At 42.0% G+C, this 57,671-nt stretch carries 49 protein-coding genes; 31 read left to right on the forward strand and 18 right to left on the reverse strand.

Going from position 1 to position 57,671, the window contains the following annotated elements:
• Positions 1–234 precede the first annotated feature (234 nt).
• Positions 235–2,412 carry a YjbH domain-containing protein gene (locus AOG26_RS15265; RefSeq protein WP_054563302.1) on the forward strand — a complete coding sequence of 726 codons (2,178 nt, stop codon included), beginning with the start codon at positions 235–237 and terminating at the stop codon, positions 2,410–2,412.
• Positions 2,413–2,605: 193 nt separating this feature from the next.
• Positions 2,606–2,950: a four helix bundle protein gene (locus AOG26_RS15270; RefSeq protein WP_054563303.1), complete on the forward strand. Its 345-nt coding sequence runs from the start codon at positions 2,606–2,608 to the stop codon at positions 2,948–2,950.
• Between the two features lie 99 nt (positions 2,951–3,049).
• Here the strand turns inward: AOG26_RS15270 and AOG26_RS15275 are convergent, their stop codons facing one another.
• The 3 genes from AOG26_RS15275 to AOG26_RS15285 form a co-directional block, all read right to left on the reverse strand.
• Complete coding sequence (locus AOG26_RS15275; protein WP_082401707.1) at positions 3,050–4,498, reverse strand: MBL fold metallo-hydrolase; 1,449 nt, start codon at positions 4,496–4,498, stop codon at positions 3,050–3,052.
• A gap of 425 nt (positions 4,499–4,923) precedes the next feature.
• Positions 4,924–6,003, reverse strand: coding sequence for a phosphotransferase enzyme family protein (locus tag AOG26_RS15280; RefSeq protein WP_054563304.1), 1,080 nt, complete (start codon positions 6,001–6,003; stop codon positions 4,924–4,926).
• 41 nt (positions 6,004–6,044) lie between these two features.
• Positions 6,045–6,932 carry an NTP transferase domain-containing protein gene (locus AOG26_RS15285; protein ID WP_054563305.1) on the reverse strand — a complete coding sequence of 296 codons (888 nt, stop codon included), beginning with the start codon at positions 6,930–6,932 and terminating at the stop codon, positions 6,045–6,047.
• Between the two features lie 435 nt (positions 6,933–7,367).
• On the opposite strand from AOG26_RS15285, the gene AOG26_RS15290 reads away from it, so the two are divergent.
• The 5 genes from AOG26_RS15290 to AOG26_RS15315 all read left to right on the forward strand — a co-directional run bounded on the left by AOG26_RS15290 (position 7,368) and on the right by AOG26_RS15315 (position 15,580).
• Positions 7,368–7,844, forward strand: a complete 477-nt coding sequence (locus tag AOG26_RS15290; protein WP_054563306.1) for a DUF721 domain-containing protein — start codon at positions 7,368–7,370, stop codon at positions 7,842–7,844.
• A gap of 686 nt (positions 7,845–8,530) precedes the next feature.
• Positions 8,531–11,239 carry a preprotein translocase subunit SecA gene (gene secA / locus AOG26_RS15300; protein WP_054563308.1) on the forward strand — a complete coding sequence of 903 codons (2,709 nt, stop codon included), beginning with the start codon at positions 8,531–8,533 and terminating at the stop codon, positions 11,237–11,239.
• A gap of 62 nt (positions 11,240–11,301) precedes the next feature.
• Complete coding sequence (mutT, locus tag AOG26_RS15305; protein ID WP_054563309.1) at positions 11,302–11,703, forward strand: 8-oxo-dGTP diphosphatase MutT; 402 nt, start codon at positions 11,302–11,304, stop codon at positions 11,701–11,703.
• 1,078 nt (positions 11,704–12,781) lie between these two features.
• Positions 12,782–14,854, forward strand: a complete 2,073-nt coding sequence (locus tag AOG26_RS15310; RefSeq protein WP_054563310.1) for a M13 family metallopeptidase — start codon at positions 12,782–12,784, stop codon at positions 14,852–14,854.
• 273 nt (positions 14,855–15,127) lie between these two features.
• Positions 15,128–15,580, forward strand: a complete 453-nt coding sequence (locus tag AOG26_RS15315) for an REP-associated tyrosine transposase (protein ID WP_054563311.1) — start codon at positions 15,128–15,130, stop codon at positions 15,578–15,580.
• Between the two features lie 426 nt (positions 15,581–16,006).
• On the opposite strand, the gene yjgA is transcribed toward AOG26_RS15315, so the two are convergent.
• Positions 16,007–16,528 (reverse strand): ribosome biogenesis factor YjgA, encoded by a 522-nt coding sequence (yjgA, locus tag AOG26_RS15320; RefSeq protein WP_054563425.1) that lies wholly within the window; start codon positions 16,526–16,528, stop codon positions 16,007–16,009.
• Between the two features lie 137 nt (positions 16,529–16,665).
• On the opposite strand from yjgA, the gene pmbA reads away from it, so the two are divergent.
• Together pmbA and AOG26_RS15330 are read left to right on the forward strand one after the other, a co-directional pair.
• Positions 16,666–18,003 (forward strand): metalloprotease PmbA, encoded by a 1,338-nt coding sequence (pmbA, locus tag AOG26_RS15325; protein WP_054563312.1) that lies wholly within the window; start codon positions 16,666–16,668, stop codon positions 18,001–18,003.
• A gap of 130 nt (positions 18,004–18,133) precedes the next feature.
• On the forward strand, positions 18,134–18,550 hold the full coding sequence (locus AOG26_RS15330) for a VOC family protein (protein WP_054563313.1): 417 nt from the start codon (positions 18,134–18,136) through the stop codon (positions 18,548–18,550).
• A gap of 403 nt (positions 18,551–18,953) precedes the next feature.
• Here the strand turns inward: AOG26_RS15330 and AOG26_RS15335 are convergent, their stop codons facing one another.
• Positions 18,954–19,613 (reverse strand): LiaF domain-containing protein, encoded by a 660-nt coding sequence (locus AOG26_RS15335; protein WP_054563314.1) that lies wholly within the window; start codon positions 19,611–19,613, stop codon positions 18,954–18,956.
• Positions 19,614–19,942: 329 nt separating this feature from the next.
• Between AOG26_RS15335 and AOG26_RS15340 the strand changes: the two genes are divergently transcribed.
• From AOG26_RS15340 to AOG26_RS15350, 3 genes are all read left to right on the forward strand, one after another.
• Positions 19,943–20,509, forward strand: a complete 567-nt coding sequence (locus AOG26_RS15340; protein ID WP_054563315.1) for a BON domain-containing protein — start codon at positions 19,943–19,945, stop codon at positions 20,507–20,509.
• 57 nt (positions 20,510–20,566) lie between these two features.
• Positions 20,567–20,725 (forward strand): YqaE/Pmp3 family membrane protein, encoded by a 159-nt coding sequence (locus AOG26_RS20580; RefSeq protein ID WP_064971745.1) that lies wholly within the window; start codon positions 20,567–20,569, stop codon positions 20,723–20,725.
• A gap of 253 nt (positions 20,726–20,978) precedes the next feature.
• Positions 20,979–21,188 carry a hypothetical protein gene (locus AOG26_RS15350; protein ID WP_054563317.1) on the forward strand — a complete coding sequence of 70 codons (210 nt, stop codon included), beginning with the start codon at positions 20,979–20,981 and terminating at the stop codon, positions 21,186–21,188.
• Here the strand turns inward: AOG26_RS15350 and AOG26_RS15355 are convergent.
• Positions 21,173–23,197 carry a methyl-accepting chemotaxis protein gene (locus AOG26_RS15355; RefSeq protein WP_054563318.1) on the reverse strand — a complete coding sequence of 675 codons (2,025 nt, stop codon included), beginning with the start codon at positions 23,195–23,197 and terminating at the stop codon, positions 21,173–21,175. The genes AOG26_RS15350 and AOG26_RS15355 overlap by 16 nt on opposite strands.
• Positions 23,198–23,309: 112 nt before the next feature.
• Here AOG26_RS15355 and AOG26_RS15360 point away from each other — a divergent pair, with 112 nt between their 5' ends.
• Entirely contained in the window at positions 23,310–24,080 is a 771-nt protein-coding gene (locus AOG26_RS15360) for an NADP-binding protein (RefSeq protein WP_054563319.1), read from the forward strand.
• Here the strand turns inward: AOG26_RS15360 and hutC are convergent, their stop codons facing one another.
• Positions 24,081–24,788, reverse strand: coding sequence for a histidine utilization repressor (gene hutC, locus AOG26_RS15365; RefSeq protein WP_054563320.1), 708 nt, complete (start codon positions 24,786–24,788; stop codon positions 24,081–24,083). It abuts the gene before it with no gap.
• Between the two features lie 143 nt (positions 24,789–24,931).
• Here hutC and hutI point away from each other — a divergent pair, with 143 nt between their 5' ends.
• Positions 24,932–26,173, forward strand: coding sequence for an imidazolonepropionase (gene hutI, locus AOG26_RS15370; RefSeq protein WP_054563321.1), 1,242 nt, complete (start codon positions 24,932–24,934; stop codon positions 26,171–26,173).
• 121 nt (positions 26,174–26,294) lie between these two features.
• Entirely contained in the window at positions 26,295–27,977 is a 1,683-nt protein-coding gene (locus AOG26_RS15375; protein WP_054563426.1) for a GGDEF domain-containing phosphodiesterase, read from the forward strand.
• A 247-nt stretch (positions 27,978–28,224) separates the two neighbouring features.
• Here the strand turns inward: AOG26_RS15375 and AOG26_RS15380 are convergent, their stop codons facing one another.
• The gene (locus tag AOG26_RS15380) at positions 28,225–29,274 is read right to left on the reverse strand and encodes a formimidoylglutamase (protein ID WP_054563322.1); all 1,050 of its coding nucleotides are present in this window, start codon (positions 29,272–29,274) and stop codon (positions 28,225–28,227) included.
• Positions 29,275–29,279: 5 nt separating this feature from the next.
• Positions 29,280–29,777 (reverse strand): ribonuclease E activity regulator RraA, encoded by a 498-nt coding sequence (rraA, locus tag AOG26_RS15385; RefSeq protein ID WP_054552822.1) that lies wholly within the window; start codon positions 29,775–29,777, stop codon positions 29,280–29,282.
• 212 nt (positions 29,778–29,989) lie between these two features.
• On the opposite strand from rraA, the gene AOG26_RS15390 reads away from it, so the two are divergent.
• The 3 genes from AOG26_RS15390 to AOG26_RS15400 all read left to right on the forward strand — a co-directional run bounded on the left by AOG26_RS15390 (position 29,990) and on the right by AOG26_RS15400 (position 33,558).
• Positions 29,990–30,526 carry a phosphatase PAP2 family protein gene (locus tag AOG26_RS15390; RefSeq protein WP_054563323.1) on the forward strand — a complete coding sequence of 179 codons (537 nt, stop codon included), beginning with the start codon at positions 29,990–29,992 and terminating at the stop codon, positions 30,524–30,526.
• Positions 30,523–31,572, forward strand: a complete 1,050-nt coding sequence (locus AOG26_RS15395; RefSeq protein ID WP_054563324.1) for an MJ1255/VC2487 family glycosyltransferase — start codon at positions 30,523–30,525, stop codon at positions 31,570–31,572. Before AOG26_RS15390 ends, AOG26_RS15395 begins: the two co-directional genes overlap by 4 nt.
• A gap of 105 nt (positions 31,573–31,677) precedes the next feature.
• A complete protein-coding gene (locus AOG26_RS15400) occupies positions 31,678–33,558 on the forward strand; it encodes a methyl-accepting chemotaxis protein (protein ID WP_054563325.1) in 1,881 nt (626 codons plus the stop codon).
• Positions 33,559–33,653: 95 nt separating this feature from the next.
• Here the strand turns inward: AOG26_RS15400 and AOG26_RS15405 are convergent, their stop codons facing one another.
• The 5 genes from AOG26_RS15405 to priA all read right to left on the reverse strand — a co-directional run bounded on the left by AOG26_RS15405 (position 33,654) and on the right by priA (position 38,762).
• A complete protein-coding gene (locus AOG26_RS15405; protein ID WP_054563326.1) occupies positions 33,654–34,028 on the reverse strand; it encodes a gamma-butyrobetaine hydroxylase-like domain-containing protein in 375 nt (124 codons plus the stop codon).
• 70 nt (positions 34,029–34,098) lie between these two features.
• A complete protein-coding gene (hslU, locus tag AOG26_RS15410; protein ID WP_054563327.1) occupies positions 34,099–35,427 on the reverse strand; it encodes an HslU--HslV peptidase ATPase subunit in 1,329 nt (442 codons plus the stop codon).
• Between the two features lie 11 nt (positions 35,428–35,438).
• Entirely contained in the window at positions 35,439–35,957 is a 519-nt protein-coding gene (gene hslV, locus AOG26_RS15415) for an ATP-dependent protease subunit HslV (protein ID WP_054552816.1), read from the reverse strand.
• An 80-nt stretch (positions 35,958–36,037) separates the two neighbouring features.
• Positions 36,038–36,565 (reverse strand): SPOR domain-containing protein, encoded by a 528-nt coding sequence (locus AOG26_RS15420; protein WP_054563328.1) that lies wholly within the window; start codon positions 36,563–36,565, stop codon positions 36,038–36,040.
• Between the two features lie 16 nt (positions 36,566–36,581).
• Complete coding sequence (priA, locus tag AOG26_RS15425; RefSeq protein WP_054563329.1) at positions 36,582–38,762, reverse strand: primosomal protein N'; 2,181 nt, start codon at positions 38,760–38,762, stop codon at positions 36,582–36,584.
• A 233-nt stretch (positions 38,763–38,995) separates the two neighbouring features.
• Here priA and rpmE point away from each other — a divergent pair, with 233 nt between their 5' ends.
• Positions 38,996–39,211: a 50S ribosomal protein L31 gene (rpmE, locus tag AOG26_RS15430; RefSeq protein WP_036973208.1), complete on the forward strand. Its 216-nt coding sequence runs from the start codon at positions 38,996–38,998 to the stop codon at positions 39,209–39,211.
• Positions 39,212–39,909: 698 nt separating this feature from the next.
• Positions 39,910–41,151 (forward strand): malic enzyme-like NAD(P)-binding protein, encoded by a 1,242-nt coding sequence (locus AOG26_RS15435; protein WP_054552813.1) that lies wholly within the window; start codon positions 39,910–39,912, stop codon positions 41,149–41,151.
• Between the two features lie 100 nt (positions 41,152–41,251).
• Here the strand turns inward: AOG26_RS15435 and metJ are convergent, their stop codons facing one another.
• Positions 41,252–41,572 carry a met regulon transcriptional regulator MetJ gene (metJ, locus tag AOG26_RS15440; protein WP_054563330.1) on the reverse strand — a complete coding sequence of 107 codons (321 nt, stop codon included), beginning with the start codon at positions 41,570–41,572 and terminating at the stop codon, positions 41,252–41,254.
• Positions 41,573–41,796: 224 nt separating this feature from the next.
• Between metJ and metB the strand changes: the two genes are divergently transcribed.
• Together metB and metL are read left to right on the forward strand one after the other, a co-directional pair.
• On the forward strand, positions 41,797–43,056 hold the full coding sequence (metB, locus tag AOG26_RS15445; protein WP_054563331.1) for a cystathionine gamma-synthase: 1,260 nt from the start codon (positions 41,797–41,799) through the stop codon (positions 43,054–43,056).
• A gap of 5 nt (positions 43,057–43,061) precedes the next feature.
• Positions 43,062–45,407: a bifunctional aspartate kinase/homoserine dehydrogenase II gene (metL, locus tag AOG26_RS15450; protein ID WP_054563332.1), complete on the forward strand. Its 2,346-nt coding sequence runs from the start codon at positions 43,062–43,064 to the stop codon at positions 45,405–45,407.
• An 83-nt stretch (positions 45,408–45,490) separates the two neighbouring features.
• Here the strand turns inward: metL and AOG26_RS15455 are convergent, their stop codons facing one another.
• Positions 45,491–47,995, reverse strand: coding sequence for a penicillin-binding protein 1A (locus tag AOG26_RS15455; RefSeq protein ID WP_054563333.1), 2,505 nt, complete (start codon positions 47,993–47,995; stop codon positions 45,491–45,493).
• A gap of 132 nt (positions 47,996–48,127) precedes the next feature.
• Here AOG26_RS15455 and AOG26_RS15460 point away from each other — a divergent pair, with 132 nt between their 5' ends.
• The 9 genes from AOG26_RS15460 (at position 48,128) to AOG26_RS15500 (ending at position 57,067) form a co-directional block, all read left to right on the forward strand.
• Positions 48,128–49,207, forward strand: a complete 1,080-nt coding sequence (locus AOG26_RS15460; protein ID WP_054563334.1) for a pilus assembly protein PilM — start codon at positions 48,128–48,130, stop codon at positions 49,205–49,207.
• Entirely contained in the window at positions 49,195–49,767 is a 573-nt protein-coding gene (locus AOG26_RS15465; protein WP_054563335.1) for a PilN domain-containing protein, read from the forward strand. Before AOG26_RS15460 ends, AOG26_RS15465 begins: the two co-directional genes overlap by 13 nt.
• Positions 49,757–50,362, forward strand: coding sequence for a type 4a pilus biogenesis protein PilO (locus AOG26_RS15470; protein WP_054563336.1), 606 nt, complete (start codon positions 49,757–49,759; stop codon positions 50,360–50,362). Before AOG26_RS15465 ends, AOG26_RS15470 begins: the two co-directional genes overlap by 11 nt.
• Complete coding sequence (locus AOG26_RS15475) at positions 50,359–50,895, forward strand: pilus assembly protein PilP (RefSeq protein ID WP_054563337.1); 537 nt, start codon at positions 50,359–50,361, stop codon at positions 50,893–50,895. The genes AOG26_RS15470 and AOG26_RS15475 overlap by 4 nt, the downstream gene beginning before the upstream one ends.
• A complete protein-coding gene (locus AOG26_RS15480) occupies positions 50,882–52,975 on the forward strand; it encodes a type IV pilus secretin PilQ (RefSeq protein ID WP_082401713.1) in 2,094 nt (697 codons plus the stop codon). Before AOG26_RS15475 ends, AOG26_RS15480 begins: the two co-directional genes overlap by 14 nt.
• A 179-nt stretch (positions 52,976–53,154) precedes the next feature.
• Complete coding sequence (aroK, locus tag AOG26_RS15485) at positions 53,155–53,673, forward strand: shikimate kinase AroK (protein ID WP_036973192.1); 519 nt, start codon at positions 53,155–53,157, stop codon at positions 53,671–53,673.
• 27 nt (positions 53,674–53,700) lie between these two features.
• Complete coding sequence (gene aroB / locus AOG26_RS15490) at positions 53,701–54,771, forward strand: 3-dehydroquinate synthase (protein ID WP_054563338.1); 1,071 nt, start codon at positions 53,701–53,703, stop codon at positions 54,769–54,771.
• A complete protein-coding gene (locus AOG26_RS15495) occupies positions 54,771–56,171 on the forward strand; it encodes an AAA family ATPase (protein WP_054563339.1) in 1,401 nt (466 codons plus the stop codon). Before aroB ends, AOG26_RS15495 begins: the two co-directional genes overlap by 1 nt.
• Positions 56,172–56,224: 53 nt before the next feature.
• The gene (locus AOG26_RS15500; protein WP_054563340.1) at positions 56,225–57,067 is read left to right on the forward strand and encodes a Dam family site-specific DNA-(adenine-N6)-methyltransferase; all 843 of its coding nucleotides are present in this window, start codon (positions 56,225–56,227) and stop codon (positions 57,065–57,067) included.
• Here AOG26_RS15500 and AOG26_RS15505 read toward each other — a convergent pair.
• Complete coding sequence (locus AOG26_RS15505) at positions 57,039–57,224, reverse strand: DUF2970 domain-containing protein (protein ID WP_054563341.1); 186 nt, start codon at positions 57,222–57,224, stop codon at positions 57,039–57,041. The genes AOG26_RS15500 and AOG26_RS15505 overlap by 29 nt on opposite strands.
• A 5-nt stretch (positions 57,225–57,229) precedes the next feature.
• On the reverse strand, positions 57,230–57,526 hold the full coding sequence (locus tag AOG26_RS15510; protein ID WP_054552801.1) for a hypothetical protein: 297 nt from the start codon (positions 57,524–57,526) through the stop codon (positions 57,230–57,232).
• Positions 57,527–57,671 lie beyond the last annotated feature (145 nt).

The raw sequence follows: 57,671 nt of genomic DNA on the forward strand, positions 1-57,671 counted from the left end.
TTAGTCATCAGACATCAGGAATCAGACGTCAGAAACCTAGCACTAGACACCTATCACCTAGCACCTAGCACCTAGCACCTAGCACCTAGCACCTAGCACCTAGCACCTAGCACCTAGCACCTAGCACCTAGCACCTAGCACCTAGCACCTTCGCTATTAACTTCTCGTTTTTCACATCTAATGTTATATTTAATCTAATTTAAGGATTTTTATAATTTTAACTCGGAATAGGTTATGTCAAAACTCAATCTCTTTTTAGGTAGTGCAATAGCTCTAAGCTCACCACTTGCACTGGCTGATAATGTTAATAATTACCAATCTTTTGCAGCCTTCACAGGATTAATCAACACCCCCAATGCAGAAACTGTAGAAAAAGGTCATGGTATTATTGGTTATAATAACCAGTTAGCCCCACCTCAATTTCCAGCTAGAGGCTCTTTTAATGATGACGGTGAAAGGGTTTATGTCGATGGCCATAACTTTAAGTTTTCGGCAGGCTTATTCGAAGGGTTTGAAGTACAGGGCATGCTAGCAGCTTATAGTATTCATACGAATAAGTTTATTGGTAGAAATTCAGAAATCCGCGATTTATCGTTTAATGCTAAGTATCAAATACCTTATATTCCTAAAGACTGGTTTAATTTAGCGATTGGTGTGCGAGATTTTGGTGGCCGCGCTAAGGCAAATGCCTACCAAACATATTATGCTGTAGCCTCTAAAGAGCTCTGGGATTTTAGGTTTTCAGCGGGGTTTGGCGACAGTAAGCAGCCGTTAGGGCAAATGGATGGTGCATTTGCTGGGGTTGAATGGCAAGTTTTCGACTGGTTTGCACTACAAGCAGAGCACGATAGCGAAGCATTTAATGCAGCTGCAAGGGTAACGGTACCTAAAGAGTGGTTATACGATTTTGGTGAATTAACTTTAAGCTCTCGCTTTTATAGCAGCACAGATAACTCTGAAGAAGATACCTATTGGGCTGTTGATTTTAAACTACCTTTCTCAGATGAAGCCAAAGATAACTATAAACCAGTTAAGCCTGCGCCGTATGTTGCTCCTGTAAGTTCAAAGCCTACAGCAAAAGTTAAAAGTAATGGTTTAGACTTTGTTGAAACAGCAATGGCGCCTGAGCTTGCACAGCAAGACAAAGCTCTGACCGTTGCTACAGTTAAACAAACACCCACACAAGTAACTCAAAAGCTAGCAAGCTCAAGTTTAAATAGCCAAGTAACAGTTTTAAAAGAGGCACTACTTAACGATGGCTTCGAAAATGTTGTAGTTGGTTATAACCTGAATACTGTATTCGTAAACTTTGAAAACTCAGTATTCAACCGCAATGACATCGATGCAATTGGTGTGGTACTTGGTCGTATCGCTGAAAGTGTGACGAGTGCCAATACGCACTTTAATGTACAGCTTTCTAAAACAGATATTCCTTTAATTGCTATACAAGGTAAAGTTGATAACTACCGCTTATTTATCGAACAAGGCGTGAGCCCAGATCTAAATGTGCAACACGGTAAAGCGAATATTCCTGAAGGTGTAGTATGGGCCGGTAAAGCAGAGGCTAGCCCTTACTTTAAACCAAGAGTTACTGTTAGCCCAGTTCTTTCATCTGCTTATGGTACAGAGTTTGGTACATATGATTACTCTTTAGGGTTAAGAGCAAATGTTGATTTGCCACTATGGCAAGGCGGTGGTATTAACGTTAGCGCACAAACTGGCGTATACGAAACCGATGACTATAAAGATAATGGTGCATTCGATGCTTACAGTATTCAAGAAGGTCTTGTAAACGCAACTCTTTATCAAACCTTTAAATTGCCATATGGTTTTTATAACCAAACACAAATAGGCTTCTTTAAAGATTACTTCGATTATAAAACTATTATTAACGAAACAGCTTGGTTAAGCCCTGAAGGCCGCCATAAAGTGAGCGCTAAAATCGCTTATTTTGATTATGCAGATTACCGCGCATCTCGTGAGTACGAAACACTTACATACCAATATAACTGGGTTGAGCAAGATATTACTTTTCATGCTACGGCTGGTAAGTATTTTTATGGTGACACAGGTGTAGCACTTGAAAGCCGCTTCTGGTTTGGTGATAGTTATGTAGCTATTTATTATCAAGACTCAGACGCACAAGTTGCTGGAGTTGCGATTAATATTCCACTTACTCCACGTAAAGACATGAAAGTAAGTCCAATTGGTCAACTTAAAGGCTCTGCTAACTGGCGTTCGGGTGTGCAATCACAAGTTGGAACTAAGAATGTATTAGTATTTAATCAAGGTTACGCACCTATTACTGAAATTAACCTTGATAGAACAATACTCAAACGTGGCCGATTATCTTCAAGTTATATTTATAGCAACCTAGCGCGAATGAAAGAAGCGTATGAGAGTTATAAATAATAGCGACTCGAAGTAACGAGATACGAGATACGAGATTCGAGATACGAGATTCGAGATACGAGATTCGAGATTCGAGATTCGAAAATCGAGATTCGAAAATCGAGATTCGAAAATCGAGATTCGAAAATCGAGATTCGAAAATCGAGATTCGAGATTCGAGATTCGAGTCAGATACTGATGCCAAGGAGTGGCTATGTACTACGAGAGATTAGATGTATGGAAAAGATCTTTTCAATTAAGTCTTTTAGTTTATAGAAGTTTTTATTTACTCAAAGATTTTAGTTTAAAAGATCAAATGTGTCGCTGCTCGGTTTCAATTCCAAGTAACATCGCTGAAGGGTATGAGCGCTTTTCTAAAAAAGAAAGAGCTCATTTCCTTTCTATAGCTAAAGGCTCCATCGGTGAACTCAAAACACAAGTTATGCTTGCTTTTGAATTGGGTTACTTGCATAAGGAAAACTACTTACTCATAACAAATGAGTGTGAAGAAATTGGTAAAATGCTAGGTAAATTAATGTACTTACATAAAAACAATTAATTTACCCTTGTATACTCGCAACTCGCAACTCGCAACTCGCAACTCGCAACTCGCAACTCGCAACTCGCAACTCGCAACTCGCAACTCGCAACTTGTAACTTAAATCTTATGCGGCGGTATTACTACGCTTTTAAGTAATTCGTTTTCCATGATCAAAACGCCTTGATACACGTTTTGTCCATCACTAGAAAACTCAAAAATAAATTCGCTTTTTATACCTGGTTTACCGTGGACGATTTTGATTAAACTTGGCTTTTTACGCATGCCGGTAACAAATCTGATTAATCCTTTTTGATCTGCATGGGCACTGTAGCCGCTAATGGTATGAATTTGTGCTTTAATCATTACTTTTTGATTATCGATAAATACATAGCCGCCGCGTGGGCCGTATTTTTGAATTTCTCGGCCTAAAGTTCCTTGCCCTTGGTAGCCAACAAAAATGACATCGGTTGTTTTGTCGGGCAAAAACCGTTCTAGATAATTAACTATTCTGCCGCCATTACACATACCGCTAGCAGCAATGATTATTGCTGGTTGCTGTTTGGAGGCTAAAAAGTTTATAAGGGCAAGGTGTTCTTGGTGGCTATCAATGGTGTGTAGTTGGTTGAAGTCGAGTGGGTGGCGGCCTTGTTTTACGCGTTTTTTTGCTTCGTTATCCCATAGCTGTTTGAAGTGTAAATATTCATTTGTAAAGTTGGCTGCCATTGGCGAATCTACAATAATTTGCAGTTTATGCCACATAGAGCGCTTGCTTGCAGAATGAATAAGTTGTTCAAACTCATAGAGTAGCTCTTGAGTTCGGCCAATGCTAAAAGCGGGTATAAGTACCACGCCATTATCACTTATGGCACGTTCTATAACCTTTTTAAGTACGGCTACGCGCTCTTTACGACCTTGATGGTTTTTATCACCATAGGTCGACTCAATAACTAATGTATCGGCGCGGTAAGGCGGTTTAGGCGTTGGTAATAAGGGTGTGTAAGGCGCACCTAAATCACCAGAAAATACCACTCTATGCGTATTTGGCTTTTTACCTAGCTCAATTTCAACATAGGCAGAGCCTAAAATGTGCCCGGCACGTTGCAGGCGGATTTTATATAATGAATTTTGATCACTTGGGGCTACTTTTTCGGGGCTAAAGCCCACTCCTTCGGGAATGCAGTACCATGTATTGAAATCGAGAGAGACAATTTGTTGTTTTAGTAACTTTAAGCAAGTGCGGATCATTGCTTCATCGCGAGTTACACCCACTTTTAAAGCATCTTCAATCACCATAGGCAATAGCTTGGCGGTGGCAGCCGAGGTGAAAATAGGCCCTTTAAAACCAGCTGCAAGTAGATAGGGTATGCGACCAACATGGTCTATATGGCAATGTGTGACAATCAGCGCTTTTACTGTTGATATATCAAACTCAATTGCTAAGTTTTGTTTACTGTCTTCTCCTTGAAATAGCCCACAATCAACAAGTACAGAATTTGTGTCATCAATAAATAGCTGGTGACAAGACCCTGTTACGCCTTTCACCGCTCCGTGGTGTTTTATATGCATAATAATCTCCTGATTTTAAGCGAGGTTTTAGAATAGAAGTTATTGACTTATAGAGCAATGGGCGAGCGAAAAGCTATTCAAGGCCAGAGCCGTCCCTACGTTTTAATATAGGCGTAAAATTTTAGGAGCTGTCAGCTGTCAGCGGTTAGTTTACAGATGAACGGTGGCGTTTGTTGGTAATGCATGTAGGAGGTACTTTAGTGCCGAAAGTTTAAGGAGCTGTCAGCCGTCAGTTTGAAGATCAATTTTGGTTATGCATTTATTTGTGGGTTGGGCGCTGTATGTCAGACGCGCCAAGCAAGCGTGACGCCTACGGTGGTGTAGGCGTGAAATTTATTTCCCGCGTTATCTTCTTATATTGCGCGATATAAAATCGCGCCTATGATAACTCGCATCTCGCATCTCGCATCTCGCATCTCGCATCTCTAACCTTTATTTATCTCTAATATCGCTTTTAACGTATGTTCCTTTTCAAGAATATCGCGATAAAGAGCAAACTGGTTGCGGGCGCGTTCTAGGTTGTGGTTTGCATGCTTGGTGGCAAAGTAATTATCGCCATCAATAAAGTCTGTTAAAAAGCGCAGGCCAATCATAAAGGTCATGACCTTGGTGCCTAACCAAAAGCTTTCTTTTTCGGCGTCGGTGATCACATCTTGTAGTGGTTCAACATAACCTTTAACGATGGCGGCGAAGATCTCTTCACGAACACGTACATTATTTAGGTTGGTTGAATCTTCTTGCTCAGGAGAGCAGAAGGTACGCACCATATCGCCAAAATCAAATAACCAATAACCAGGCATACAGGTATCGAGGTCGATGACTGCTTTTGCATCATCAGATTGCGTGCAAAACAGCATGTTGTTGATTTTTGTGTCGTTATGGCATGGTCTTAAAGGAATGTTTCCTTCAAGCTGTTTTAACTCATCAACTAAAGACTGCTGAGCTAAACAAAAATCGATGTCGTCTTGGCAAAGGGCTACACGGTTTACAGGATCTTTTTCGATGACTTTTTTGAAAGCATCAAAGCGCATCGCTAAGTTATGAAAATCAGGGATCACATGATGCAGCTGATCAGCCTGAAAATCTTGTAATGCTAGCGCGAATTGTCCAAATGCATTGGCTGCAGTTTGTGCTTGCGAGATAGTTGCTACCACATCTTCACTATAACTGCCGCCAATAAATTCGAGTGCACGCCAAATACCTTGATCGCATTCAACTAAAAAGTCGCTTTCGATAGTTGGAACATGACGAATAATTTCGAGGCTGTATTCACCATTGTCGTGTTTTTCACTAAGGTGCTGCTCAATTAGTCGTGCATTTTCAACTAGGTGCTCAGGGTTAGGAAACACATCGGTATTTAACTTTTGCACAACCAAGGCGTTTTCTTCTGATTTAAGTAACATGGTTGTGTTGATGTGGCCATTGCCAATTGGCTTTAGCGTTACGTTATCTGTGCTTAAGCCAAAGTGCTCAGAAAGATAAGTTGCAACAGGATTAGACTTCATTAATTTTCCATTACTTATTTTTTGCAAGAAGAGGCGAGGGTTTAATCGTTTAGCTTACGACGTAACTGACATAAAGTGTGTGCTATTGCATCCAGTTCAGCTTTGTAGGTTACGCCATACCATGGCTCTTGTGCAGTATAAACGGTTACAGCTTGGCGGTTATCTTGAATCGCGAGTTGTATCTCATTTGGTAAATAATACTCTTTCGTGACACCGTTGTCAGTATTTTCTAAAAACTCAATAAAGCCTGTTTCTAAGTCATTAAATAAACTCGGTGTTATTCCCCAAAAGCTCATAGAACCTAGGGCATCATCGGCAATTTGTAATCTCTCACCATGTGGATTGTTGCCTTTTAAAACATTATTTTCGAGTTTAATATCTAGGTACTCGACCACATCAGTCAAATGCTGGTGGTTATCAACAGAGCATACACCACGATTTACACCACCTTCTTCGGAGAGCGTATCTTTTATTGGGTAACCTACCATGGCCCAGTTACTATGCTGTTTGAAGTGTTCGCTAAGAACAGCAAAAGAAGACTCGCCATAATAATCATCGGCGGTAATGGCAATAGCAGGGTTGTTCACATAGGGTTTTGCACAAAGTAATGCATGACCTGTACCCCAAGGTTTTAGGCGTTCAGCGGCTAAGTGTTCATAGCCATTTGGTACTGCACTAATTGCTTGCTCAACTAGGATTACTTCGAGCGACTCAGGTAGGCGCGGTAAAATCGTCGCTTCAAACTCTGCACGAATTTTTTTATTAATGATGATCACCGCTTGGCTCACACCAGCTTTAACCGCATCCTGAATACTAAGTTCCATGATGGTACAGCCCAGCCCTGGAATTTCGGCAATTTGTTTGTTTCCGCCAAAGCGGCTACCCAGCCCGCCAGCCAATACGATTAAAGTAAGAGAGTGTTGAGTCATCGCGAAAGTTAAATAAAAAACAAAGGAAAAGTGTACCAGAAACAATCACGGGGGAGGAAGAGAAGCTTTAAGCTATAAGCTGTAAGTTTTGAGCCGAGCGGTGTTGTTTGTGGGCCTTACCCAAGGGCCTACCTCGTAGGAGGTACTTTAGTGCCGAAGTGTTTAGAGCAATTCACGGCTAAAGCCGTTCCCACGTAGGCGTATAATTTAAGGAGCCGTCAGCCTTCAGCTGCCAGTTTTGAGCCGAGCTGTATTGTTTGTAGGCTCTTTAATGATTTTCCGGTTTGGTGTTGAATGTTAGACGCGCCAAGCAAGCGTTGTACCTCGCATCTCGTACCTCGCATCTCGCACCTCGACTCTCGAACCTAATAGCTTCATATTTACGTAGGTGGTATATTCTCTTTGTGGTGATTAACCTTTTTAGGTAGACGATTAATGGCAAAAGATAGATACGCGCCAAAAGCTGTTGGCGATATTATGGCGGGCTTGAGTGGTCGCTTGGCATCTTATGCTGGTAAAACCCAAGGCTTGTCTTCTCAACAAACGATTCTTGATGACTTTTTAGGTGAAACGCTTTCGAAAAAATGCCGAGTAAGTAATTACCGTGATGGTACTTTGATGATCGAAGCGGTTTCGGCACCGATTGCACTGCGTTTAAATTACTTAAAAATGGATATGCTCTCGCATTTTCGTGCCGCTGGTATGGTAGAGCTTGGGCAAATTAAAATTACCGCAAACCCACAAGCAACTCAGCGCTTATCGGCAACAAATAAGCCAGAAGAAAAGCCTGTTTCTAAACGTCAAATGAGCGAACAAACAGCCGATTACCTCAGCGCCATCGCCGCAGACGCCCCTCCTTCTTTAAAAGCCAAGTTAGAGCGTTTAGCGCAACATGGGCGGAAAAATAAGTAAAGCCATCAGCTTTCAGCCGTCAGTTTTTAGCCGAGCGGTGTGGTTTGTGAGCCTACCCCGTAGGAGGTACTTTAGTGCCGAAGTGTTTAGAACAATTCACGACTAAAGCCGTTCCTACGTTTTGGTGTAGGCGTGAAATTGTAGCAGCGGGTTTACCCCGCGTTATCTTTGAATATTGCGCGATATAAAATCGCGCCTACGATAATTCGCATCTCGCATCTCGCATCTCGCATCTCGCATCTCGCATCTCGCATCTCGCATCTCGCATCTCGTTCCTCGCATCTCGTTCCTCGCATCTCGTTCCTCGCATCTCGTTCCTCGCATCTCGTTCCTCGCACCTCGTTCCTCGAATCGCCTTTTTTCTCCCCTGATCTTGATTTTATTTCGATTGTCGCCATATCTATTCAGTAATCTTGTTTTCACCCTTTTTATGGGGTTAGATCAAAGATTATGGCTGATTTTTAAATTTTCTTGCCGAAATTCCATATCTTCATAAACAGAAGGTTTGATGTTGCGCAGACTCTGGTATGATAGCGCACGAAATAAGCGGTGTTTTGAACAGCGTACTGATAAATTGTTAATTAATATGCCCTACATCATGAGCATAAGCGCATATTAATTATCAATTGAAGAAAGTGGGTTAGCTAATGACTAGCTAACAAAGAATACATTGTAACGGTTTTATCATGATATCTAATTTATTTACCAAGATTTTTGGTAGTCGCAATGACCGCACTATTAAAAACCTAAGAAAGACGGTCGCTCTAATTAATGCGCTTGAAAAGCAATTAGAAGCGCTTTCTGATGAAGATTTAAAAGCAAAAACAGCTGAATTTAGAGAGCGTTACGATAACGGACAAAGCCTAGATGACATTTTACCAGAAGCATTTGCTGTGGTTCGTGAAGCATCTAAGCGTGTAAATGGCATGCGTCACTTCGACGTACAGCTACTTGGTGGTATGGTTTTACATCAAGGTCGCATTGCGGAAATGCGTACCGGTGAAGGTAAAACACTAACAGCAACATTACCTGCATACCTTCGTGGTTTAACAGGTAAAGGTGTTCACGTAATTACCGTGAACGACTACCTTGCAAAACGTGACGCCGAAACTAACCGCCCATTATTTGAGTTCTTAGGCCTAACAGTTGGCTGTAACGTACCAGGTATGATGCCACAGCAGAAGAAAATCGCTTACGCTGCCGACATCACTTACGGTACTAATAACGAATTTGGCTTTGATTATCTGCGCGATAACATGGCATTTAGCATTGAAGAGCGTGTACAACGCCCACTTTACTACGCCGTAGTGGATGAGGTGGATTCAATCCTAATCGATGAAGCGCGTACGCCGCTTATTATCTCAGGCCCAGCTGAAGATAGCTCTGAGCTTTACATCGAAATCAACAAAATTGTGCCTGACCTAGAGCTACAAGAAAAAGAAGATGAAGAAGGCGTTGAAGGCGACGGCGATTACACGATCGATGAAAAGTCTAAGCAAGTTCACTTAACTGAACGTGGTCAAATTAAAGTTGAAGAGCTACTAATTGAGCGCGGCTTAATTCAAGAAGGTGATTCACTTTACTCAGCTTCAAGCATTACATTATTAAGCCATGTGTATGCGGCACTTCGTGCTCACAAGCTTTATCAAAAAGACGTTGATTACGTTGTTAAAGAAAACGAAGTTATCATCGTTGATGAGCACACCGGCCGTACAATGGAAGGTCGTCGTTGGTCAGAAGGTTTACACCAAGCTGTTGAAGCAAAAGAAGGTGTACGCATTCAAAACGAAAACCAAACATTGGCATCAATCACATTCCAAAACTACTTCCGTTTATACGACACGCTAGCGGGTATGACAGGTACAGCAGACACAGAAGCGTTTGAGTTCCAGTCTATCTATGGTCTAGACACAGTAGTAATGCCAACTAACAAACCGATGATCCGTGACGATCGTGCTGATCTTGTGTACCTAACACAAGAAGAAAAGTACGAAGCAATCCTTGCTGATATCAAAGATTGTCAAGAGCGTGGTCAACCGGTACTTGTGGGTACTATTTCTATCGAAAGTTCTGAGTACTTATCGCAGTTCTTACGTAAAGAAAAAATTAAGCACAACGTACTTAATGCTAAGTTCCACGCGCAAGAAGCTGACATCGTTGCCGATGCGGGTTTACCTGGCACAGTAACTATTGCAACTAACATGGCCGGTCGTGGTACCGATATCGTGTTAGGTGGTAACTGGAACAGCGAAGTTGAAAAGCTAGAAAACCCAACTGATGAGCAAATCAAAGCGATTAGAGATGAGTGGCAAAAACGCCACGATGCAGTAATCGAAGCGGGTGGTCTACACATCATTGGTACTGAGCGTCACGAATCTCGTCGTATCGATAACCAGCTACGTGGTCGTTCTGGTCGTCAAGGTGATGCGGGTTCAAGCCGTTTCTACTTATCAATGGACGACGCGCTAATGCGTATTTTCGCTGGTGAGCGCATGACTAACATGATGCGTAAACTAGGTATGCAACGCGGTGAAGCAATTGAGCACCCTTGGGTTAACCGCGCAATCGAAAACGCACAACGTAAAGTTGAAGCGCGTAACTTCGACGTTCGTAAACAATTACTTGAGTACGATGACGTAGCAAACGACCAACGTCGTGTTGTTTACTCGCAACGTAACGAGCTACTTGAAGAAGGCGATATTTCAGAAACTATCACTGCAATTCGCGGCGATGTGCTAAATGGTGTGATTGACCAATTCATTGCACCGCAAAGCTTAGCTGAAATGTGGGATATCCCAGGTCTTGAAGAACGCTTAAAACAAGATTTCTTAATCGAGCTGCCAATTTCACAATGGCTAGCTGACGATAGCAAACTATACGAAGAGAAGCTTCGTGAGCGTATCGAAGAAGCGGTTGAGCAAGCATACAAGCAAAAAGAAGAGATGGTAGGCGAGTCTGTACTACGTCAATTCGAAAAAGCGATTATGCTACAAAGCCTAGACCAACATTGGAAAGATCACCTAGCTGCGATGGACCACCTTCGTCAAGGTATCCACTTACGTGGTTACGCACAGAAGAACCCTAAGCAAGAGTACAAGCGCGAGTCGTTCGAGCTATTCTCTGAAATGCTAGAGAACTTAAAAGTCGACGTTGTGAGTATTTTAAGTAAAGTACAAGTTCGCGCTGAAGAAGATGTTGAGAAAGTTGAAGAGCAACATCGTCGTAGCGAAAATGCACCACGTGAATACCAACACGAAGAAGCCGAGCACATCGGTGGCGAAACACCAGAAGGTGCTGTAGTTACACAACGTGCAGAGCCAAAAGTAGGCCGTAACGAGCCGTGTCCTTGTGGTTCAGGTAATAAATATAAGCAGTGTTGCGGTAAATTAAAATAACCAAAACACGGTGATAAAAAGCGACGCTTGCGTCGCTTTTTTTATGATTAAGGAAACAACAAATGACTAAAAAAGTAGTGCATGTTGCTGTTGGCGTTATTTATAAAGATCAGCAATTATTTATTTGTAAGCGCCCAGACGACAAACATCAAGGCGGCTTATGGGAATTCCCTGGCGGCAAAGTAGAGCAGGGCGAAAGCGTATTTGCCGCACTTCAACGCGAGCTATTAGAAGAAGTAAACCTAACTGTAAACGCCAGTGAAGAGCTAATGGTTATCGAACATGACTATGGCGATAAATGCGTACGTTTAGATGTGCACATTGTTGATGATTTCACAGGCACGGCCCATGGCGCTGAAGGCCAACAAGGCAAATGGGTTGCACTCAACGAGCTTGATGATTACAGCTTCCCAGCCGCGAATGTTGAGATTATCGAAAAGATAAAACAGAGGTATGAGCTGTAACAGCCGTCAGCTTTCAGCTGTCAGTTTCTAGCCGAACGGTTTTGTTTGTAGGCCTTTGCCAAGGCCTACCTCGTAGGAGGTACTTTAGTGCCGAAAACAATTCACGGCTAAAGCCGTTCCTACGTTTTGATGTAGGCGTGAAATTGTAGCAGCGGGTTTACCCCGCGTTATCTTTGAATATCTGTCAGTTTCTAGCCGAGCGGTGTTGCTTGTAGGCCTTTGCCAAGGCCTACCTCGTAGGAGGTACTTTAGTGCCGAAAAACAATTCACGGTTAAAGCCGTTCCTACGTTTTGGTGAAAGGGTAAATCGTAGCAGCGGGTTTATCCCACGTTATCTTTGAATATCTGTCAGTTTCTAGCCGAACGGTTTTGTTTGAAGGCCTTTGCCAAGGCCTACCTCGTAGGAGGTACTTTAGTGCCGAAAAACAATTCATGGCTAAAGCCGTTCCTACGTTTTGATGTAGGCGTGAAATTGTAGCAGCGGGTTTACCCCGCGTTATCTTTGAATATCTGTCAGTTTCTAGCCGAACGGTTTGGTTTGTAGGCCTTTGCCAAAGACTCACCTCGTAGGAGGTACTTTAGTGCCGAAAAACAATTCACGGCTAAAGCCGTTCCTACGTTTTTGTGAAAGGGTAAATCGTAGCAGCGGGTTTATCCCGCGTTATCTTTGAATATCTGTCAGTTTCTAGCCGAACGGTTTTGTTTGTAGGCCTTTGCCAAAGACTCACCTCGTAGGAGGTACTTTAGTGCTGAAAAACAATTCACGGCTAAAGCCGTTCCTACGTTTTGACGTAGGCGTGAAATTGTAGCAGCGGGTTTACCCAGCGTTATCTTTTGTATATTGCGCGATATAAAATCGCGCCTACAATGTAACCACTAACCACTAACCACTAACCACTTAATACCCCTTCCCACCGCTCAAAAATGCGGCTCATCCTGTTTTGATAAGAATTGTTACATATTCGGTTTTATTGTTTTGCTTGAGAGGTTTATTATGGTGAAAGCGAAAAACTAATGATTAATTAGGTTTGCTAGTTTTTCGATAAATACATCAAAAAATAATTAGTACGGGACTCCCATGAAAAAAGTAACACTTACCGCGGCAAGTATTGCACTAGCCCTCGGTCTTGTTGGTTGTGGTGAAAAAGAACAAGAAACTAAAGCACCAGCAACTGCGACCGTAACTGAAGCAAAAGCTCCTTTAAATTCAGGCATTGAATTGGCGAACATGGACAAGTCTGTTCGCGCACAAGATGACTTTTACTATCACGTAAACGGCGAATGGTTAGAGAAAACAGAAATTCCAGGTGATAAATCAAACTACGGTTCATTCACTCAGCTTTACGATGATTCGCAAAAAGCGATGAAAGAAGTACTAGAAAAAGCAGCGGCAAATAAAGACGTTAAGCCAGGCTCTGATGAAGCTAAATTAGCTGCATTCTACAACAGCTATATGGACGAAGCAGGCCGTGAAGCGGCTGGCATCAAGCCATTAACACCAGTGCTAGAAAGCGTTGATGCAGTTAAGAACAAGTCTGATCTAGTTGCTTTAATGGCTGAACTTCGCATTAAAGGCGGTAGCCTACCGTTTGGTTGGTACGTAAACAACGACGCGAAAAATTCTAGCGAAAACGCGATGTATGTTTATCAGTCTGGTTTAGGTTTACCAGATCGCGACTACTACCTAAAAGATGAAGAAAAATTCACAAAAATTCGTGAAGCTTACCAAGCATACGTAACAGCTATCTTAAGCAAAGCGGGTGTAGCTGATGCTGAGTCTGCGGCAAAAGCAATTATTGATCTTGAAACAAGCATTGCTGATGCGCAGTGGAGCCGTGTTGAAAGCCGTGATGCAACCAAATCTTACAATAAGATGAGTGTTGCAGATGCAAATAAACTTACTGGCGACTTTGATTTTGCAGCTTACCTTGATGCATCAGGTATCAAAACTGAAGATGTAATCATTCGCCAACCTAGCTACCTAGAAAAATTCGCAGGTATCTACAACGATACAGACTTAGCAACTTGGCAGAACTACCTTAAGTTCCACTTTGTTAGCAACTACGCTCGCTTATTAGATAAAGAGCTAGTAGACCTTAACTTTGATTTCTACAGCACAACACTTCGCGGTGTAACAGAGCAATCTCCACTTTGGAAAAAAGCGGTTGATGCATCAAACGGTGTATTAGGCGAAATTCTAGGTAAAGTATACGTGAAAGAAAACTTCCCGCCTGAAGCGAAAGCGCGCATGGAAGAGTTAGTTGATAACGTAATCAAAGGTTATGCAGTTGCGATTGAAAACCTTGAGTGGATGAGCCCAGAAACAAAAATTGCGGCTAAAGAAAAGCTTGATAAGTTCACACCAAAAATCGGTTACCCAGATAAGTGGAAAGACTATTCTGCACTTGAAGTTAAAGGTGATGACTTAGTAGGTAACTACATTCGCCACAGCGAGTGGGAATATGCAGATATGACTGCAAAACTAGGTAAGCCAGTTGACCGTTCTGAGTGGCACATGACACCACAAACAGTAAACGCTTACTACAACCCTGTGAACAACGAAATCGTATTCCCTGCGGCTATCTTACAACCGCCATTTTTCAACCTAGAAGCTGATGACGCTGTTAACTACGGTGCAATCGGTGCAGTAATCGGCCACGAATTAGGTCACGGCTTTGATGACCAAGGCGCGAAGTACGATGGTGACGGTAACTTACGTAACTGGTGGAGCGAATCAGACCTTAAACAGTTTGAGGAGCGCACAGGTCAGTTAGTTGCTCAATATAACGAGTACAAACCATTTGAAGATGCAAGCGTTAATGGTCAGCTTACATTAGGTGAAAACATTGGTGACTTAGGCGGCTTAACTGTTGCTTATACGGCATACCAGTTATCACTTGGTGATGAAAAAGCGCCTATCATTGATGGCTACACAGGTGATCAGCGTTTCTTCATGGGTTGGTCGCAAATTTGGCGTCGTAAATACCGTGACGAAGAGTTACGTAACCGCCTAATGACAGACCCTCATTCGCCAAGCCACTACCGTGTAATCGGTATTCTTTCAAACATGCCAGAATTCTATCAGGCATTCGATGTGAAAGAAGGCGACAAGATGTATATCAAACCAGAAGATCGCGTAAAAATCTGGTAATTGATTATCGATTATAAAAAGGCTCTGAGTGAACGCTCAGAGCCTTTTTTGTTTGGAGCAGTTAGCTTTGACTTAGGAAGTGTTTTAACGCCGAAATTATAGATAATTGTTGTGCGCGATATTCACGGCTAAAGCCGTTCCTACGGGATTGTAGGAGGTGTTTTAACGCCGAACATGTTTATCTTTTTTCCAGCTAAAGCGGTTCATACGAGGGTTTAACTTGATTCTTATACGTCTTTGTCTAGATTTAAAATAATAAAAGGAGGGTTATGGATGACCGCACATTATCAAAATCTAAGAAAGCATAGGGTATCAATCCCATTTCACTATTACTCTGTTACCACTTCAACGCTTGACAGAAACTGTTATTTCTCTGACTTTAATAATGCACGAGTTTTAATTAACACTCTAAGGACTATAGAAGGTATTAAAGCTAAAACTATTTGTTTTGTGGTAATGCCTGATCACCTACATTGGTTATTTCAATTACAAGATAAAGTACCTTTAGCTCGATTGATTCAAGAGATTAAAGGGAAGAGTTCATATCTCATAAACAAGCCAACATGCTCTAAACGAAAAATTTGGCAGCCAGGATATTATGATTCTTTAATAAGGAACGAAGAACATTTGCTTGGAGTATCGAGGTACATCATCGCAAACCCATTGAGGGCTGGAATTGTTAAAAATGTGCGTGATTACCCTTTTTGGGATTGTATCTATTTATAGGTAAATTCTTCACGGCTAAAGCCGTTCCTACGAGGTTGTAGGAGGTGTTTTAACGCCGAAATGTTCAGGTGATTTTTTTGTTCGTGATGTTCACGGCTAAAGCCGTTCCTACGAGGTTGTAGGGGGAGTTAACGCCGAAATATTCAGGTGATTTTTGTACGTGATGTTCACGGCTAAAGCCGTTCCTACGAGGTTGTAGGGGGAGTTAACGCCGAAATATTCAGGTGATTTTTGTGCGTGATGTTCACGGCTAAAGCCGTTCCTACGAGGTTGTAGGAGGTGTTTTAACGCCGAAATATTCAGGTGATTTTTGTACGTGATGTTCACGGCTAAAGCCGTTCCTACGGGATTGTAGGAGGTGTTTTAACGCCGAAATGATTATTAAAAAGCCGCAAAATTATCATTAAGCGGCTTTCTTTATACAAATTAAAGCATAATCGCATCTTTTAGATACTGGAATAACTCTTTATAAGCTTTGGCTGGTTTTTCTGCTTTTACTTCTTTTGCGGCGCTGCGCACTAATTGGCGCATTTTTTGGCGCTCAAGAGACGGGTATTGATCAATTGTTGAATTGATCAGGTCGTCACCTTGTTTAATCAAATCATCGCGCAGGGTTTCGATTTTGTTCATCAAAACATCGGCTTGATTGTTTTTATTAAGCATGATGTCGATCATCGCTTGGATTTCATCAACGTTTTCTGTGGTACGTAATACTTTTGCGATGTAGTTTAAGTTACGACGGTAAGCATCGCTCTTATCACTTACTTTATCAGAAACAACTAACGCTTCTTTTAAATCGTGATTAAGCGGTAAACGATCGCGCTGCTTTTTCGGCATTTTTGCAATTTCAGCACCCAGACCATGATATTGCATGGCTTCACGTTTTAATTCGCTTTTTGATACGTAAATAATTTCTTCTTCGATAAGTGGCTTTTTCTTCTTCGCCATAAGGATGCTCATTCAGTAAACTTAACTATTCGCTATTATACGCCATTTAGTTAATGATTAATATTAGCTGATGCAGGTCTCGCAGTGTGTTAGCATTCGTTACACTATAAAAAATATCAGAACCTAGGACACACAAGATGAAAGATCCTATTTATCAACACATTTCTGAAGTGAAAGACGCGGTAAGCGAAGTACTGGAGCATGCAAAAAAATTGGGTGCAACAGCAGCAGAAGCGGCGATGTCGAGCACGTCAGGTTTGTCTGTCAGCACGCGCATGGGCGAAGTTGAAACAATAGAGTTTAACCAAGACGGTGGCTTAGGTATTAGTGTTTATGTGGGTAACAACAAAGGCTCTGCTTCAACAGCCGATTTAAACCCTAAAACATTACGTACAGTGGTCGAAAAAGCCATTGATATTGCAAAGTTCACCTCTGACGACCCATTTAATGGTATCGCTGATAAAGAGTTACTTGAATTTGCACCGCAAGATTTAGATTTATACCACCCGTGGGAAGTTAGCCCTGAGCAAGGTGTTGAGTTTTGTCATCAAGCAGAACAAGCGGCGCTGAATGCCGATGAGCGCATTGTAAATTCAGACGGTGCGAGTTTTTCTTCTCACCAAGGTTTACGTGTTTATGGTAACAGCCATGGCATGATTGCAGGTTACCCGCGTACGCGTCATAGCATTAGTACGATGGTGATTGGTAAAGAAGGCGAGCAAATGCAGCGTGACTCGGCTTATACCATCGCACGCCATAAAGATGATTTAAATGACGCTGCAAAAGTAGGCCTCGAAGCGGCAACCGAAACCTTGGCTAAACTTAACAGCCAAAAGCTCGGTACCATGAAAGTGCCTGTAATTTTTAGAGCAGATATTGCTAACTCATTATTCGGCCATTTAGTGTCGGCGATTGGTGGTGGTGCTCTTTATCGTAAATCGAGCTTCTTGCTTGATAGCTTAGGTACAAAAGTATTCAGCGATTGTGTGAATATCTCTGAGCGCCCGCATTTATTAAAAGGTTTAGCGTCTTCGCCGTTTGATGCTGAAGGTTTAAAAACCGTAGATCGTGAAATTATTCAAGGCGGTGAGCTGCAAACTTACCTATTAGCTAGCTACGCGGCACGCAAACTATCGATGGCACCAACGGGTCATGCTGGTGGTATTCATAACTGGCTAGTTGAACAAACCCATGCCGATTTAAAAGCACTTTTAAAAACCATGGGCACAGGCTTATTAGTAACTGAACTTATGGGCCAAGGTGTGAACACGGTAACGGGTGATTACTCACGTGGTGCGGCGGGGTTTTGGGTTGAGAATGGCGAAATCCAATACCCAGTAAGTGAAATCACGATTGCTGGTAACTTAAAAGATATGTTTAAGGCCGTTGTGGGCTTAGGTGGCGACATCGAACGTCGTGGCGGTATTCAAACAGGCTCTGTATTGATTGAACAAATGCAGATTGCTGGTAGTTAATATATATACAACGAATCATTTTTTTAAAGCCTCACTTTTGTGGGGCTTTTTTATTTGAAAAAGTTCTTTACCTAAACTTAACTTGAGGTTTTATCTTGGTGGCAATTTAAAAATAAAAAGGAAAACTACCATGTATTTAGAACACGTAAACCTTGTTGTTAGTAATGTTGATGCCATGCTGCACTTTTATAAAGCAGCATTCCCTCACTGGCGTGTGCGTAGTCAAGGCGATAGCAAATGGTCGGGCAAACCGCGTAAGTGGCTGCACTTTGGTGATGATTACCAATACCTTGCATTAAGCGATAACGGTGAAGCTGAAAACCGTGATTTAGCTGGCCACCAAGTAGGCCTTGCTCATTTTGCTTATGTGACAAACGATATTAATGCTGTTGTTGAACGTCTGGTTTCAGCTGGTTATGAAATTGATAAACACGGCCCAGAAAATCCATATCGTAAAAATGTATATTTCATCGACCCTGCAGGTTTTGAAGTTGAGTTTGTAGAGTATTTTAGTGATATCCCGAGTGAGAGGAATAATGACTTGTGAGGGAGCTGTCAGTTTTGAGCCGAATTGTGTTGTTTGTTGGTCAAGCATAGGTTGATGAAATGGTGTTGTATATAAGACGCGCCAAGCAAGCGTGACGCCTACGGTTGATGTAGGCGTGAAATTTAGTGAGCCATCAGCTTTCAGCTTTGAGCCGAATTGTGTTGTTTGTAGGTCAGGCATAGGTTGATGAAATGGCGTTGTATATAAGACGCGCCAAGCAAGCGTGACGCCTACGGTTGATGTAGGCGTGAAATTTATTTCGCGCGGTGGTTGTAGCAGCGGGTTTACCCCGCGTCATTTATTACCTATTGCGCGATATAAAATCGCGCCTACAATATCTCGCAACTCGCAACTCGCAACTCGCAACTCGCAACTCGCAACTCGCAACTCGCAACTCACAACTTTACTGCACTTTATTCATCTCTTTCCAACTGGCTTTTAGGCTGTTGGCAAAGCTGATGAACTTTTCTTTCATGGTACGTTTAACCGAAATCTCGACTGAGCCTAGCCATACATTACCTTCGATAGTGATGGTTGGGCCTTGGCCTTTATTTAAGGCGACTGATTTGTTTTCTACGCTGCCAATTACGCTAAACAGTTTAGATACCACATTAACATGTTCTGGTACGTAGATTTCGTCGTTACCTAAAATACAGTTCACGTAAATAGTGACATGCTGATGTTGGAAAATTGCTTCGCTAAAGTCGAGTTCGATTGAACCTAAGCAGTTGGTGAGGTGAATTTCTTTTGGTACTACCCATTGGCCGCTGCGCTCATTTGAACCTAAAATACTACGAAGCTGCAGGCTTTCGTTGTCGCTGCTGTGGCTGTAGTGAGGTTTAAATTGCGCATGCTTATGCGATTTGTAGTCAATATCTGCTTTTAGTTCTAAATCAGCAACCAGTTCAACCAATACTTCGTTGCTGGTGGCTGCCATTGCCTGGTCTAGTCGGCGTTCAAATGCTTCGGCTGAAATAACAGCATGACTGTAGTTATAAATGAGTTGATCAATGACTTCTTCTCTTACTTGATCGATTGGGCGATCTTCAAGTTTAACGGCCATGGTAGTTCCCTGTTGTGATTTTAAAGGTGATTTTTTAGTTATTAATTACGAAGCAAGGCTTAGGCCAAAGTTTATTTTAATATAAATCAATGGTTTGTATTTTTTTGCTAATAAGCAACTTCGTTAAATTAACCACAGATTAATAAAATCAGCAACTAAATGGTTATTTTTGCAACATCGTGAACTTCTTACCGAGCAGCTTGTAAATCTTTACCTAAATGAATATAAATAGTCGCTGAATAAGTGTTTAACTTGATGAAAATAAACAAATAAATAGTTGGCATCATAGTCGCATTAGTAAATGTGTCTTAAATCAAAAGGAGAAGATTATGAACACTTTTAACAAATCTATGATTGCCGCTTTAGTAATTGGTGCAACTAGCATGTCAGCTCAGGCAAGCAGCTGGGAAAATGAAAGTAAAGATGCTTGGATTGATGGTAAGGCAGAAACTGTGCTTCTTATGAACACAAACCTTAACAACTTTGACATCAACACTGATGTAACGAATGGCAAGGTTGTACTTACAGGTAAAGTTGATAGCGAATTAGATAAAGAGCTTGCTGAAGAGCTCGTTCTTAGCCTAGACGGTGTTAGCTCTGTTGATAACAAACTAACTGTTGTTAAAAACATGAAAGCTAAGCACATGAAATCAGACAAAGCTGATTCAGCAGAAAGCGACTTAACCGACGCAAAAATCAGTACTGTAATCACAACACGTTATTTATTTAACTCAGAAGTGGGTGGTACAGACATCGATGTTGATACTGACATGGGTGTAGTAACACTAAAAGGTACTGTTGAGTCTGATGCAGAAAAGCAATTAGCGGTAAGCATTGCTGAAAATGCTGAAGATGTTCGCAAAGTAATCGATGAATTAACGATTGTTGCTGAATAATAGCAAGCCCTATATAGCCCAGCTTTGGCTGGGCTAAGCTTTTTCAAGGAGTGAGTCATGGATTTAATACGTATTATTTTATCGGTTTTAATTCCACCTCTTGGCGTATTTTTACAGGTAGGTTTAGGTGCGCAGTTCTGGATTAATATTCTTTTAACCTTATTAGGGTACATTCCAGGTTTGATTCATGCTGTGTATATCATCGCTAAGCGATAATCACCGCATTAATCTACAAGGATGGGTAATGGAGCACAGCAAGGAGTTGCTGTAGGAGTAACGGACGATAAACCGCAAGGAGTTTACAGTATGGATAATGTAACTACGCACAAAGGACAACAAGGAAGTAACAAGGCGTTATGGAGTAGCGCACAATGGCAACGCTTTATGGATAAAGTGAATGGAGATGACAGCAAGGAATAAGCTTAGGCAGGAGCCAAACAGGATGAAGCTAGCGTAAGGAGGAGACTATATGGAACAAGTACAAACGCAACCAACACAAGGATTGACCAACAAAGGAGTTGCTTTATGGAATAAGCAACAGTGGCACGAATTTATGGAACACGCGAAAGCGGTTGCGCCACGACTAACAGGGAAGGCTGACGATAAAAACCCGATGTCATCTTCAGGTGACATCGGGTTTTTAACTACTTCAGCAATTTATCTTTATAACTTAAATTGATTCACCGTTTTATTTAAAGCGGCTGCCAATTCATTCAAATCACGTGCTTCATCCGCCAATTCATGGGCATGATCCGCAGTGCTATTCACTAAGTGATTAATTGCTGCCAAGCTATTGTTGATATCTTCTGCAACCACAGTTTGCTGCTCTGTCGAAGTCGCAATTTGATGACTTTGATCTTGCACATTTGTCACAGATTGCGCGATATCTTGTAGAGCTTGCAATACAATTTGTGTTTGCTCAACTGAACCTTCAGCACGCTCTTGACCTTGTTGCATCATAGTCGATGCTTGTTGGGCAATTTGCTGTAAGCGGCTGACCATATTGCGAATATCATCAGTAGATTCTTGCGTTCTGCTTGCCAGTGAACGAACTTCATCAGCAACAACAGCAAAGCCTCGACCTTGCTCGCCAGCACGAGCTGCTTCAATTGCTGCGTTCAGTGCTAGTAAGTTAGTTTGCTCTGCAATCGAGTTGATAACATCAACTACCGCACCGATATTGCCACTTTCTTGTTCAAGACCCGCAACCACTTTAGACGCTTCACCAATATGGCTTGCAAGGGCGGTCATCACTGATTGAGCTTGAGTAGAGCGTTTCGTACCGTCAACGGTAATGGTTTGCACTTCTTCAGCGGCATTATTGGTGTGCTGGGCATTACGCGAGATTTCCATCACTGTAGACGCCATTTCGGTTACCGCCGCACTAACACTATCAACTTGCTGCTTTTCTTGCTGAATTTCATCGTTGGTTTTTTGCGATACAATTTTCAACTGGCTTGCAGCTTGGCTTAGTTGCTCAGCCTGCGCAGCCGTATTTAGCATCATTGCACGAAGTTTATCGATGAAGGTATTCATGTGATGAGCAAGTTGGCCCACTTCATCATTACTCTTGATTTCGATTTTTTGTGTTAAATCGCCATCACCTGATGCGATATCACGCATGATGTAAGTTAGCTTAGTCAGCGGTTTGGTGATCATTTGCGTGGCCCAGAAGATCATCGCAATGATAATCGCAAGAATGATGATCACTGAGGTTGTGGTTGTCATCACTGCATCATTTACTGGCTCATCAATCATACTTGTTGGAATTAAAATACCCACGTACCAATCAAGGTAAGGGGTTTCTAGCTCAAGGCGGTTGTATACAACGTAATATTGCTCACCTTTGAAAGTAACAAAGCTGCTGCCATCTTTTTGGCTTTTCATCGCGCGGTTTAATTCGCTAAAGCCTGATGTGTCGCTAAATTGTTTTTCGAGGGCATCTAAGCCTTCCTTGCCATTCGGACCTTCGTCAGTCACAGATAGCTTGTGGCCAGTGCGCTTAGATAAGTGCACAACCTTTTGATTGCCATCAAGTAAGAAACCAAAGCCTTGGCCATTAAAGCGAATTTCTTCAACCATGTCGTTGATGTTGTTTAGCTGTAAATCAACACCACCAAAGCCTATTAGTTTGTTTTGCTTATAAACAGGCTGTTGTACAACTGCAGAGGCATTACCTGTGGTTAAATCCACAGAAATTGGGCCTACATAGAGTTTGTTGATCTTTAAAGCATCTTGCCACCAACCACGTTTGTAAGCGTAGTAAGGTTGGCCATTATAATGAGTGGTTCGCTCGTTTTCTTTAAAGTACTCACCAGTTGTTGCAGATGCAAAGAAGGCAGATAAGATGTTGTCATCGTTGCCGCTGATACGCACAAAATCTTGATTAACGCTGTCGTATCCAGGTTGGTTATCAAGGCTTTGGTCACGTTCAGTCCAATTGTCGAACCAATTCACTAAATGCGGATTTGTAATGAAGGTTTGAACCACTTTACCGTATTTGGCAAAGTAACCTTGCATTGAAAGTCGTTCACTCTGTAAATAGCTGTCGGCTTCGCGTTGAATAGCTTGGCGCGATAGGTCAGCAATATGGCTAACAAAAAAACTAGACGCGATGATCAGTAGTACACTTATCGTCCCGCCGATGAGTAGTAATATTTTTTTACGTAAAGAGAGGTTATTTAACATAGGTGCACGTGTTTTTATTATCGGGTAGAGTTATCTATCTAATCATATTTGCACCCAAATCGCTACACCGTTAAGCGAACGTTAATAATAATTTCTAGAGGTAGTTGGATAAATGAGTTCTGAAAATAATAAACTGGTCGTTTTAGGGGCAGGTTGGCTTGGTAGTGCGCTGTGTGTTGAGGCTAAAGAATTAGCATGGCAAGTGCAGGGGACACACCGAAGTAGCGAGCACGAACATGACTTTCAGCGCCAATTTGCGCTTGCAGACGATGTGCTTAAACACGATGTTTCTCTTGAAGGTGCATGGTGGGTGTGTGCAATTCCACCGCGTAGTCGCAGCTCAGAAAGTAATTATTTAGTCACTTTGCAAGCAGGGCTTGAGCTTGCCAAGCAACTAAATTGTAAAGGCTTTATTTTATGTTCTTCGACGGGTGTCTACCCAACTGAGAATGGTCAATACGACGAGAGTACAGTAATCAATTGTCAATCAGCGCGCCAGCAACTGCTATTTGATGCCGAGCAGTTAGTGCTCAATGCCGGTGGTAAAGTGCTGCGTTTAGCGGGCCTTGTTGGGCCTGAGCGCGACCCAGGTAAGTTTGTGGCAGGTAAAGGGCTGTCTAGCTCAAGTCAGCAAGTGGTAAACATGGTTCAGCAGCAAGATGTGATAGCGGCGATTTTTTCAGTACTCGAAAATTGGTCTAGTGCGAGCAGCATTTATAATGTGGTCAATCCGTCGCATCCAAAAAAAGTAGATTATTACCAGCAAAAATGTGCTGAGCAAGGCAATCAGCCACCGACATTTACTAGCCATGATAAAGGCCTGCGCCTCATTGATGGCTCAGCGATTGAGTCACTGAATTTTCGTTATCAAGCGCCTATTTAGCTACTTTTTAAAAGTTAGGTGGCCGCCTAGTCGGTATTTACTGCCCGGTGAGACTAAACGTGCAAAGCTTACAATACCTTGCGATGACCACGTTCGGCGGATCACTTGTAAGCATGGCTCTTCGTTGTACAGGTTGAGCCATTCACACATTTCTTGATTGGGCATGATTGCTTCAACTGTGTGACGCGCCTCGGTAAGAGGAGCCGTCTGCGATAAGTATTCGTGGGGTGTTAGGCTGTGAAAATCTTGTTGTAAGTAGTCTTTAGCAAGAGCAGGGTTCACAAAGCGTTCTTCAACTTGCAGAGGTTGCTCGTTTTCATTGTGCACAATCACACTTCGATAAACATGGCTGTCGACCTCGACACCCAAAGCAATCGCGATGGGGGCAATAGCGCTGATTGATTCCATCACTAAAATCGTACAACTGTAATTGCTGTTTCGTGCTTTAACTTCATCGGCAATGTTTTTGATTTCTAGTAATGAGGATTGTGATTTGAAGCTGGCAACAAAAGTACCTTGGCCTTGGCTGCGGGTTAAGATACCGGCATCGGTTAATTCACATAGCGCGCGCCTAGCTGTCATGCGGCTAACTTGAAATTGACTGGTGAGTTCGTTTTCTGAAGGGACACGGTCGTTTTCTTGCCATTCTCCCGATTGAATGTTTTTCAGAATAAACTCTTTAATTTGCGCAAACTTAGGGACACTCATTTTGGGATGTATATGTAGTAAGTAAATAGTATGTTTGAAGGTGACATAATTCCCTTGTATATACAAGGTGAGTTGATAAACTTTAAGCAAATTTAAATTTAGGCTCATACTGAGCCTTTAGCAAGCATCAAGATAGGTGAAAAATGCACACAACCAACAATGATCAAGCGCTCTGGGATTTACTGATCACAGATGCCAATATCGCCACAATGGATCCTGCTGTCGATGCACCCTACGGCGCCATTGAAAATGCAGCGATTGCCGTTAAAGATGGCAAAGTTGCCTGGTTAGGTGCACAAACCGATTTACCTGAGTTTGACGCGTTAGCAACGCCAACTGTATCTGCAAAAGGGCAGTGGTTAACCCCAGGGTTGATTGATTGTCACACTCACTTAGTGTTTGCCGGTAGCCGCGCAGAAGAATTTGAGCAGCGTTTGCAAGGTGTTAGCTACGAACAAATCGCTGCAAACGGTGGTGGTATTGCAAGCACCGTACGTGCTACTCGCGAAGCCGACCACGAAACACTGTTTGTTAGTGCTAAAGAGCGCTTAAATGCGTTATACGCAGAAGGCGTGACGACGGTCGAGGTTAAATCTGGCTATGGTCTTGATTGCGAAAACGAAATTAAGCTTCTCGAAGTGGCTCGTCTACTCGGTGAGAACCACCCGGTTGATGTTAAAACCACGTTTTTAGGTGCTCACGCATTACCGCCTGAATATAAAGGCCGTAGTGATGAGTACATTGATTTGGTGTGTGGTGAAATGCTTGACCGTGTTGTTGAAGCTGATTTAGCTGATGCCGTTGATGCTTTTTGTGAAAACGTAGGCTTTAGCAACGAGCAAACTCGTCGCGTTTTTGAAGCGGCTAAAAAGCACAACTTACCGGTTAAGTTGCATGCTGAGCAGTTATCTAATCAACATGGTGCAGAGCTTGTTGCTGAGTTTAATGGCTTATCGGCGGATCATATTGAACACCTAGATGAAGCTGGCATTCAAGCAATGGCCAAAGCGGGTACTGCAGCGGTATTGTTACCAGGTGCATTTTACTTTTTACGCGAAACAAAATATCCGCCAATTGAACTACTGCAGCAGTACCAAGTTCCGATCGCCATTTCAACAGACTTCAACCCTGGAACTTCACCATTATGTTCATTGCACTTAATGATGAATATGGCGTGCACTATTTTCCGTATGACACCAGAGCAAGCATTAGCTGGCGTAACACGAAACGCAGCGGGTGCGTTAGGCCTTGACGATCGTGGCGTACTAAAAGTGGGGGCTCGTGCTGATATTGCTCACTGGCAAATATCCCACCCTGCACAATTAAGTTACCAATTCGGCGTAAATAAACTGTTAAATCTGTGGATTTTGGGTAGACTTAGTTAGATAAGTTTTATTACGCAGTTTGGATTACATGTCATTGATTCTTAGTTTAGCGAGTAGTAGCACGCAACTCGTAAATTTAACAAGTGATGTAGTGCCAGTGTTTTTAGCTGGTAGCGTTTTTATGGCAATGATCTGTGCCTTATGCGTAACTCAAAACTCAACTTTAAGACTAAGCCTAGTCGTTAATGGCGTACTAGGTTTAGCTATTTTAAGCTTAGGATTACCTTGGCTGGTTATCTTACTTGCTTTAGCTTTATGCTTTCATTTATGGCAAGCATTTCGCACCACAAATTGGCTTGCCATAATATTGAGTGTCTCTGCTGCTATTTCATTTGCGGTTTTATACTCTGCCCACCTATTACTCGACACCGCTTTATATTGGCTTGTTTTCTCGGTAGTTATTTTATCTATTTCAGGCTTTTTTAATTACGAAGAGCCCGAAGATGATGAGCAGGTTGAAGTAGAACCGCTCCATAACGATGACTTAGATGCTGCTCCACTGACTGGTTTACCAGACCGTAATGCACTTAGAAATAGCTTTGTTGCATGGACTGAAGAGCACTCAGCAAACTGTGCATTAGTGATGATCCGCCTTGAAGGCTTTAACGATGTTAACCAGCATATTGGTCGTGACTTTGGTGATTTATTATTAGCGCAATCGGCCACACGTATTAAACAGCAGCTTAGTGTTGATGCAGTGTTGAGTATGGCAAGTAACACCGCACATGCTGAAAAATTAGCGCATTTGGGGGGCTTAAACTTTGCGTTTATTTGCTCACTCGAAGAGCAAAAACATCTTCATGAGCAGCTGATCAGCCAAATTAGGCAAGTCACATTAAAGCCATTCAACGTTGCCAATTGCACCATTGAAGTTAAAGTGCGCGCCAGTTATGTGAATTGTGACGAACCTGAATACAGCTTCGAGAACCTAATTTCATTTGCCAACCTTGCCCTTGACTCTAACCCAGAGCGAGAAATTGTGCCTTATCACCCGCAAATGATGATCGAGCAATTAGAGCAACAAGCACGTCTACGCGAATTAGCTCACTTAGATTTTGCCAGCGAACTTGAACTTTACTTTCAGCCAGTTATTCGTAATAGCGACGAGCAAATTGAGTTTTTAGAATTGCTGCTACGTTGGCAGCATCCTAAGCAAGGCATTCTTTCGGCTAACAAATTTATTGATGATATTCGTGTCGCTGGCCTAAGTTACCCTGTAGCAGCGTATGTTATTGAACGTGCTGCTGAGCTTGCTATGGCACTGCGTATGGAAGGCATTGAACTACCACTCAGTATTAACGTGTTTGGCCCAGAAATGCTGCATGAAGAGTTCATTGAATTTGTTGACCGCATTATGAATGAACACCGCTTAGAGCCGGGCGATTTAATCATTGAATGCCCGCTCGATCTATTTATGAGCTTAGATGACCAAGGTAAAGCCATGGTCGCAAGGCTAAATAGTATTGGTATTAAGCTGTGTATTGATGGCTTTGGTGACACGCCAATTTGGCTTGCGAAGCTACCTAATCTTAATGTTGAGTATATTAAAGTAGCTGCATCGCTAACCGCTGATTTTGCCCATCAAAGCCAAGTTCGTAGTCTAGTCTCTGGCATGGTGGATATGCATAATCAAAATAATGCCAAGGTGATTTGTGAAGGGGTAGAAACCCTAGAGCAACTCAAGTTTGTTAAGTCGTTGAATACCTACGCCGCCCAGGGTTATTACTTTAATTACCCGCTTAGCAGCGTAGGCATGATGTCATGGTTAAAACAGTGGCGGTTAGAGCATCAGGGGGAAAGCTAAAGCCGTCAGCCGTCAGCTTTCAGCTTGAAAGTTAGCGAGTAGTTTGACTCGTTACATCGTGTTTTATCTCGAATCTTGCTTCTAATTTAAGGGTCGCGGCATAAAGCCGCTGCTACAGGTAGGCGTGAAACTTGTTTCGCGCGTCTGACAGCTGAAGGCTGAGAGCTGACCGCTTCTATGTGTTGAGTATCGCTTATTTCGTCCCGACCCAACAAAAATCAGTCGTTACCTCGTTTCTCGCGTTTTTCTAACTTGCCTCTCTCGCCTGCAAATACGCATTCACAAGGGCGGTGATGATTTGGCCAGCGTCATTCATGCCTGCTTCTAAACTAACCGGGTGTTGTGATGGTGCGCCTTCGCATAAGTGAAGGTAGCGAGCAGTTGTTTGGCTAGCTGCTAAATGCACAAAATGTTCTGCATCACTTACACTAAAGCCACAGTTAGTGTATGCACTAACCGGCATTAACGAAATGCTGTCTAGGTCGACTTCGACTCCAAGCGGTGCATTATCAAACTGCGCTAATGCGTGTTTACATGCCGAAGATAAATCAACGTTGCGACGTACTTGAATGTCTTGATAACTATCAAACGTGAAGTTTGCGTTTGTCAGGGCATCCATAATCGCTTGGTTATTTTTAAATTCGTGTAAACCCATCACATGGTAGTCAGCAAGGTGGTTTTCACTGTGCGCATATCTAAAACCATTACCGCTATGACGGCCTTCACACTCTCTGAAGTCAGCATGAGGGTCTAAGTTGATAGCGTTGACTGGTTTGCCATGTTGCTTACTAAGGGCGCGTAAAATACCTAAGCAGTTGTTATGGCCGCCACCGATTACAATTGGCTCAAGGCCAGCTGCAAAAATCATTGCAAGCACTTGCTCAACGCGGGTGTCTATATCAGCGCATAATTCACGTAGTTTGGCTAAGTCGGCGTCGTTTTTATTATCAAGGTCAGCAGCTTGTTGGTTTAAGTCATCAAGGGCCACTTCGCCGAGCAATAACACACGCTCGTGGTTTAAAAACTGATTATGCGTTTGGTTTAAAAAGCGCTTTAAAAATGCTTGCCACGCTTGTCCTGAGCCATCGTTACCTAAGTTAGCGCGAGGGCCAATATCTTCACATACGCCAACTAAAACATAGCGAATACCGAAGTGTTTTGCATCGATGAGTGCTTGTGGGGCGTTAACTTGAGTGTCGAGAAGGGCAAGGGCTTGCCAAGCTTTAAGTTCGTTAGCGCGGCGAGCACATAAGTGCTTTACCGCCGCTTCATCATAAATTTTAAGGTAGTTTGTCACCGAGATTAGTCTTCTATTATTTCTAACTCTAATTCTTCAGCAGATAATATAATACCGGTGCTATCAGCGTAAACAAAGTCGTCATCAAAGAAAGAAACGCCTGCGAAGTTAACGCCAATGCCGTCTTCACCTGCGCCTTCGCTATCGGCAGCAACAGGAATAGAGGCAATTGCTTGAATGCCTAAGTCTAGCTCTTCAAGTTCATCAACATGACGAATGGCACCGTAAACGATAATGCCTTGCCAGTTGTTTTCTAATGCGATTTCAGCCAGCTCTATATCAATAAGGGCGCGTCGGGTAGAACCACCACCATCAATCAATAACACGCTGTCAGTGCCATCGGTTGATAAAATTTCGCGGATCAGCTCGTTATTTTCAAAGCATTTAACGGTTTTTACTCGACCACTAAAGCTTGGGCGTCCACCAAAATTGATAAACATTGGTTCGAGCACATCAACCACATCTGCAAAGTGGTCGCATAAATCAGAAGTGCTGTAATCCATTTTTTCATCCTCTAAAGAGACTGTCTGTTTAGTACTCAGTATACCCTGATACAACTCAATAACAACGACTTAATAGCGGATTATTGGTTTAAATCAAAGGAATTTCGCCATCGCAACATTAGTGTCTCAAAAGCGTCACCTAATTGTTATTTTTAGCGCCTAAGCTGAGATGAGTATAAAAATTAGACGCAAAGTATGACAAGGAGCTCACCATGGCAAACAACATACTTACTAAATTGGCAAAAGTAGATGAACAGCTGTTTTTAAGTGTATTCAACGACGCTTCGCCAATTTGGCTTAGAAGATCAGCGCTCGGGTTTTCGAAAAGCGGTGATGGCGGACTTTACGTGGTGTTGTTTCTTGGTTTTTGGTGGTTCACCGAGCAGCTGCACTTTCAACAACTGGCGATGAGTATTTTGGTGGGTTTTGCTATTGAGCGGCCTATTTACTTTCTCGCTAAAAAGCGCATCGCACGGGTCAGGCCCTGCGACTGTTTAGTGCAAGGTGCTTATTTAGTGCCAAGCGACCAATTTAGCTTACCGTCGGGGCATAGTGCTGGGGCATTTGTGGTGGCGACGATTTTGACTATCTATTTTCCGGAATTTGCTGTGCTTTGGCTGATGTGGGCATCAGGGGTTGCGGCTTCAAGAGTGATTATTGGTGTGCATTACCCTGCTGATGTGGTTATTGGCGCAGTGATGGGGTCAAGTTGTGCAGTATTAGCTGTAATGGTGGTGGAGTCTATATGAGAATTTTGTACGGTATTCAAGGTACGGGTAATGGCCATATTACTCGAGCACGAGTAATGGCAACGACCTTTAAAGCATTAGGAGTCGATGTTGACTATGTGTTTTCGGGTCGTAAAGAGCAAGACTACTTTGATATGGATGACTTTGCGGATTACCGAGCTTTTCGAGGTTTGTCGTTTACCAGCAAGTCGGGGCAGGTTGATAGCTTTAAAACATTAAAAAATGCGCGCCCGCTGCAGCTTTTAAAAGATATAAAAAACCTTGATTTACGTCATTATGACTTGGTGTTTAATGACTTTGAGCCGATTACAGCATGGGCAGCTAAACAGCAAGGTATCCCTGTTATTGGTATGAGCCATCAAGCGGCGTTTTTATCTGATAAAGTGCCGATGTTTGGCCGAGCTTTTTTTCGTCGTGCCCTAATCCGTAATTATGCACCAGCGAGTGTTTATTTAGGGGTGCATTGGCAGCCTTATGCAGAAAACATCATTCCGCCATTTATTGCAAATCATCACCATGATAACCCGGTGATGGTCGAAAATAAGGTGTTGGTGTATTTGCCTTTTGAGAACCTAGACAGTGTGGTCGACTACCTTAAAGACTTTCCTGAGCGTGAGTTTTACTGTTATCACCCAGATGCGCAAGATTGCTCTATCGGTAATATTCATCTAAGAGCGCCTTCACGTGTTGGGTTTTTAAATGATCTGGCCAATGCTGGCGGCGTGATTGGTAACGCCGGATTTGAACTTGCAAGTGAAGCATTGCAACTTGGTAAAAAGTTATTGTTAAAACCACTTGGAAAACAATTTGAGCAGGGGATTAATGCACAGACGCTATTGTCGATGGGAGCAGCCCATGTCATGAGCTATTTAAACCCCAATGCGATGGATGATTGGTTGCAATCGCCACAGAACAAAAAACTGAATTTTCCGAGCGATCCAGCACCCTTGGTTGATTGGTTGCAAAAAAAACAATGGGAAAAGCTGGATAAATTGCATAAACATCTATGGCAACAGGTTGATTTAGAACAAAAACTGATTGTTTAAAAGTACCTTATATTGGAAAATGCGCGGCAAGTTTAACCACTTTTTATTAGCTGCTTTAAATAGTTTAGCTATACTTTAAATGCATGTTTCTATAAGGCACTTTGAATGAATGTATTACAAAACTTAACTATTAAGCGTCGTTTACAGTTAAACGCGCTCGTTGTTGGTCTTGCAATGATTGTGATGCTGTGTGTAATTATCTTTGAGTCGCGCATGATGCTAAAGCTCAACGAAACAATTCAAAATGCGGAGGAGCTCGACATTCATGAACTTGCGATGCGTAAACATGAAAAAAACTTTTTGTTTTACAAAGATGTCGATAGCCTCGAGCTTTTTGAGAAAGAGTATTCGCAGCTAAAAATTAAAATGGCGCGACTAGATGAGTTAGTGAAAGATTTGTCGATGGACTCATCTAAGCTCAATGAGTTTAGACGTCTTGCGAAAACTTATTACGATGACTTCAATGAAGTTGTGGTACTACAAAAGAAAATAGGTTTACACCCTAAAGATGCACTTTATGGTGATTTACGTGGTGCGGTGCATCAAGTAGAAACATTATTAAGTGAGCGCGAAAACTATAAATTACTAACTTTAATGCTACAGCTTCGCCGTGCAGAAAAAGACTTTATGCTGCGCTTTGATTTAAAGTATATGGGCAAGTTTGATGATTTAGTTGCTAGCTTTAGATCAGAGGTTAAAAACGCTGGGTTCGATGCAAATTACGAAAACCAATTACTTAGTTTGCTTACGACTTATCAAAGTAAATTTAAAGCCTTGGTTGATGCACAAGTTGCCTTGGGCCTTGATTTAGATTCAGGGGCACTCGGTGAGATGAAACGTAGTGTTGAGCTTAGTGATGCAATTGTCAGCCAACTGACCACACAAACTAAAGAGTTTGTAGAATCGAGAGCTGCTAGTGCGCAGTTGATTGCCATTCTTGTGTTTATTATTGCGAGCATTTTAGTGATGCTATTAGTTTACTTTACTAGCCGCTCAATTATTCAGCCTATCGAACGTGTGTACCACACGATTAACGAAATTCGTCGCAATAACGACTTAAGTATGTCGATTACTCAATCAGGTAAAGACGAAATCACCACAATGACGATCGACTTTAATAGCTTGATCAGTGATTTTAAAAAGCTGATTTACGAGGTAAATACAGCGCTAAGTACTCTTAACGTGGCAACAGAACATTTATCTGAAACGACTGCAGCAACTAGCTCAGGTATGCAAGAGCAGCTTCACGAAGCTGATATGGTTGCCACAGCTGCCACCGAAATGCAGGCGACGATTCAAGATATCTCACACAATACTGAAGCAGCAGCGAAAAAAGCTGAGTCGACTAACGTAAGTGCGCAGCAAGGCCGCTCTGAGGTTGAATCTACTGTGGTGCAAATAAACCACTTATCTGATTCACTCGGTAATGCGTCAAGCGTGGTGTCGCAGTTAGAAAAAGACGCTGAAACCATTGGCTCTGTACTTGATGTTATTCGTGGCATTGCTGAGCAAACAAACTTACTGGCACTCAATGCAGCCATTGAAGCGGCGCGTGCCGGTGAACAAGGCCGTGGCTTTGCGGTAGTAGCAGATGAAGTTCGCTCACTTGCACAGCGTACTCAAGATTCAACGCAAGAGATCGAGAGCATCATTTCGACCTTGCAAGGGCGTACGCAAGAAGTGGTGAGCATTATGCAGCAATGTCGTACGCAAGGTGGCGAAAGTGCAGCACAGGCAAGTAAAGCTGGTGAGTTGCTTCGCTCAATCACCGAAGATGTACAAACCATAATGGATATGAGTACTCACATTGCCACCGCAATTGATGAGCAAAGCCAAGTGGCTTCTGAGGTGAATAAAAACGTGGTACGTATTCGTGATATCGCTCAAGAGGCATCGGGTCACGCGGCGACTAATGCGCAAACCAGTGAAGAGGTGTCTGAGCAAGCACGTGTGCTTTATCAGGCAATCGATAAGTTTAAAGTTTAATGAATTAGTCTGTTGAAAAACAAAAGCGCGGTGACGGTGTCGTCATCGCGCTTTTTTGTTTTTAGGTGTGCTTTATCGAGGCATTTTGATAGGTGTTAAGGCACAAACTTAATAGGCACGCTGTCTTTACTTGCTTCGTGCTCAGAGACTCTTGTTTGGTATTGCTGCCAAAGCTCATCATGGTTAGCTTGCAGCTCACTTAAATAGTGCCAACTGAATAAACCGCTATTATGATTATCGCTAAACACCAGTCGAATCGCATAATGACCAACCGGCTCAATCTTGCTAATTCCTACTTGTTGCTTACCAAGTACGAGTTTCATTGATTCATTGCCATGACCTTGTACTTCAGCAGAAGGTGAGTGAACACGCAAAAATTCAGCACTAAATTGAGCAATAGTCTGATCATCAAAATGAACATCTAATACTTTGCTAACGCTGTGATAATGCACTTTAGTGACTTCTTTCATGTGAGCCTTACCTTATATAAACTAAAAAGCCTCCAACAGGAGGCTTTTAATTATAACGCTAATTTGTTGATTAAAGAATGAAGCGACTTAAGTCTTCATCTTCAACAAGTGCACCTAAATGCTGCTCAACGTAATTGGCATCAATTGTTAGTGTTGAACCAGCTTTTTCTGAAGCATCAAATGAAATTTCTTCCATTAGTTTTTCCATCACAGTGTGCAAGCGACGGGCACCGATGTTTTCGGTTTTTTCATTCACTTGCCAAGCTGCTTTTGCGATACGTTCAATGGCATCATCAGTAAACTCAACGTCAACTTGCTCTGTTTTTAACAGCTCACGTTGTTGCTCAGTTAATGAAGCATGAGGCTCAGTTAAGATACGTTTAAAGTCATCAGCACTTAGTGCTTCAAGCTCAACGCGAATTGGTAAACGACCTTGTAGCTCTGGGATCATGTCTGATGGTTTAGACATTTGGAATGCGCCAGATGCGATAAATAACATGTGGTCAGTTTTAACCATGCCATGTTTAGTGCTTACTGTTGAACCTTCGATTAATGGAAGTAAGTCGCGCTGTACACCTTCACGGCTAACATCAGGGCCAGATGCTTCACCACGTTTACAGATTTTATCAATCTCATCGATAAACACGATACCGTTTTGTTCAACTGCGAAGATAGCTTGCTCTTTTAACTCTTCAGGGTTAACAAGTTTTGCTGCTTCTTCTTCAACTAATAGCTTAAATGCTTCTTTGATTTTTAGCTTACGGTTGCTGCGCTTATCGCCACCCATGTTTTGAAACATGCTCTGAAGCTGGTTGGTCATTTCTTCCATACCAGGAGGAGCCATGATCTCAACATTAGGTTGAGCTTGTGCAACATCGATATCAATTTCTTTATCGTCTAACTGACCTTCACGTAATTTTTTACGGAAAGATTGGCGAGTAGAAGAGTTCTCTTCTGTTTTTGACTCACCAAAGGTATCGCGTGCTGGTGGTAAAAGAGCATCTAAAATACGCTCTTCTGCCGCTTCTTCAGCGCGATGTTTGAATTTTTTGGTTTGCTGTTCACGCGTCATTTTAATTGAGATATCAACTAAATCACGAATGATCGTTTCAACTTCTTTACCAACATAGCCCACTTCGGTGAACTTTGTTGCTTCAACTTTAATAAAAGGCGCATTAGCAAGTTTAGCTAGGCGGCGAGCAATTTCAGTTTTACCCACACCTGTTGGGCCAATCATTAAAATGTTTTTTGGTGTTACTTCACTACGTAAATCATCGCTCAGTTGCATACGGCGCCAGCGGTTACGTAGCGCGATTGAAACTGCTTTTTTAGCTTTAGCTTGGCCAATAATATGTTGATCAAGTTCGTGAACGATTTCTCTTGGCGTCATCTCAGACATGGCAGTTCCTATTACAATTCTTCAATAGTTTGGAAATTATTCGTGAATACGCAGATGTTGCCTGCAATAGTAAGGCTTTTCTCTACAATGTCACGTGCACTTAGGTCGGTGTTTTCTAGTAGCGCTGTGGCTGCTGATTGCGCGAAGTTACCACCACTGCCAATCGCAATTAGGTCGTTTTCTGGCTGCACAACATCACCGTTACCTGTGATAATTAATGAAGCAGTTTCGTCTGCAACTGCTAATAGTGCTTCGAGCTTTCTAAGTGCGCGATCACTACGCCAATCTTTGGCCATTTCTACGGCAGCTTTGGTTAAGTTGCCTTGGTGCATTTCTAGTTTGCTTTCAAATCGTTCGAAAAGGGTGAAGGCATCAGCAGTACCGCCAGCGAAACCAGCGATTACTTTGCCATTATAAAGACGTCGAACTTTGCGGGCGTTGCCCTTCATTACGGTGTTACCAAGCGAAACTTGGCCGTCGCCACCAATAACGACCTTGTCGTCGCGGCGTACACTTACAATAGTGGTCATGATTATTCCTCATCATCGAGCGGCAAGGCCGCTCGTAAAAAGCGATTGATGAGGTGTTTATATGGGTGAATGAACTAAAATCAAGTCCAAAGCCAAATTCCGCAGCCCATTATTTTGATGCGTTTAAGTTTATTCTTGTCACTTTCGGCTAAACGTTTGGTTTCGTATGGGCCTAAGCGCACTTTATACCAAACACCATTGCTGCCCTGTGTTTTCTTAACTTCGGCCACTAAGCCCGCAAAAGCGATTTTAGCTTTTAATGTTTGTGCTTGCTCTAATGTTCTAAAAGAGCCGCATTGCATTACATATGGGCCTTTTTGTTCAATCTCTTTTACTTCAACCTGAACTTCGTGCTCTTTAATCTCTTTGATAAATTCAGGTGTCTTAGGTGGTGGAATAACTACTTCTTCTTTTTTAGTCGGGTTCGCTTGCTGTTCTACTAACTCAGGATCAGCATTATGTTTGATATACCATAGGCCGTAACCAAACCCGCCTACTAAGATAAGCGCAATTAAAACAAGAATAATAGGGAAGGGCTTTTTCGCCGGGGCTTGTTTTTTATTATTTCGATTTGCTGGTTTTTTATTTATGTAATCGTGTTGTGCCATGACTCTTAATTGGCCTTTAAATCATATCTATAGGATCAACATCTAAGCTCCAACGCACCTTTTGCGCTAATTTACTGGTACTTATATAGTCGACCATTTGCGCTAAATATTGGTGTAAGTGGGAGCGTTCCTGCGCCTGAATATGTAACTGAAAGCGATATTTACCTGCTACACGTTCCAGTGGTGCAGGTATCGGACCGAGCAATTGTATACCAGATACGTTCTGGACAGGAACCAAATCAGTTAAAAAATCCATCACTTGATTTATGTTATGTCCTTCGGCACGAACCATAGCCATATTTGTGATTGGCGGAAGCTGCGCTTCTTCTCGCTCTGTGAGTGCGTAACGGGCAAAATCTTGGTAACCATTATTAACTAAGTCTTGTAGTAGCGGGTGCTCAGGAAAGTGAGTTTGTAATAATACTTGCCCAGGTTCACCACTTCGACCAGCACGCCCTGCCACTTGCGTAACCAGTTGCGCTAAATGCTCTGTGGCACGAAAGTCACAAGAATATAATCCACTGTCGACATCTAGGATTAAAACAAGGCTAACATCGGCAAAGTGGTGGCCTTTTGCCAACATTTGCGTGCCAACTAAGATGCGAGCACCGCCTTGGTTAATATCATCAAGCGCTTTTTCTAAGCTGCCTTTACGACGAGTTGAATCTCGGTCAATACGACTAATCGGAATGTCAGGGAAGGTTTGTGTTAAAAACTCTTCGATTTGTTCAGTGCCTTTGCCATTTGGAAAAATCTGCGTACTGCCGCAATCCGGGCATTGATGAGGGACCTGATGTTGTTCACCACAGTGGTGACAAATCATCTGGCCAATGGCTTTATGAAAGGTTGCACTGGTGCTGCAACGTGAGCACTCACTTAGCCAACCACACTCATGGCATATAAGGGTAGGCGAAAAACCACGACGGTTTAAAAACACCATCACTTGCTTACCACGTTCTAAATGTTGGCGCATATAAGCAAGGCTGGCATGGGCAATCCCTGCTTGCTCAGGCTGACCTTTCATATCCATTAAGTGGAACTGGTTATCAGTACTGGTTTGGGCGCGTTCAGTTAGACTCAACAGCTGATATTTGTTATTAATTGCTTTATGTAAGGTCTCAAGTGCTGGTGTGGCACTGCCTAGAACGAGCGGAATATTATGCTGATATGCTCTATAAGCGGCTAGGTCTCTAGCATGATAGCGTAGTGTATCTTGTTGCTTAAACGAGCTGTCGTGCTCTTCATCAACGATGATCATGCCAAGAGATAAAAAGGGCAAGAAAATACTCGAACGTGTGCCGATCACTATGGCGCAGCTGCCTTTTTCACAAAAACGCCAGGTCTGTAAGCGTTCGTTATCTGTTAGGGCTGAATGCCATAGCATAATTGGTGTATCAGGAAAGCGACGACGAAAACGGTTGACTGTTTGTGGTGTTAAGCCAATTTCAGGCACTAATACTAAGGCTTGCTGACCTTTTTTGAGTACTCCTTCTAGGCATTGCAAATACACTTCGGTTTTACCACTTCCGGTAACTCCTTCAAGCAAAAAGCTGGTAAAGCCACGAGCTTGGTTAATGCTAGTGCAGGCAACAGCTTGCTCCTTATTAAGCACCGGCTTGCTACCAACAGTCGGCGCGCGTTGCTGCCATTGGTTATCATGTTCAATAAACTGAGTGATCAGTTCTTTATCGAGCAGACTGTCGATGGTTTTTTTGGTAAATCCGAGTGCTTTTAATTCTGTAAGCGATGATTTGCCCGATTCGGCTAGCTGCTTTAATAAATTTAACTGGGTTTTTGCTTTCAGCGACGGCAGCTTTGCACCTTTATCGGTTAGCTCAACCATGTTAATGCTGGTTTTATCTGGGCATTCGCCTTGCCTTAATGCAGCCGGAAGTGCCGTATGAATGGTCTCGCCCAATGGGTAACAGTAGTAGCGTGCTGTGAATTTTAGTAATGCTAAATGTTGCTCAGATAAAACTGGCGTGTCGTCTATAACATCAATAATCGGCTTTATTTTGTCAGCAGGAACATCGGTTGATGTTTTAAGAGCCAAGACCACGGCAACCTTTTTTTGACTACCAAATGGCACGCGAACGCGCATACCTGGCTTTAACTCAGGGCTATGCAGCAGCTGTTCAACTTTATAATCGAAGGTACGCTGTAAAGGGACTTTTATGGCAACTTCTACAAAGTGCATGACAACTCAACTGAAACAAAGGTAGAAAGATAATGTACTAAAATTACTGTTAAAAACCTACCAACAAATACTGAACAACACGCCATTTGATTATTTTTTTAGCGAAAGATGCATTTAAAGCTTGTCGCAAGGTCACTTGAGCTATAAAATACGCGGCCTATTAATTGTATTAACTGCGTATGGTGCCAGACTTCGGGTTTGGAGAGCGATACGGCCTTAACTAGAGGTTCCCTATGAAAGAAGGTATTCACCCTAAGTACGAAGCTATCACTGCAACTTGTTCATGTGGTAACAAATTCGAAACTAGCTCAACTCTTTGTAAAGACATCCACTTAGACGTATGTTCTGAGTGTCACCCGTTTTACACTGGTAAGCAAAAGATTTTAGACACTGGCGGCCGTGTTGATCGTTTCAACAAGCGCTTCGGTGCACTTAGCAGCAAGAAGTAATCTCTGCTGTTTAGTTAAAGAAAGCACCTTAGGGTGCTTTTTTTATGCCTAAAATTCACAAAACTCATTATTGATACCAATCCGCAATAATACTTAATCATTTTGAGGGGTTAAACCTGTCGCTATCTGCGTTAAAAATTTCTGATTTAGAACAACTAAATAACGAAATTTTTGCCTTGCTATCAACGAGGTTTTATTGCCTCAAAATAGATCACTTAATTAAGCGAATTGGTATAACGCTGCCACTTACTTATCATCTTCACTTATGTATCTTGCATAACTATTTCTGGTTGTTATGCCCATTATGTCGCTAATTTTGCAGACAAAGTGCCACCCCTTGGCTATATTCTTTTTTGTATAAACTTTCATAAAAGTTATTAAAAATAATAAATTTAAATAACTTTGTGAGTAAATGCTGTGAACTTCGTTGAAATGGCTATTTTGGGCTAATTTCGGCTAATTGCAGTGTACGTGCGTATAAAATACAAAAACACGTGCTTAAAAGGTCATAAACAGGTGAATTTTTATGTCTGATTAATCGCAACTATGCACAGAAATTGTTGGGAAATCCTTTAAAATTAAGCGATATAGCATATAACAGGATAGACCTGATAATACTTGGAATTTTTATACATTACAGGTATCGTACTGATGCAAGCTCTCTCACTTTTTAACTTTTTGCAGGATACTATCGCGTTATGTCAGATTTTCGTGAACAAGCATTACATTACCACGCTCACCCCGTTCCAGGTAAAATTAGTGTTGAACTAACCAAACCAGCCGAAACGGTTAACGATCTCGCTTTAGCTTATAGCCCAGGTGTGGCTGAACCAGTCCGTGAAATTGCTGCTGATCCAGCAAATGCCTATAAATATACAGGCAAAGGTAACATGGTTGCGGTTATTTCAAACGGTACCGCAATTTTAGGTTTAGGTAACTTAGGTCCGCTTGCATCAAAACCTGTAATGGAAGGTAAAGCGTTACTATTTAAACGTTTTGCTGGCCTTGACTCAATTGATATTGAAGTTAAACACCGCACAACAGAAGATTTCATTAATACGGTTGCTAACATCGCTGATACGTTTGGTGGTATCAACCTTGAAGATATTAAAGCGCCAGAGTGTTTTGAAATCGAAAAAGCGCTTATCGAGCGCTGTGATATTCCAGTTTTCCACGATGACCAACATGGTACAGCTATTGTAACTGCTGCTGGTATGCTTAACGCCCTTGAAGTGCAAGGTAAAGACATCGAAGATGCCATCATCGTATGTTTAGGTGCCGGTGCTGCTGCTGTGGCTTGTATGGAGCTTTTAATTAAGTGTGGCGCACTACGTGAACACATTTATATGCTTGACCGTAAAGGTGTGATCCATACACGTCGTGATGACTTAAACGAGTATAAGCAATTATTTGCTAACAATACCGATAAGCGTACATTACAAGATGTTATTGCTGATGCTGACGTATTCGTTGGTGTATCAGGTCCTAACCTGTTAACAGCAGATGATCTTAAGCTGATGGCTGATAAGCCAGTCGTGTTTGCATGCTCAAACCCAGATCCTGAGATTGCTCCAGAAGTTGCACACAGTGCGCGTAACGATTTAATTATGGCAACGGGTCGTTCAGATTTCCCTAACCAAGTAAATAACGTGCTTTGTTTCCCATTTATTTTCCGTGGTGCGTTAGATGTTCGTGCAACGGCAATTAATGATGAAATGAAAATTGCTGCAGTTCACGCAATTCGTGGTATCGCGAAAGAGCCTGTACCAAGTGAAGTATTAAAAGCAGCTGGCGTTGAGTCACTTGAGTTTGGTGCCGAGTACATCATTCCTAAGCCTATGGATCCGCGTTTATTACCACGTATTGCACGTGCTGTTGCTGAAGCAGCAGTAGAGTCGGGTGTGGCGCAAATCGACATGCCAGAAGATTACATGCGTTAAGCTTAATTAGCTATTAGGTATATCGCGCAATAAAAAACTCAGCCTAGGCTGAGTTTTTTTATATCTGCGATTATCGGCGGTGATCCGATGGCCGAAATACTTATTCTGAATCAAGCACTGGGATATCTAATCCCATTTCTTGCATAATTTTTTTAACTTCTTCAGGTACCTTTTCAGGGTTGTCTTTACGTAGGTCGTCATCATTTGGTAATGGTTGACCTGTAAAAGCATGTAAGAAAGCTTCACACAATAACTCACTGTTCGTCGCATGACGCAGGTTATTGATCTGGCGGCGTGTACGCTCGTCAGTTAATACTTTTAATACGTTGAGTGGGATCGATACGGTAATCTTTTTTACTTGTTCTGATTTTTTACCGTGTTCTGCATATGGGTGAATGTATTCACCGTTCCATTTAGCCATAAGTTGTTTCGTTGCCTCGGTTGTCAGTGATTTACGCCTTATTCACAGCGCAAGATGCGGAAATTCTATCTCTTTAAAAAAGATAGTCAAATACTAGTTATTTAGCCATCTAGTGGTGTAAATGTATAAACTTCTATGTATAAGCCATAAATGCTTTGACTTCTCATATTTGATCATCTAACCTTTTAGACGTCTAAACATCCAATTTAAGAATAGGTGATGAAATGAGCGAAAAAAATAAAGCGACGATTGCTGTTCGTCACGGCATCGAAGCCGATAAACATCATGGTGCGGTTGTACCGCCAATTTACTTATCAACCACCTATTCGTTTGCTGATTTTGATACTAAGCGCCAGTATGACTATGGTCGCAGCGGTAATCCAAATCGCGATATCTTAGCTGAAACCTTAGCAGAGCTTGAAGGTGGTGCTAGAGGTATTATAACTGCAACAGGTATGTCTGCAGTGCATTTAGCCACTCAGCTATTAAACAGTGACGATACGTTAGTGATCCCACATGACTGTTATGGCGGTAGTTACCGTTTATTCACCTCGCTTGAAAAACGTGGCCTGTTAAAACTAAAAGTTTTGGATTTAACTAAAACTGAAAATCTCCAAGAAATTTTAGCGATTAAACCCAAGTTGATTTGGATTGAAACGCCAAGTAACCCAATCTTGCGTTTAACAGATATTAAAGCAATTACTAGTATTGCTAAGCAGTGTGGTGCTTTGGTTGCGGCTGACAACACCTTCTTATCACCTGCATTACAAAACCCAATTGAGTTTGGTGTTGATATTGTTGTGCACTCAACAACTAAATACATCAATGGTCACTCTGATGTAGTGGGTGGTGCAGTGATTGCTGCAACGCAAGAGCTAGGCGACGAGCTTGCTTGGTGGGCGAATAATATCGGTATTACTGGTGCACCATTTGACAGCTACTTAACGCTTCGTGGTTTACGTACTTTAAATGTACGCCTAAAGCAGCACCAAGAAAATGCCTTTGCCATTGCTGATTATTTAGAAAGCTCACCTTATGTAAGCCAAGTTTATTACCCAGGCCTTGCTTCTCACCCACAACATGAGCTTGCTAAAGCACAGCAACGTGGCTTTGGTGGCATGGTGAGCTTTGATATTAAAGGCGATATCAACGATGCAGCAGCGTTTTTAACAAGCCTTAAAGACTTTAGCCTTGCTGAGTCGCTAGGTGGGGTAGAAAGCTTGATTTGTCACCCTGCAACAATGACCCACGCAGGTATGGAGCCTAAAGCGCGCCTTGAAGCCGGTGTAGGCGATACGCTGATCCGTATTTCTGTAGGTATTGAAGACGTAAAAGATCTCATTGCAGATTTAGACCGTGTTTTCAATTTAGTAAAACCAGGTCAAGGCCAACAAGTTACAAAAGCTGAAGCTAAGCTAACACAGCAAGATACACAGCAAAACGCGTCATTTAAGTTAACGCCAGCACATACGGCATTGTGGTAGAAGAAATGGTAAATATTGTTCATAAATTTGGTGGCTCAAGCTTAAGCTCGGCAGATCGTTACCATGCGGTAGCGAACATTGTTCTTGCTAATACAGAGCAGGGCGATTGCGTGGTTGTGTCGGCATCGGGTAAAACAACTGACACCCTGGTAAAGCTTTGGCAAAGTTACCAGCAGCAAGATAGCCAAGCTGTTAGCGATATTCTATTGCTTATTGATAATAATCAACGGGCTTTAATTGAGCAGTTACTTATAGGTCAGAATAAACAACAGGCCTTGGCACAGTTAAAAGATGAACTTGCCGTATTAAATGAATTAATTCGTCAACAGCAGTTACTTGAAGCACCTTTACTTGCTCATGGTGAAGTGTGGTCGGCGCGGTTATTGGCCGCTTACCTAAATCAGTTAGGTGTCGCTGCGCAAGATGTTGATGCAAGGCAGTTATTTACTCTAAATGATGGTCAGCTTTTACATCAAAAAAACCAACAGCAGTGCAGTGATGCGATTAGCAGAACACATATCAACGTAGTAACGGGTTTTATAGCTGCAGATTGCCAAGGTAATACGGTGACATTAGGTCGTAATGGCAGTGATTACAGTGCCACCTTGTTAGCGAGTTATACTTTTGCTAAGCAAGTGTCTATCTGGACAGACACACAAGGTGTATTTAGTACTGACCCTCGTAAAGTTAAAAATGCAGTTAAGTATGCCAAGGTGTGCCGCGAGCAAGCTAACTTATTAGCGCGTTTAGGTAACCCAGTATTGCATGCAAAAACCTTGTCGCCGTTAAAAGACACAGAAATTAAATTGGTGGTAAGAAGTAGTTTTGATTGTGATGCAACGCCAACCGAAGTAGTAAAAGAAGGTTACAGTAAAGCAAAGCGTTTTATTACTACCTTAGATAACATCGATTTATTAAGGGTTGATAAACTAAGCAGTGGTGAAGTCGGTGAACTTAGTCAGTTAATTCAACACAGCCTGCACCACTTTACTAAAGATGGCGATACTTACTTATTAGTGCCAGGTCAAAGCACTCACCAAGTTGTAAGCCACTTAGCGGGCCGTGCAAATATTGTCGAGTCTAATTTAAGTGGTTGTGCAGTGGTTGCACCGACGGCTGATGTAATTGCGCTGACAGAGCAAGCGACAGCACTTTTAAAAGAGCAAAGCATTCATCCGCGTTTTGTACAACAAGACGATAACTATGTGTTGATCTTAAACGATCAGGCAATTGATAGTGATGTTTTAACCCTTCTACATGACAAGCTGGTAAACAAAGGTCAAGAGCTGGCTATTATTGTTGCTGGCCTTGGTAATGTAGGCGAAGTATTCTTATCGCAACTACAAGCTCAGTTTGCTCGTTTATCTGCTCAGTACAAAGTAAAAGTAGTAGCTCTTTTACGTTCTAAACAAATGCTTTTTAGTGCTAGTGGTTTAAATACCGAAACATGGCAAGAGCAGTGGCACAATGAAGCGCAAAGCTACGATAAAGCTGAGTTATTAGCACGTATCAATGAGCTAGATTATGAGCACAAAGTAGTGATTGATATCACTGCCAGTGAGGCTTTTAGTCAGTTGTATCCTGATTTTGTAGAGCTTAACTGTCATTTGATCAGTGCAAACAAATATGCGGGTACTGCCGCGCATAGTTGGTATCAAAACTTACGTACTAATTTAGCTGAGCGAAATCTACTATGGCGCTACAACACCAGTGTAGGCGCAGGTTTACCGATTAACTTTGCTTTAGCTGATTTACAAAATAGCGGTGACAGTATTAACCGTATTGAAGGGGTATTCTCGGGTACTTTATCGTGGTTATGTAGCAGTTACGATGGTAGCGTGCCGTTTTCAGATTTAGTGCTTCAAGCTCAGCAAATGGGCTATACAGAGCCAGATCCTCGTGAAGACTTATCTGGCCGAGATATGCAGCGTAAACTACTAATTTTAGCGCGTGACTTAGGCCTAGATTTAGAGCTAGATGACATTGCTTTGACACCTCTGATGCCTGAACAGCTTGCAGCAGGAAGCTGGCAAGATTTTCTTGCAAACAAACAGCTGCTCGATGAATTTATGACAGAAAAAGCAGCGCAAGCTGCGGCAGAAGACAAAGTGGTGCGCTACACCGGTGCTATCACACTCGTTGATGGCAAGGTTCAGGCGCAAGTTGGTTTAGTTAATGTTGGCAAAGATGATGTATTAGCAAGCCTTAAACCTGGCGATAACATCTTTGTGATCAATTCACAGTGGTATACAGACAATGCATTAGTGATCCAAGGCCCTGGAGCGGGTAAAGAAGTCACTGCGGCTGGGGTTCATTCAGACCTATATTGGCTGGTAAATAACCTAAAATAATTTTGCTGATCTTAGTTTAAATAGCTAAGCAAAAAGCGCCCCAAGGGCGCTTTTTTATTGTTTCAAAATAGCAATTCACTTATTTAGAACAACTCTTCCTCTGTGCTGAGCTTTTCTTCAAATACGTCTGTTGGTTGATCAAGTACGTACTTGGTTGGTGCTGTGCCTTTAATGAAGTACTCAAAACGGCTGGTGTAGTCATTCTTATGGCTTAAAAGACCTGTTGCTAAGTCGATACGAACCGATACCAAACCTTCAGGAAACTCAATAGGTGCTTCTGGCATGCCATCGAGGGCAGCACGCATAAAGTCGACCCATGCAGGTTGTGCGGTTTTAGCGCCCGATTCCGCACCAGAGATTTGTGACTTATCGAGGTTACTATTGTAGGTCGAGCGGCCAAGGGCTTTTCCTGGGTTATCAAAACCAACCCATACCGAGGTCATCACATTGCGGTTAAAGCCACTGAACCAAGTATCAACCGAGTCATTAGTAGTACCTGTTTTACCTGCTAGATCGCGACGATCAAGTGCTTGTGCACGCCAGCCTGTACCACTCCAGCCGGTTTTGTGAGTCCAGCTACCACCACCCCAAATTGCGCTGTGCATAGCTTGCGAAATTAAGAATGCATTTTGCTTTGAAATGATACGCGGAGCACAACGCGGAGTGCTCACACTTTGTGCCTGATCCAATTGATTATCATCTAATGATGCAAACTCTGGTGTAACAACCTGCTCAGGTTCATCACAGGCAAGTTCTGGCTCTGTTCTGAATAACACATTACCAGCAGAATCCTGAATTTCAGAAATAAAGTAAGGGGTAATTAAGTGGCCGCCATTGGCGAAAGTACTCATTCCGCGAGCTAGTTCAAGAGGAGTGATTGAGGCACTACCCAGGGCCAATGACTCGCTACGATTAATATCACTATTTAAAAAACCAAACTTAAGTAAGTGATCTGCTGTACGTTCAAGACCTACACCACGTAGTAAACGTACAGAAATTACGTTTTTAGATTGAGCGAGTGCACGGCGAATTCGGATAGGGCCATTATAAACCGCCGGGCTATTCTTAGGGCGCCATGCTACACCTTGGCTTTTATCCCATTGATTAATTGGTGCATCGTTAAGAATTGAAGCGAGTGTGTAGCCGTTTTCAAGTGCTGCTGAATAAATAAATGGCTTGATATTTGAACCAACCTGGCGTTTTGCTTGAACTGCGCGATTGTATTGGCTTTGTTCAAAGCTATAACCACCGACAATGGCTTTAATACGACCATCTTGTGGGTCAAGTGAAACAAGTGCGCTCGATGCTTCTGGTACTTGGCTAAGGATGTAGCTTTCATCTGCATTTTTACGCAGCCAAATTTGCGCTCCCGCTGATAAAATTTCAGTAGCCGTTTTTGGTGCGAAACTTTGACGGTAACGGGTAATATATTTGCGTGCCCATTTTAGACCATCCCACTCAACCGTCACTTGTTCGCCGCTTTTTAATAGCACATCAATTGATTGCTCAGCGACATTAGTTACAACACCAGCTAATAGTGGGCCAAACTCTTTGACATCTTTTAATTTAGTTAAGATCTCTTCTTGGCTAAGTGGACTTTCGTTTTCACTGTCCCATAACTGAGCCGTCGCACCACGGTAGCCATGACGCATGTCGTAAGCGTGTAAATTATCAACAATGGCATCTTGTGCAGCTTGCTGAATATTTGAATCAACACTGGTGTAAACTTTAAAACCAGTATTGTAAGCACGCTCATGACCATAGCGTTCAACCATTTCAGCACGCACCATCTCAGAGATATAAGGGGCGTACACTTCAATTTCTGCACCATGGAATTTAGCTGTAATTGGCGCATTGATAGCCTCTTCGTATTCACTCTGTGTAATATACTTTTCGGTATACATACGGCCTAGTACAACGTTGCGACGAGCCTTTGCGCGTACAGGGTTGCGAATAGGGTTAAGGGCTGAAGGAGCCTTAGGTAAACCAGCGATCATCGCCATTTGCGCTAAAGTAAGCTCATTGAGGTCTTTGCCGTAGTAAACTTGTGCTGCTGCACCAATACCAAAAGCGCGGTTACCTAATTCAATTTTATTTAAATATAATTCGAGGATTTCGTCTTTACTTAATATACTTTCAATATGTAAAGCGATGAAGATCTCTTTGACCTTACGAATGTATGCTTTTTCTCTAGTTAAGAAGAAGTTACGGGCAAGCTGCATGGTTATAGTACTTGCGCCTTGTTTCTTTTCGCCTGTAGATATGAGTACAATGGCTGAACGGACGATACCAATTGGATCGATACCAATATGCTCGTAAAAACGGTTATCTTCTGTTGCTAAAATTGCATCGATTAACGGTTGGGGGATTTGATCTATTGTAACGGGAATGCGGCGTTTTTCACCGAATTGGTTAATCAATAATCCATCACGTGAGAATACCTGCATAGGTGTCTGTAATTGAACGTCTTTTAGAACCTGTACGCTAGGAATATCAGGTTTAACGTAATAGTATAGACCAACTAAAGTGATTAGTCCTAAAAATGAGCAGATGATAATAAATTGTAAAGTTCGCTTTAATAAAATCACTTATATTTTCCCTAAATGGACTCCCAATTAGAATCGGAGACTGCTAGTATATATTGATTAAAAAATGAATAATATTTTTTCAGATAAAAATTATAACTTGTTTATTATTAAAACAAAGGCCAAGTTGCAAACATGCTAAGTCAGCTATTTAAAAAGCCTTCATCTATGATGGTAGGAATCGACATCGGATCGCACTGTATAAAAGCAGTGTTGTTGCAAGAGACAGACGCAGGTTTGCGGCTTGAAGCGTTAGCTATTGAACCTATGCCTAAAGGCGCTATGTCTGAGCGTTCTATTCAAGACATAGAAGCGATAGGTAATGTTATCGCTAAACTAAAAAGAAAAATTCCTAAATCAGTGCAAACCGCAGCAGTAGCTGTTTCAGGTCAAACTGTAATTACGAAAGTGATTTTTATGGATGTATCATTAACAGATGCTGAATTAGAGTCACAAATTGCCATCGAAGCTGATAGTTTAATCCCATATCCACTTGATGAAGTAAATATCGATTTTGAAAAACTTGCCATCAATGAAGCTGATCCAAGTAAAGTGAATGTTCTTCTCTCTGCTGCGCGAACTGAAAGTGTGCAAGCGCGAGTTGGTGCTCTTGAAACAGCCAACTTAAAAGCTGCGGTTGTCGATGTAGAAACTTATGCGCTAAGTCGAGCAATGGATGTGTATTATCAACAATTACCTAGTGATGCATACAATAAATGTGTCGCTGTGGTTGATATTGGTGCTGTGCTGATGCTTGTTAGCGTTGTACAAGAAGGTGAAACAATTTACACCCGTGACCAAGTATTTGGTGGCGACCAGTATACCAATAGCATTGTTGCGTATTACAACAAAAGCTTTGATGAAGCTGAAATTGGTAAAACAACGGGTGACTTACCACCAAATTATACCTTCGAAGTTTTAGCCCCATTCCAAACTTCATTGTTACAACAAGTTCGTCGAGCAGTGCAGATGTTCTTAACAACCAGTGGTAAAGATCAAGTTGATTACATTGTTCTGACTGGCGGCACAGCCATGATCGAAGGCTTAGATAGGCTCCTAATTGAAGAGCTTGGTATTCACACTGTTGTTGCTGAACCATTTGCTAACATTGAAATTTCGCCAAAGATTGATCGCAACATGCTGCAGCGTCACCGCACTCAATTTGCGATAGCCACAGGGTTGGCATTAAGGAGCTTTTCATCATGCCACATATAAACCTGCTGCCTTGGCGCGAACAACAAAGAAAAGACTCACAAAATAGGTTCGTTACTGTGTTATTCGGCGTTGTTGTCGTTAGCTTCTTAAGTATGTATTTACTAAGCTCTTTTTATGGCGGATTACGCGATGGGCAAAATGTAAAAAATAACTTTTTGAATACAGAAATAGCTTTATTGAACCAACGTATCCGTGAAATTAACGAACTTGATAAGAAAAAAGAAAACTTACAACAGCGTATGCGTCTAATCGAAGAGCTACAAAGTAACCGTAACCTAGGTACACAAATCATGGATGAAGTCGCCAAGATTGTTCCTGCTGGGGTTTATTTAACGAAACTTGAACGTCGTGATGACCGCATTCATGTAATTGGCCGCAGTGAATCAAATAACCGTTTATCTACCATGCTGCGTCAAGTTCAGAGCTCATATTTATTAGAACGACCTATTATGCAAGGTATTGTCGCAGGTGAACAAACCTCAAGATTATTGAGTGACTTTAATATGGATTTTTACGTTAAACCATTTGATCAGATAGGTGAGGCACGCAATGAACCTTGATATCAAAGCGTTAACAGACATAGATTGGAATGAAATTGAGCTTGAAAACATGGGCGATTGGCCTATTGCTGTTAAAGCTCTGTGCTGTGCGTTTGTGGCTGCGCTGGTTTTATACTTTAGTTACAGCTTATTAGTTTCTGACGAAATCGCCAGTTATCACAGTGCCGTAGCCAAAGAAACCGAGCTACGCCAAACATACAAAGCAAAATATGCTATTGCGAGTAATTTAGAGATTTATCGCCAGCAAATGGTTGAGATGGAAGATAAGTTCTCGCAGCTATTAAAGCGCTTACCAACCTCGAACGAGACACCTGGTTTGTTAGACGACTTATCTTACGTTGGCACTACTAGTGGTTTGACGTTTTTGAAAATTGGCTGGTTACCTGAAGTTGAAAAAGAGTTTTATACAGAGCTGCCAATTAAAATAGAAGTCGTCGGGACGTACCATGAATTTGGTGAATTTGTTGGTAAAGTTGCTCAGTTACCGCGAATTGTAAGTTTGCATGACTTTACTATTCAAACTCTCGGCAATAATGAACTCACTTTTAGTGTTGTTGCTAAGACTTATCGTTATGAAGGGGGCACTAAAAAATGAAAAAGCTTCCCTTGATTATTGCGATGACACTTGTACTTAGCGCGTGTAATGATGATACTTCAGAACAAAAAGAGTTTATTGATCAGGTTAAAGCAAGTACAACACCTAAAGTTGAGCCGATTCCTGAGATCACTAAGTTCGAGCACTTTGCTTATAATGCCGGAAAATTACGTAGTCCATTTGTGGCGCCTAAACCGGAAATTATTCAGAGCAATTTAGTGCAAGTTAAAAACTGCTTACACCCAGATCCTGATCGTGTTCGTCAACCACTTGAAAAGTACCCGCTAGATAACCTTGTTATGCAAGGAACTATTGGCCGTGTTGGTAATACGTGGGCACTGATAAAAGCTGCAGACGATACGCTTTATCGAGTTACTGTAGGTAATTATATTGGTTTGTATCACGGTGAAATTAAACAAGTGCACGACAATTATATAGAATTATTAGAATTAATCCCGGATGGGGCTGGTTGTTGGAAAGAGCGCCTGACTAAGCTAGAAATGTTAGAGGCGGAAACAAATGGTGCAAGTTAATCTTATGAAAGGTAAAAAGAAGATGCATAAAGGAATGGCTTGGTTAAAACACATGCATAAATTCATGTTAGCTGCATTAGCCTTAATTTTGACGCAGACAGCAATCGCTGCCCCTTTACTGTATGACGTACGTTATAACCCGCTAATGAAAGGCGAAACACAATTACAGCTAGTATTTGATGAAGCGCTAACATTTGAACCAAAAGTTCAGGTATATAACGCCCCAGCTCGTATTGAAATGCTTTTCAGCAATGTAGGTGTTGATAATGAAGTGCGTGATGTGCCAGTTAACCAAGCAGGTATCCAGCATGTAACCAGCACCTTGACCGCAGACGGTTTAAAAGTTGTTGTAACGTTAGATAAGCTAAAAATTTATAAAACAATGGCGAAAGACAATATCGTTACTTTGCATGTTTCAGATAACCCAATCGCAACGGATGATTCAGCGGATGGACTGACAGCGTCTAGCAACTTTATTAATACAGTACAGTCGATTGATTTTCGCCGTGGTGAGAAAGGCGAAGCTCGCCTGTTAGTTTTTTTACAAGATACGCAAGCAGCAATTGATGTTCATGAGAGTGGCGGCAAAATTATTGCTGAGTTCCACCACACTGATATTTTAGACGACTTATTGTATCAATTAGATGTGATGGATTTTGGTACGGTTGTAAGTAACATCGAAACCTTCAAAGAAGGTAATATGACGCGCATTGTGGTTGAGCCAAATGCAGCGTTTAAGTTTACTCACCAACAAATTGAAAATATCTTTACGCTAACTGTTGAAAAAGATGATACACAGCGTGCCTACCTCGAAGGCGGTATTGAATATCAAGGTCGCCCAATGAGCCTTAATTTCCAAGATATTCCAATTCGCTCTGTGTTACAGATTATTGCAGGCTATAACGAGTTTAACTTAGTAACCAGTGACTCAGTTACAGGTAATATCACATTGCGTTTAGATGGAGTTCCTTGGGATCAGGCACTTGATGTTGTGCTTAAAATTAAAGGTCTTGATAAGCGCATGGACGGTACTATTTTGATGGTTGCACCATCAGAAGAACTTGCCGCACGTGAAGCAAAAGAGCTTAAGGCAAAACAGCAAGTTGAGGATTTAGAGCCACTTTACAGTGAATATATCCGCCTTAACTATGCTAAAGCAGAAGAGTTTGCTGACTTATTGAAAACAGACACCAACAGCATTATTTCTGCGCGAGGCAGTGTGTCTGTTGATAAACGTACTAATACCTTACTTATCAAAGATACAGCGAAAAGCATCGAAAGCGTGCGCCGTATGGTGGAAACTTTAGATATTCCTGTTAAGCAAGTGGTGATTGAATCACGTATGGTAACAGTGAATGATAATGTGCAAGAAGACTTAGGTGTGCGCTGGGGTATCAGCGATGTAGGAAGCGACGGTGCTATCTCTGGCACATTAGAGGGCGCTGGTGGTATGTTTGGTGCTGGCTCTTACGATAATATCCCAAGTATTTCTGACCGCTTAAATGTTAACTTACCGGTTTCTAGCCCTGCGGGTAGTATTGGTGTTCAAGTAGCTAAATTAGCTAACGGCACTATATTAGATTTAGAGCTAAGTGCTCTTGAAGAAGAAAACCGTGGTGAGATTATCGCAAGTCCTCGTATTACGACGGCTAACCAACAAAAAGCCCGTATTGAGCAAGGTACTGAGATCCCTTACGTTGAAGCAGCATCAAGTGGTGCAACGACAGTAACCTTCAAAAAAGCAGTATTGAGCTTAGAAGTAACGCCACATATCACCCCTGATAACAAAGTGATTTTAGATCTCGTTATCACGCAAGACACGCGTGGTGATACAGTACAAACACCAACAGGTTCTGCTGTAGCAATTAATACCCAAGAAATTCAAACTCAGGTATTAGTAGAAAACGGCCAAACTGTGGTGCTTGGTGGTATCTTCCAACAGCAAATCGTTAACTCAACTAAGAAAGTACCTCTGTTAGGCGATATTCCTTACTTAGGCGTATTGTTCAAAAGTACGAGTGAATTTAACGAGAAGAAAGAGCTGTTAATCTTTGTAACACCAAAAATTCAAATCGATTAAGTGATTTTTTCTTAAGCAACGAGCAATTAGCATGTTTAATTGCTCGTTATCTAGCTTTTTATGCTAATTGACTTGAAATACCCAAGCAATTACTGAGATAATCCCCTCCTTAATTTTGGGGCCAGGTCGTTAGGCGGGGTTTTATTTCAAATTTTAGAGTTCGTTTGTACTAAAAAGATATGGCTGAGAAACGTAATATATTTCTAGTGGGCCCTATGGGGGCTGGCAAAAGCACAATTGGTCGTCACATTGCTGACCAATTACACCTTGAATTTTTCGATTCAGATCAAGAGATCGAGCGTCGTACTGGAGCAGACATTGCTTGGGTATTCGATCTTGAGGGTGAAGAGGGCTTTCGACTTCGTGAAGAAACTGTAATTTCAGACCTAACTGAGATGCAAGGTATTGTTCTTGCAACTGGTGGTGGTTCTGTGATCAGTAAAGAAGTGCGTAACAAGCTATCTGCTCGCGGTATCGTTGTATACCTAGAGACACCAATCGAAAAGCAAGTTGCACGCACGCAGCGCGACAAGCGTCGCCCATTATTGCAAACAGAAGAAGCACCGCGTGATGTATTAGAACGCTTAGCTGAAGAACGCGAACCGTTATACAAAGAAGTTGCTGATTTTGTTGTCCGCACTGATGAGCAAAGCGCGAAAGTTGTTGCTAATCAAATCATCGAGAAATTAGATTTTTAAAAACCAATAATAAAAAGGAAACTAGCTATGCTTGAATTAACAGTTAATTTGGACGAGCGAAGTTATCCTATTTATATTGGTCAATCTGCTCTTAAAGAGACTGGTCGACTACGCGAGCACATCGGCGATTGTCGACCTATCATTATCACCAACGACACCATTGCACCTTTATATCTTGATGATGTAATGACGTCGTTGGTTGATCTTAACCCGTTATCTTTTACCATCCCTGATGGCGAACAATATAAATCACTTGAGTGGTTTGAAAAGATATCGGCGTTCTTACTTGAACATAACTGTGGTCGAGATACATGCCTTATTGCCTTAGGTGGCGGTGTTGTAGGTGATCTAACGGGTTTTGTTGCTGCATGTTACCAACGTGGCGTGCCTTTTATTCAAGTACCAACTACCTTGCTTTCGCAAGTGGATTCATCGGTTGGAGGCAAAACGGCAGTAAACCATCCACTTGGTAAAAACATGATTGGTGCGTTTTACCAACCACAAGCCGTGTTTATCGATACGCAATCACTTCATACTTTACCTGAGCGTGAATTCGCAGCCGGTATGGCAGAAGTCATTAAATACGGCCTTATTTACGACACTGAATTATTTGCTTACCTAGAGCAAAATATCGCTAACCTTAAATCACTTGATGAGCAAACATTGCAGCATGTGATTTACCGTTGTTGTGAAATCAAAGCCTTGATTGTTGCACAAGATGAAAAAGAAGCAGGGTTACGCGCCTTACTTAACCTAGGGCACACCTTTGGACATGCTATCGAAGCACAAATGGGTTACGGTAATTGGCTACACGGCGAAGCCGTTGCCGCAGGTATGGTGCTGGCAGCACGCCTTGCACATACCCGTGATGACTTAACTGCTACAGAAGTTGAACGCATTGTTAAATTGATTGCTGAGTATGATTTACCAGTCGATATTCCTGCAGAAATGACAAGCGAGCAGTTTTTAACGCATATGCGTAAAGATAAGAAAAACAAAAAAGGCACTATTCGCTTTATTCTTCCTACCCAATTTGGTCAATGTGCGCTGGTAAGTGATATTACTGATCAGCAGGTTTGTGATTTAATAGCGCGCTAATGCAATCGCAAATATTGCCTAGCCGTGCTGCGCTAGTTGATCGAATCGCTCTGCAGTTTGAATATGGGCAAAATCTAATTTGCTTACTTGGCCCGTCAGGCCTTGGTAAAAGCTATTTATTAGAAACCTTCATTACTGATAAATACCTCGACTTTAATAAAGCGTTTGTTCAGTTGTCTGGAAAAATGACCGACCAACAGTTTATGACTGAACTGTTAGAACAAAGCTTTAGCAACCCACTAATTGATCACTCTTTGAGTTTGTCTGAAAACTTCTATCAACTCTATAAGCAACAGCCTTGTGGTGATTGTTTATGGGTGATTGATGGAGGGCGTCATTTATCTGAAGAGTTAATTCAGCAATTAGAAATTCTTGCCAAGCAAAGCCCGAGCACGTTATACATATTGATTGCATCACAATCGGTCGGCCAGTTTAGCCAAGCGGTCGAAATTCACCTTGAAGCGCTTAACTTGAGCGAAAGTAAGCAACTTATGCGTTGGTTTTTCGATAACCTCCCTGTTGAAGAAGACCCAGTTTTTCGCACATTTTTACAAGAAGCGCATGGTAACCCTGCCTTATTGCTAGCTTGGCAGCCTGAACAGCAAACTGCGGATATTCGCGCACCCGAGAAAAGCTATAAACTGCTTTATATAATTTTGCTCTTAATCACAACCATGCTGCTGATCATTGGCTTTTTATATAAAGCTGATATGACCGAGTGGTGGAAAGCACATTACCAACAAGATACAACAAGCTCTGTGGCAACTGCATTACCTGCAGAAGCAGTAGTTAATGGCCCTGTAGAGAGTAAAGAGCTCGTTACAGAACAAGCTCAAGATGAGCCTCCAGCACAGCAGTCAGTTGCTACTAATGATGATGATAACACGACTCAGGCTGCCGAGATGCCAGTTGATGGCTCTGACAGTAAAAACCATGACAATGAAAGTCATAACAATAACGTGGCTGCGATTGTTGATAGCCTTTTGCCAGTAGAGCCAGTTACACAAGAGACTGAGCAACCAACGACAGATGAAGTTGTAGCAGCTATTATCAGCGATGCTGAGCAAGCCGAGTCTGCAATTGAGCCAGAGCAGCCATTAGCAGGAAATGCGTGGTATTTGTCTCAGCCAGACGACAATTTTGTAATCCAATTACTAGCGGTCACTAAGCAAGAGATCAGTGATAAGTTTATTAATGAAAATGGCTTGCAAGGGCAGGTAAATACTTACCAAAGCTTACGGAGCGGTAAGTCGTGGTGGATCGTAACTTATGGCAGTTATGCCACACTGAATGATGCTAAGAAGGGCGTAACAACACTTTCTGATAATGTGCGTAAAAATCAGCCGTTTTATAAAAAAATAAGTAAAATTAAACAAGAAATCGCTTCACTAAATCAGTAAATTAAAACTGATTAGTGTAAAATCGCGCAACACCGAATTGAAGTTAAGAGCAGATGCAGCAAAAGACCAGAGCCTTCCTTAAATGGGCGGGTGGAAAATACAGCCTAGTTGAAGATATTCGTACCCGCTTGAAGCAAGCGAGTATGGATGCTGACACCTTAGTTGAACCTTTCGTTGGTGCTGGCTCTGTATTTCTCAATACTGATTTTAAGCATTATATTTTAAATGATATTAATGCGGATCTGATCAACCTGTACACTGAGCTAAAGCGCACGCCTGACGAGTTTATCAGCGATGCAAAAAAACTATTTGTAGAGCTCAATAACCATCCTGAAGCCTATTATGAGTACCGTGTTCAGTTTAATCAGAGCAGCGATGTGTATGAGCGCGCAATTTTATTCTTATACATGAATCGTCATGGTTATAACGGTCTGTGTCGCTACAATCTTAAAGGTATTTTTAACGTTCCTTTTGGTAAATATAAGCGCCCGTATTTTCCTGAAAAAGAAATGCACTTCTTTGCTGAAAAAGCTCAGCAAGCCACCTTTACGTGTTTAGGTTATGACGAGGTCTTTAAGCTCATTCCTAATAATGCGGTTGTGTATTGCGACCCACCTTATGTGCCGTTGAGTAAAACAGCATCATTTACTTCTTACGCTAAAGGCGGTTTCAATTTAGATGATCAAGCAAACTTGGCGAATTTAGCTGAGCAAGCAGCATTCGAAAATAACACGCCGGTACTTATTTCTAACCACGATACGGTGTGGACTCGTAAGATCTACAGCCAAGCATCACTGGATGAAATTCAGGTAAAACGCACGATTAGCCCGAAGGGCGGTTCACGTAATAAAGTGAATGAGCTAATGGCTATGTATTTAGCACCAAAGAAACGGTGAAATAAATCGCTGCTACAAACAGGCTGAATAAAACGAGGGCAATGACGATAATAGTACTGAGCGAGTGCTCTTTAAAGTCAGCTTGACGCTTATTTTCTGATTGCACACCAAAAAATGCCGCAAAGACACTTTGTAATGCACTAATGAATTTGTTCATGCGATTTAGAACTTAGAACCTAAACCGCTAACTTTCTTAGACTCTTCACTACTTGTTAATAACTCAAGTAAATCAAGATAATGGAACTGAGCGCTGCGGCTATCACCCGTTAACCAAGAAAACCATCCTGTTTCTTGTTCTGCTTTCATACATTGAGCAGAAGATGATGATGCGTTAAGCGTATTGCATGAGCAGCCAGACGCCGCTGCTAAAAAGTCGTCTTCATCAGCAGATGAGAAAGATACAAACGCAGCAACCGTAAGTGCGGACGCGATTAAGATCCCTATTTTAAAAGCACGCATGAGAATAACCCTTGTTTGTGTTATTTAGACAAGCATACATAACAATTGCTCAAATAACAAACTTAATTACGGCTGAATTAAATAAAAATTTAATAAAATTAGCCTTTTAAAGTAAATTTTATGTTTATATTTTGTTTCATTTAAA

The organism is Pseudoalteromonas sp. UCD-33C, assembly GCF_001306895.1.
In the GTDB taxonomy this organism is placed as follows: domain Bacteria; phylum Pseudomonadota; class Gammaproteobacteria; order Enterobacterales; family Alteromonadaceae; genus Pseudoalteromonas.

Bases quoted from the DNA above. Each gene is read 5' to 3' on its own strand.
- AOG26_RS15265 (WP_054563302.1), top strand. From the start codon at position 235: ATGTCAAAACTCAATCTCTTTTTAGGTAGTGCAATAGCTCTAAGCTCA.
- AOG26_RS15270 (WP_054563303.1), top strand. From the start codon at position 2,606: ATGTACTACGAGAGATTAGATGTATGGAAAAGATCTTTTCAATTAAGT.
- AOG26_RS15275 (WP_082401707.1), bottom strand. From the start codon at position 4,498: ATGCATATAAAACACCACGGAGCGGTGAAAGGCGTAACAGGGTCTTGT.
- AOG26_RS15280 (WP_054563304.1), bottom strand. From the start codon at position 6,003: ATGAAGTCTAATCCTGTTGCAACTTATCTTTCTGAGCACTTTGGCTTA.
- AOG26_RS15285 (WP_054563305.1), bottom strand. From the start codon at position 6,932: ATGACTCAACACTCTCTTACTTTAATCGTATTGGCTGGCGGGCTGGGT.
- AOG26_RS15290 (WP_054563306.1), top strand. From the start codon at position 7,368: ATGGCAAAAGATAGATACGCGCCAAAAGCTGTTGGCGATATTATGGCG.
- secA (WP_054563308.1), top strand. From the start codon at position 8,531: ATGATATCTAATTTATTTACCAAGATTTTTGGTAGTCGCAATGACCGC.
- mutT (WP_054563309.1), top strand. From the start codon at position 11,302: ATGACTAAAAAAGTAGTGCATGTTGCTGTTGGCGTTATTTATAAAGAT.
- AOG26_RS15310 (WP_054563310.1), top strand. From the start codon at position 12,782: ATGAAAAAAGTAACACTTACCGCGGCAAGTATTGCACTAGCCCTCGGT.
- AOG26_RS15315 (WP_054563311.1), top strand. From the start codon at position 15,128: ATGACCGCACATTATCAAAATCTAAGAAAGCATAGGGTATCAATCCCA.
- yjgA (WP_054563425.1), bottom strand. From the start codon at position 16,528: ATGGCGAAGAAGAAAAAGCCACTTATCGAAGAAGAAATTATTTACGTA.
- pmbA (WP_054563312.1), top strand. From the start codon at position 16,666: ATGAAAGATCCTATTTATCAACACATTTCTGAAGTGAAAGACGCGGTA.
- AOG26_RS15330 (WP_054563313.1), top strand. From the start codon at position 18,134: ATGTATTTAGAACACGTAAACCTTGTTGTTAGTAATGTTGATGCCATG.
- AOG26_RS15335 (WP_054563314.1), bottom strand. From the start codon at position 19,613: ATGGCCGTTAAACTTGAAGATCGCCCAATCGATCAAGTAAGAGAAGAA.
- AOG26_RS15340 (WP_054563315.1), top strand. From the start codon at position 19,943: ATGAACACTTTTAACAAATCTATGATTGCCGCTTTAGTAATTGGTGCA.
- AOG26_RS20580 (WP_064971745.1), top strand. From the start codon at position 20,567: ATGGATTTAATACGTATTATTTTATCGGTTTTAATTCCACCTCTTGGC.
- AOG26_RS15350 (WP_054563317.1), top strand. From the start codon at position 20,979: ATGGAACAAGTACAAACGCAACCAACACAAGGATTGACCAACAAAGGA.
- AOG26_RS15355 (WP_054563318.1), bottom strand. From the start codon at position 23,197: ATGTTAAATAACCTCTCTTTACGTAAAAAAATATTACTACTCATCGGC.
- AOG26_RS15360 (WP_054563319.1), top strand. From the start codon at position 23,310: ATGAGTTCTGAAAATAATAAACTGGTCGTTTTAGGGGCAGGTTGGCTT.
- hutC (WP_054563320.1), bottom strand. From the start codon at position 24,788: ATGAGTGTCCCTAAGTTTGCGCAAATTAAAGAGTTTATTCTGAAAAAC.
- hutI (WP_054563321.1), top strand. From the start codon at position 24,932: ATGCACACAACCAACAATGATCAAGCGCTCTGGGATTTACTGATCACA.
- AOG26_RS15375 (WP_054563426.1), top strand. From the start codon at position 26,295: ATGGCAATGATCTGTGCCTTATGCGTAACTCAAAACTCAACTTTAAGA.
- rraA (WP_054552822.1), bottom strand. From the start codon at position 29,777: ATGGATTACAGCACTTCTGATTTATGCGACCACTTTGCAGATGTGGTT.
- AOG26_RS15390 (WP_054563323.1), top strand. From the start codon at position 29,990: ATGGCAAACAACATACTTACTAAATTGGCAAAAGTAGATGAACAGCTG.
- AOG26_RS15395 (WP_054563324.1), top strand. From the start codon at position 30,523: ATGAGAATTTTGTACGGTATTCAAGGTACGGGTAATGGCCATATTACT.
- AOG26_RS15400 (WP_054563325.1), top strand. From the start codon at position 31,678: ATGAATGTATTACAAAACTTAACTATTAAGCGTCGTTTACAGTTAAAC.
- AOG26_RS15405 (WP_054563326.1), bottom strand. From the start codon at position 34,028: ATGAAAGAAGTCACTAAAGTGCATTATCACAGCGTTAGCAAAGTATTA.
- hslU (WP_054563327.1), bottom strand. From the start codon at position 35,427: ATGTCTGAGATGACGCCAAGAGAAATCGTTCACGAACTTGATCAACAT.
- hslV (WP_054552816.1), bottom strand. From the start codon at position 35,957: ATGACCACTATTGTAAGTGTACGCCGCGACGACAAGGTCGTTATTGGT.
- AOG26_RS15420 (WP_054563328.1), bottom strand. From the start codon at position 36,565: ATGGCACAACACGATTACATAAATAAAAAACCAGCAAATCGAAATAAT.
- priA (WP_054563329.1), bottom strand. From the start codon at position 38,762: ATGCACTTTGTAGAAGTTGCCATAAAAGTCCCTTTACAGCGTACCTTC.
- rpmE (WP_036973208.1), top strand. From the start codon at position 38,996: ATGAAAGAAGGTATTCACCCTAAGTACGAAGCTATCACTGCAACTTGT.
- AOG26_RS15435 (WP_054552813.1), top strand. From the start codon at position 39,910: ATGTCAGATTTTCGTGAACAAGCATTACATTACCACGCTCACCCCGTT.
- metJ (WP_054563330.1), bottom strand. From the start codon at position 41,572: ATGGCTAAATGGAACGGTGAATACATTCACCCATATGCAGAACACGGT.
- metB (WP_054563331.1), top strand. From the start codon at position 41,797: ATGAGCGAAAAAAATAAAGCGACGATTGCTGTTCGTCACGGCATCGAA.
- metL (WP_054563332.1), top strand. From the start codon at position 43,062: ATGGTAAATATTGTTCATAAATTTGGTGGCTCAAGCTTAAGCTCGGCA.
- AOG26_RS15460 (WP_054563334.1), top strand. From the start codon at position 48,128: ATGCTAAGTCAGCTATTTAAAAAGCCTTCATCTATGATGGTAGGAATC.
- AOG26_RS15465 (WP_054563335.1), top strand. From the start codon at position 49,195: ATGCCACATATAAACCTGCTGCCTTGGCGCGAACAACAAAGAAAAGAC.
- AOG26_RS15470 (WP_054563336.1), top strand. From the start codon at position 49,757: ATGAACCTTGATATCAAAGCGTTAACAGACATAGATTGGAATGAAATT.
- AOG26_RS15475 (WP_054563337.1), top strand. From the start codon at position 50,359: ATGAAAAAGCTTCCCTTGATTATTGCGATGACACTTGTACTTAGCGCG.
- AOG26_RS15480 (WP_082401713.1), top strand. From the start codon at position 50,882: ATGGTGCAAGTTAATCTTATGAAAGGTAAAAAGAAGATGCATAAAGGA.
- aroK (WP_036973192.1), top strand. From the start codon at position 53,155: ATGGCTGAGAAACGTAATATATTTCTAGTGGGCCCTATGGGGGCTGGC.
- aroB (WP_054563338.1), top strand. From the start codon at position 53,701: ATGCTTGAATTAACAGTTAATTTGGACGAGCGAAGTTATCCTATTTAT.
- AOG26_RS15495 (WP_054563339.1), top strand. From the start codon at position 54,771: ATGCAATCGCAAATATTGCCTAGCCGTGCTGCGCTAGTTGATCGAATC.
- AOG26_RS15500 (WP_054563340.1), top strand. From the start codon at position 56,225: ATGCAGCAAAAGACCAGAGCCTTCCTTAAATGGGCGGGTGGAAAATAC.
- AOG26_RS15505 (WP_054563341.1), bottom strand. From the start codon at position 57,224: ATGAACAAATTCATTAGTGCATTACAAAGTGTCTTTGCGGCATTTTTT.
- AOG26_RS15510 (WP_054552801.1), bottom strand. From the start codon at position 57,526: ATGCGTGCTTTTAAAATAGGGATCTTAATCGCGTCCGCACTTACGGTT.